Origin of the sequence: Streptomyces sp. NPDC005374 (assembly GCF_042872225.1) — a bacterium.
Classification (GTDB): domain Bacteria; phylum Actinomycetota; class Actinomycetes; order Streptomycetales; family Streptomycetaceae; genus Streptomyces.
Genome location: NZ_JBIAKA010000004.1, coordinates 431,523 through 487,974, shown reverse-complemented (window position 1 = coordinate 487,974; position 56,452 = coordinate 431,523). Strand labels below are relative to the sequence as shown.

Annotated in this window: 52 protein-coding genes and 1 riboswitch (1 of these 53 running past the window's edge); of the genes, 9 read left to right on the top strand and 43 right to left on the bottom strand. The window is 71.0% G+C overall.

Annotated elements, in window-relative coordinates; translation table 11 throughout:
* Positions 1-206: the final stretch of a uridine kinase gene (locus ACFYRX_RS13480; protein WP_389099107.1), read on the top strand. 415 nt of this gene lie to the left of the window's left edge; only the last 206 of its 621 coding nucleotides appear in the window; its start codon lies beyond the left edge, outside the window; it ends in the stop codon at positions 204-206.
* A gap of 432 nt (positions 207-638) precedes the next feature.
* Entirely contained in the window at positions 639-2,504 is a 1,866-nt protein-coding gene (locus tag ACFYRX_RS13475; protein WP_389098993.1) for an AAA family ATPase, read from the top strand.
* 151 nt (positions 2,505-2,655) lie between these two features.
* Here ACFYRX_RS13475 and ACFYRX_RS13470 read toward each other — a convergent pair whose 3' ends face one another.
* The 10 genes from ACFYRX_RS13470 to ACFYRX_RS13425 form a co-directional block, all read right to left on the bottom strand.
* Positions 2,656-3,732 (bottom strand): hemolysin family protein, encoded by a 1,077-nt coding sequence (locus ACFYRX_RS13470; RefSeq protein WP_389098991.1) that lies wholly within the window; start codon positions 3,730-3,732, stop codon positions 2,656-2,658.
* On the bottom strand, positions 3,729-5,063 hold the full coding sequence (locus ACFYRX_RS13465) for a hemolysin family protein (protein ID WP_389098989.1): 1,335 nt from the start codon (positions 5,061-5,063) through the stop codon (positions 3,729-3,731). The genes ACFYRX_RS13470 and ACFYRX_RS13465 overlap by 4 nt, the downstream gene beginning before the upstream one ends.
* Before the next feature lie 192 nt (positions 5,064-5,255).
* The gene (locus tag ACFYRX_RS13460) at positions 5,256-5,714 is read right to left on the bottom strand and encodes a PH domain-containing protein (RefSeq protein ID WP_389098987.1); all 459 of its coding nucleotides are present in this window, start codon (positions 5,712-5,714) and stop codon (positions 5,256-5,258) included.
* Between the two features lie 14 nt (positions 5,715-5,728).
* Complete coding sequence (gene hisG, locus ACFYRX_RS13455; protein ID WP_389098985.1) at positions 5,729-6,583, bottom strand: ATP phosphoribosyltransferase; 855 nt, start codon at positions 6,581-6,583, stop codon at positions 5,729-5,731.
* 44 nt (positions 6,584-6,627) lie between these two features.
* Positions 6,628-6,900, bottom strand: coding sequence for a phosphoribosyl-ATP diphosphatase (locus tag ACFYRX_RS13450; protein WP_020117406.1), 273 nt, complete (start codon positions 6,898-6,900; stop codon positions 6,628-6,630).
* Positions 6,901-6,934: 34 nt separating this feature from the next.
* Positions 6,935-7,420 (bottom strand): 6,7-dimethyl-8-ribityllumazine synthase, encoded by a 486-nt coding sequence (gene ribH / locus ACFYRX_RS13445; RefSeq protein ID WP_057614122.1) that lies wholly within the window; start codon positions 7,418-7,420, stop codon positions 6,935-6,937.
* A 28-nt stretch (positions 7,421-7,448) separates the two neighbouring features.
* The gene (locus tag ACFYRX_RS13440) at positions 7,449-8,738 is read right to left on the bottom strand and encodes a bifunctional 3,4-dihydroxy-2-butanone-4-phosphate synthase/GTP cyclohydrolase II (protein WP_389098982.1); all 1,290 of its coding nucleotides are present in this window, start codon (positions 8,736-8,738) and stop codon (positions 7,449-7,451) included.
* On the bottom strand, positions 8,735-9,376 hold the full coding sequence (locus tag ACFYRX_RS13435; RefSeq protein WP_389098981.1) for a nicotinamide riboside transporter PnuC: 642 nt from the start codon (positions 9,374-9,376) through the stop codon (positions 8,735-8,737). Before ACFYRX_RS13435 ends, ACFYRX_RS13440 begins: the two co-directional genes overlap by 4 nt.
* On the bottom strand, positions 9,373-9,978 hold the full coding sequence (locus ACFYRX_RS13430; protein WP_389098979.1) for a riboflavin synthase: 606 nt from the start codon (positions 9,976-9,978) through the stop codon (positions 9,373-9,375). Before ACFYRX_RS13430 ends, ACFYRX_RS13435 begins: the two co-directional genes overlap by 4 nt.
* A gap of 147 nt (positions 9,979-10,125) precedes the next feature.
* A riboswitch (FMN riboswitch) is annotated at positions 10,126-10,256 on the bottom strand.
* Positions 10,257-10,536: 280 nt separating this feature from the next.
* Positions 10,537-11,742: an ROK family transcriptional regulator gene (locus tag ACFYRX_RS13425; protein WP_389098977.1), complete on the bottom strand. Its 1,206-nt coding sequence runs from the start codon at positions 11,740-11,742 to the stop codon at positions 10,537-10,539.
* 113 nt (positions 11,743-11,855) lie between these two features.
* Here ACFYRX_RS13425 and ACFYRX_RS13420 point away from each other — a divergent pair, with 113 nt between their 5' ends.
* Positions 11,856-13,055 carry an MFS transporter gene (locus tag ACFYRX_RS13420; protein ID WP_389098975.1) on the top strand — a complete coding sequence of 400 codons (1,200 nt, stop codon included), beginning with the start codon at positions 11,856-11,858 and terminating at the stop codon, positions 13,053-13,055.
* Positions 13,056-13,093: 38 nt separating this feature from the next.
* On the opposite strand, the gene ACFYRX_RS13415 is transcribed toward ACFYRX_RS13420, so the two are convergent.
* Positions 13,094-14,230, bottom strand: a complete 1,137-nt coding sequence (locus ACFYRX_RS13415) for a glycoside hydrolase family 6 protein (protein WP_389099105.1) — start codon at positions 14,228-14,230, stop codon at positions 13,094-13,096.
* Positions 14,231-14,402: 172 nt separating this feature from the next.
* Between ACFYRX_RS13415 and ACFYRX_RS13410 the strand changes: the two genes are divergently transcribed.
* Together ACFYRX_RS13410 and ACFYRX_RS13405 are read left to right on the top strand one after the other, a co-directional pair.
* On the top strand, positions 14,403-15,089 hold the full coding sequence (locus ACFYRX_RS13410) for a DUF5995 family protein (RefSeq protein WP_389098973.1): 687 nt from the start codon (positions 14,403-14,405) through the stop codon (positions 15,087-15,089).
* 73 nt (positions 15,090-15,162) lie between these two features.
* Positions 15,163-16,092 (top strand): LLM class F420-dependent oxidoreductase, encoded by a 930-nt coding sequence (locus ACFYRX_RS13405; RefSeq protein WP_389098971.1) that lies wholly within the window; start codon positions 15,163-15,165, stop codon positions 16,090-16,092.
* On the opposite strand, the gene ACFYRX_RS13400 is transcribed toward ACFYRX_RS13405, so the two are convergent.
* The 8 genes from ACFYRX_RS13400 to ACFYRX_RS13365 all read right to left on the bottom strand — a co-directional run bounded on the left by ACFYRX_RS13400 (position 16,089) and on the right by ACFYRX_RS13365 (position 25,619).
* Entirely contained in the window at positions 16,089-17,789 is a 1,701-nt protein-coding gene (locus tag ACFYRX_RS13400; protein WP_389098969.1) for a flavin monoamine oxidase family protein, read from the bottom strand. The genes ACFYRX_RS13405 and ACFYRX_RS13400 overlap by 4 nt on opposite strands.
* Before the next feature lie 60 nt (positions 17,790-17,849).
* Entirely contained in the window at positions 17,850-18,638 is a 789-nt protein-coding gene (locus tag ACFYRX_RS13395; protein ID WP_389098967.1) for a carbon-nitrogen hydrolase family protein, read from the bottom strand.
* A gap of 339 nt (positions 18,639-18,977) precedes the next feature.
* Complete coding sequence (locus ACFYRX_RS13390) at positions 18,978-20,165, bottom strand: MFS transporter (protein WP_389098965.1); 1,188 nt, start codon at positions 20,163-20,165, stop codon at positions 18,978-18,980.
* A gap of 104 nt (positions 20,166-20,269) precedes the next feature.
* The gene (locus ACFYRX_RS13385; protein WP_389098963.1) at positions 20,270-21,679 is read right to left on the bottom strand and encodes an HAD-IA family hydrolase; all 1,410 of its coding nucleotides are present in this window, start codon (positions 21,677-21,679) and stop codon (positions 20,270-20,272) included.
* 48 nt (positions 21,680-21,727) lie between these two features.
* Positions 21,728-22,795: an ABC transporter ATP-binding protein gene (locus tag ACFYRX_RS13380; RefSeq protein WP_389098961.1), complete on the bottom strand. Its 1,068-nt coding sequence runs from the start codon at positions 22,793-22,795 to the stop codon at positions 21,728-21,730.
* 3 nt (positions 22,796-22,798) lie between these two features.
* Complete coding sequence (locus ACFYRX_RS13375; protein ID WP_389098959.1) at positions 22,799-23,611, bottom strand: ABC transporter permease; 813 nt, start codon at positions 23,609-23,611, stop codon at positions 22,799-22,801.
* Entirely contained in the window at positions 23,599-24,477 is an 879-nt protein-coding gene (locus ACFYRX_RS13370) for an ABC transporter permease (protein ID WP_389098957.1), read from the bottom strand. The genes ACFYRX_RS13375 and ACFYRX_RS13370 overlap by 13 nt, the downstream gene beginning before the upstream one ends.
* On the bottom strand, positions 24,474-25,619 hold the full coding sequence (locus tag ACFYRX_RS13365; protein ID WP_389098955.1) for an ABC transporter substrate-binding protein: 1,146 nt from the start codon (positions 25,617-25,619) through the stop codon (positions 24,474-24,476). The genes ACFYRX_RS13370 and ACFYRX_RS13365 overlap by 4 nt, the downstream gene beginning before the upstream one ends.
* A 228-nt stretch (positions 25,620-25,847) precedes the next feature.
* Here ACFYRX_RS13365 and ACFYRX_RS13360 point away from each other — a divergent pair, with 228 nt between their 5' ends.
* Entirely contained in the window at positions 25,848-26,588 is a 741-nt protein-coding gene (locus tag ACFYRX_RS13360; RefSeq protein ID WP_389098953.1) for a GntR family transcriptional regulator, read from the top strand.
* A 131-nt stretch (positions 26,589-26,719) separates the two neighbouring features.
* On the opposite strand, the gene ACFYRX_RS13355 is transcribed toward ACFYRX_RS13360, so the two are convergent.
* From ACFYRX_RS13355 to rpe, 8 genes are all read right to left on the bottom strand, one after another.
* Positions 26,720-27,172 carry an Lrp/AsnC family transcriptional regulator gene (locus ACFYRX_RS13355; RefSeq protein ID WP_362670721.1) on the bottom strand — a complete coding sequence of 151 codons (453 nt, stop codon included), beginning with the start codon at positions 27,170-27,172 and terminating at the stop codon, positions 26,720-26,722.
* Positions 27,173-27,353: 181 nt separating this feature from the next.
* Positions 27,354-27,851 carry a GNAT family N-acetyltransferase gene (locus tag ACFYRX_RS13350; RefSeq protein WP_389098951.1) on the bottom strand — a complete coding sequence of 166 codons (498 nt, stop codon included), beginning with the start codon at positions 27,849-27,851 and terminating at the stop codon, positions 27,354-27,356.
* A 68-nt stretch (positions 27,852-27,919) separates the two neighbouring features.
* A complete protein-coding gene (locus tag ACFYRX_RS13345) occupies positions 27,920-29,362 on the bottom strand; it encodes a GuaB1 family IMP dehydrogenase-related protein (RefSeq protein ID WP_389099103.1) in 1,443 nt (480 codons plus the stop codon).
* A 513-nt stretch (positions 29,363-29,875) separates the two neighbouring features.
* The gene (locus ACFYRX_RS13340) at positions 29,876-30,487 is read right to left on the bottom strand and encodes a hypothetical protein (RefSeq protein WP_389098949.1); all 612 of its coding nucleotides are present in this window, start codon (positions 30,485-30,487) and stop codon (positions 29,876-29,878) included.
* Between the two features lie 68 nt (positions 30,488-30,555).
* On the bottom strand, positions 30,556-30,867 hold the full coding sequence (locus ACFYRX_RS13335) for a barstar family protein (protein ID WP_389098947.1): 312 nt from the start codon (positions 30,865-30,867) through the stop codon (positions 30,556-30,558).
* Positions 30,864-31,235 carry a ribonuclease domain-containing protein gene (locus tag ACFYRX_RS13330; protein ID WP_389098946.1) on the bottom strand — a complete coding sequence of 124 codons (372 nt, stop codon included), beginning with the start codon at positions 31,233-31,235 and terminating at the stop codon, positions 30,864-30,866. The genes ACFYRX_RS13335 and ACFYRX_RS13330 overlap by 4 nt, the downstream gene beginning before the upstream one ends.
* Positions 31,236-31,275: 40 nt before the next feature.
* A complete protein-coding gene (locus ACFYRX_RS13325; protein ID WP_389098944.1) occupies positions 31,276-32,319 on the bottom strand; it encodes a sugar-binding transcriptional regulator in 1,044 nt (347 codons plus the stop codon).
* 78 nt (positions 32,320-32,397) lie between these two features.
* A complete protein-coding gene (gene rpe / locus ACFYRX_RS13320) occupies positions 32,398-33,084 on the bottom strand; it encodes a ribulose-phosphate 3-epimerase (protein WP_389098942.1) in 687 nt (228 codons plus the stop codon).
* A gap of 134 nt (positions 33,085-33,218) precedes the next feature.
* Between rpe and ACFYRX_RS13315 the strand changes: the two genes are divergently transcribed.
* A complete protein-coding gene (locus tag ACFYRX_RS13315; protein WP_389098940.1) occupies positions 33,219-35,381 on the top strand; it encodes an MMPL family transporter in 2,163 nt (720 codons plus the stop codon).
* Here ACFYRX_RS13315 and ACFYRX_RS13310 read toward each other — a convergent pair.
* Both ACFYRX_RS13310 and fmt read right to left on the bottom strand, forming a co-directional pair.
* Positions 35,378-36,796 carry an RsmB/NOP family class I SAM-dependent RNA methyltransferase gene (locus tag ACFYRX_RS13310; RefSeq protein WP_389098938.1) on the bottom strand — a complete coding sequence of 473 codons (1,419 nt, stop codon included), beginning with the start codon at positions 36,794-36,796 and terminating at the stop codon, positions 35,378-35,380. The two genes, ACFYRX_RS13315 and ACFYRX_RS13310, sit on opposite strands and share 4 nt — an antisense overlap.
* A gap of 286 nt (positions 36,797-37,082) precedes the next feature.
* Positions 37,083-38,015 (bottom strand): methionyl-tRNA formyltransferase, encoded by a 933-nt coding sequence (fmt, locus tag ACFYRX_RS13305; RefSeq protein WP_389098936.1) that lies wholly within the window; start codon positions 38,013-38,015, stop codon positions 37,083-37,085.
* Positions 38,016-38,283: 268 nt separating this feature from the next.
* Here fmt and ACFYRX_RS13300 point away from each other — a divergent pair, with 268 nt between their 5' ends.
* The gene (locus tag ACFYRX_RS13300; RefSeq protein WP_389098935.1) at positions 38,284-38,835 is read left to right on the top strand and encodes a hypothetical protein; all 552 of its coding nucleotides are present in this window, start codon (positions 38,284-38,286) and stop codon (positions 38,833-38,835) included.
* A gap of 107 nt (positions 38,836-38,942) precedes the next feature.
* Here the strand turns inward: ACFYRX_RS13300 and ACFYRX_RS13295 are convergent, their stop codons facing one another.
* From ACFYRX_RS13295 to pyrR, 14 genes are all read right to left on the bottom strand, one after another.
* The gene (locus ACFYRX_RS13295; RefSeq protein WP_389098934.1) at positions 38,943-41,099 is read right to left on the bottom strand and encodes a primosomal protein N'; all 2,157 of its coding nucleotides are present in this window, start codon (positions 41,097-41,099) and stop codon (positions 38,943-38,945) included.
* Between the two features lie 121 nt (positions 41,100-41,220).
* A complete protein-coding gene (gene metK, locus ACFYRX_RS13290) occupies positions 41,221-42,429 on the bottom strand; it encodes a methionine adenosyltransferase (RefSeq protein WP_389098932.1) in 1,209 nt (402 codons plus the stop codon).
* Positions 42,430-42,677: 248 nt separating this feature from the next.
* Positions 42,678-43,880, bottom strand: a complete 1,203-nt coding sequence (coaBC, locus tag ACFYRX_RS13285) for a bifunctional phosphopantothenoylcysteine decarboxylase/phosphopantothenate--cysteine ligase CoaBC (RefSeq protein ID WP_389098930.1) — start codon at positions 43,878-43,880, stop codon at positions 42,678-42,680.
* Positions 43,881-43,980: 100 nt separating this feature from the next.
* Positions 43,981-44,253 (bottom strand): DNA-directed RNA polymerase subunit omega, encoded by a 273-nt coding sequence (gene rpoZ / locus ACFYRX_RS13280; RefSeq protein WP_067025681.1) that lies wholly within the window; start codon positions 44,251-44,253, stop codon positions 43,981-43,983.
* A gap of 51 nt (positions 44,254-44,304) precedes the next feature.
* Positions 44,305-44,898, bottom strand: a complete 594-nt coding sequence (gene gmk / locus ACFYRX_RS13275; RefSeq protein ID WP_389098928.1) for a guanylate kinase — start codon at positions 44,896-44,898, stop codon at positions 44,305-44,307.
* Positions 44,899-44,957: 59 nt separating this feature from the next.
* On the bottom strand, positions 44,958-45,281 hold the full coding sequence (locus tag ACFYRX_RS13270) for an integration host factor (protein WP_003977346.1): 324 nt from the start codon (positions 45,279-45,281) through the stop codon (positions 44,958-44,960).
* A 369-nt stretch (positions 45,282-45,650) separates the two neighbouring features.
* Positions 45,651-46,490, bottom strand: a complete 840-nt coding sequence (gene pyrF / locus ACFYRX_RS13265; protein ID WP_389098926.1) for an orotidine-5'-phosphate decarboxylase — start codon at positions 46,488-46,490, stop codon at positions 45,651-45,653.
* Positions 46,487-47,593, bottom strand: a complete 1,107-nt coding sequence (locus ACFYRX_RS13260) for a quinone-dependent dihydroorotate dehydrogenase (RefSeq protein WP_389098924.1) — start codon at positions 47,591-47,593, stop codon at positions 46,487-46,489. Before ACFYRX_RS13260 ends, pyrF begins: the two co-directional genes overlap by 4 nt.
* Positions 47,594-47,647: 54 nt before the next feature.
* On the bottom strand, positions 47,648-50,956 hold the full coding sequence (carB, locus tag ACFYRX_RS13255) for a carbamoyl-phosphate synthase large subunit (protein WP_389098922.1): 3,309 nt from the start codon (positions 50,954-50,956) through the stop codon (positions 47,648-47,650).
* Complete coding sequence (gene carA, locus ACFYRX_RS13250) at positions 50,949-52,121, bottom strand: glutamine-hydrolyzing carbamoyl-phosphate synthase small subunit (protein ID WP_389098921.1); 1,173 nt, start codon at positions 52,119-52,121, stop codon at positions 50,949-50,951. The genes carB and carA overlap by 8 nt, the downstream gene beginning before the upstream one ends.
* On the bottom strand, positions 52,118-52,696 hold the full coding sequence (locus ACFYRX_RS13245) for a hypothetical protein (protein ID WP_389098919.1): 579 nt from the start codon (positions 52,694-52,696) through the stop codon (positions 52,118-52,120). Before ACFYRX_RS13245 ends, carA begins: the two co-directional genes overlap by 4 nt.
* Positions 52,693-53,979, bottom strand: a complete 1,287-nt coding sequence (locus ACFYRX_RS13240; protein ID WP_389098918.1) for a dihydroorotase — start codon at positions 53,977-53,979, stop codon at positions 52,693-52,695. Before ACFYRX_RS13240 ends, ACFYRX_RS13245 begins: the two co-directional genes overlap by 4 nt.
* 5 nt (positions 53,980-53,984) lie before the next feature.
* Entirely contained in the window at positions 53,985-54,980 is a 996-nt protein-coding gene (locus ACFYRX_RS13235) for an aspartate carbamoyltransferase catalytic subunit (RefSeq protein ID WP_389098916.1), read from the bottom strand.
* Between the two features lie 78 nt (positions 54,981-55,058).
* Positions 55,059-55,628, bottom strand: coding sequence for a bifunctional pyr operon transcriptional regulator/uracil phosphoribosyltransferase PyrR (pyrR, locus tag ACFYRX_RS13230; RefSeq protein WP_389098914.1), 570 nt, complete (start codon positions 55,626-55,628; stop codon positions 55,059-55,061).
* Between the two features lie 252 nt (positions 55,629-55,880).
* Between pyrR and bldD the strand changes: the two genes are divergently transcribed.
* The gene (gene bldD / locus ACFYRX_RS13225) at positions 55,881-56,381 is read left to right on the top strand and encodes a transcriptional regulator BldD (RefSeq protein WP_003956405.1); all 501 of its coding nucleotides are present in this window, start codon (positions 55,881-55,883) and stop codon (positions 56,379-56,381) included.
* The last annotated feature ends 71 nt before the right edge of the window (positions 56,382-56,452 follow it).

Sequence of the window (56,452 nt, the reverse complement as noted above, 5' to 3'; positions counted from 1 at the left end):
CCCGGGACGGGGCGGAACAGCGGGAGTTCTGGGAGGGATGGGTCGTGGCGGAACAGCGGCATTTCGCCGAAGACCCCTCCCGGCCCTTCGCCGATCTTCTGGTACGGCAGTGCCAAGAGGGGTACGAGATCTCCAGTGGGCCTGCGGGGACTGCTGGACCGGACCAGAATGTCACGCACGGTGATGACCCGACGCCGATGTGTTGAACCCGTGAAGACCCATCGGCGGGAACTTACCGGACTCCCCCAACTCGGCTTGACCGAGGGGCCGTACAGGTCTTACGTTCTCAATGAGCGGCCGTTCGAAGCCGCCCGCAGTCGCGAAGCCCCCGGTTGTTCCCCCGTGATCGGGGGCTTCGTTCTGCCCTCACCCGGTTTCCCGGACGCTGTGAGCCGCGATTCGCTCACACTCGGTCACCATGCGCGATGCGCCCCCTCTGCTCCCACCTCGCCAAACGGCCTGTGCGGCACCCTACGGCGGGCGACACCACCGCAGGTACGATGCCCTCGGTGCGACCTACGGACGGCTGGTCTGCGCACCGTTGCAACTCCGGTCCGCGGCACAGCGGTTGGACGAAGGCGGCCACCGGGCGACGGCCCGGTGGTGAAACCACGGGGGCACGGTTTGTGGGGGACGTGATGGATTTCGGCACGCAGGGCCCCGAGGCCCCGGCCGACCTCGCCTGGCTGCGAGGCGTGGACGCCTACACGATGGGCGCTTATCCGCAGGCCGAGGAGGAGTTCCGGGTCGCGGTGCGGATCGATCCGGGGATGGCCGACGGCTGGCTCGGACTGCACGCGTTGCGCGTCGACACGACGACCGCGCTGCTGCGGATGTTCCGGCACCGCGAGCGCTTCGGCGAACAGCGCGCCCGGCACCGCCGGACACTCAACTCCTGGTACTGGCTGGGGTGGTGGGTGCAGCCGGTACTGGAGAGCCCGCGTGACCTGCTCCTCGCGCACGCCTCGCACTGGCTGGACGGCCGCCATGTCCCCGAGCTGGACCGGGCCCTCGCGGGCCTGCCGCCGGTGGACACCGACCACCAGGTCCGCTTCCTGCACGCCTGCCGCGCCTATCTGGTCAAGGACTGGGAGCAGTTGGTCCGGCACACCGACCCGCTGATCGACGACGCCATGCTGGGCATCGAGGCCGGTCTGTTCGGCGGCATGGCGCGGGTCCGGCTCGAGACGTTCGGCCAGGCCGAGCCGCTCCTGTCGGCGGCCCTGATGCGCTGTCGCAGCGAACAGCCCCAGCGCAAGGAACTGCGCTACTGGCTGGCCCGGGCCCATGAGGGAACCGGCCGGTCGGCGGCCGCGCTCCCCCTCTACCGGGCCGTGCACCGTGTGGACCCCGCATTCATGGACACCTCGGCCCGGCTCGCCGCGATCGCCGAGAGCGACGGGTACGACGACCCCGCCGACCTCGCGGCCATCACGCTCACCGGGTTCGGGCAGGACGTCCTCGAAGGGCCCGACGGGGTCGATCCCCTGTTCGGCATCGAGGGGCGGGAGCTGAAGCTCTCCGAGCCGGAGCCGCCGCCCACCGGGCCACTGCCCTCGATGACCGACCCGGCCGGACGCGAGAGGTCCGGCACGCCGGTGGGGCCGCTGCCCGCCGGGCCCACCGACCCCGCCTTACTGGAGGAGGCGCTCACCGAACTGGAGCGCATGGTGGGCCTGGATCCGGTGAAACGCCAAGTCAAAGCCCTCTCCGCCCAGTTGAACATGGCCCGGCTCCGGACCGGGCAGGGCCTTCCGGTGCAGCCGCCCAAGCGTCACTTCGTCTTCTCCGGGCCCTCCGGCACCGGCAAGACCACGGTGGCCCGCATCCTGGGGCGCGTCTTCTACGCCCTCGGGCTGCTCGGCGGCGACCATCTCGTGGAGGCGCAGCGGGCGGATCTGGTCGGGGAGTACCTCGGCCAGACGGCGGTGAAGGCCAACGAACTGATCGACTCGGCCCTCGGTGGCGTCCTCTTCGTCGACGAGGCGTACTCGCTCTCCAACTCCGGCTACGGCAAGGGCGACGCGTACGGCGACGAGGCCCTCCAGGTGCTGCTGAAGCGGGCCGAGGACAACCGGGACCACCTGGTCGTGATCCTGGCGGGATACCCGGAGGGCATGGACCGCCTGCTCGCCGCAAACCCGGGGCTCTCCTCCCGCTTCACGACCCGCGTCGACTTCCCCTCGTACCGTCCGCTCGAACTCACCTCCATCGGCGAGGTGTTGGCGAGCGAGAACGGCGACGTCTGGGACGAGGAGACACTGGACGAGCTGCGCTCCATCGCCGGGCACGTGGTGGATCAGGGGTGGATCGACGAACTGGGCAACGGACGGTTCCTGCGGACGCTGTACGAGAAGAGCTGCGCGTACCGGGATCTTCGGCTGTCGACGTATCCGGGGATGCTGACGCGGGACGACTTGTCGACGTTGCGGTTGCCGGACCTGATGCAGGCGTATGGAGAGGTGCTGTCGGGGCGGGGGCCGCAGGATCCGTCGGCGATGTAGTTCGCTGGCTGCGGGCCGGTGGGGGCTTGTCGCGCAGTTCCCCGCGCCCCTGAGTGGGTGCAGTCAAGGATGTCCAGCTGCACCCACTGCTTTTAAGGGGCGCGGGGAACTGCGCGAGAAGCCCCACCGGCCCGCAGCCGTACGACGACCCCTATGACGCCAGCGCTTCCTCGCTGCCCCGAGGCTCCGCCACCCGGACCTCCGGCAGTTCCCGGTGTGCCGGGTCACGTACCTCGCCCACCAGCAGCTCCAGTACGTCCTCCAGTGCGACCAGGCCGAGCACCTTGCCGGAGCCGTCGGCCACCTGTGCCAGGTGTGTCGCTGCCCGCCGCATCACCGTGAGGGCGTCATCCAGCGGCAGGTCGGAACGGAGTTTCGTCATCGGACGCCAGATCTGCTGGGGCACCGCCCGCTGCGAGTCCTCCAGATCGAGTACGTCCTTCACGTGCAGGTAGCCCATGAAGGCGCCGTTGTCCGCGGCGATCGGGAAACGGGAGTACCCGGTGCGGCCGGTGAGTTCGATGATCCGGCCCGGGGTCACCGAGGGGCTCACCGTCACCAGGGACTCGCTCCTGAGCAGGACGTCCGTCACCGGGCGGGAGCCCAGTTCCAGCGCGTCCTCGAGGCGTTCCTGTTCCTCGGGGTCCAGGAGACCGGCCTGGCCGGAGTCCTCGACCAGCCGGTTCAGCTGTTCGCTGGTGAAGACGGCCTCGACCTCGTCCTTGGGCTCGACACCGAAGAGCCGCAGGATGCCCCGGGCGCAGGCGCCGAGGGCCACGGTGATCGGCCGGCACAGCCTCGCGAAGGTCACCAGGCCCGGGCTGAGCCACAGCGCGACCTTCTCCGGGGCCGCCATCGCGAGGTTCTTCGGGACCATCTCGCCGATGACCAGGTGGAAGAAGACGACCGCGGCCAGGGCGATCACATAGCCCAGCGGGTGGATCACGCCGTGCGGCAGGTGAATCCACTCGAAGACCGGCTCCAGCAGCTTGGCGACCGTCGGTTCCGCGACGGCGCCGAGTGTCAGCGAGCACATGGTGATGCCGAACTGGGCGGCAGCCATCATCTGCGGGAGCCGCTCGAGGCCGTACAGCACCTGTCGGGCACGCGTGGTGCCGAGCGGTTCGATCTGGCTGCGGCGCACGGAGACCAGCGCGAACTCGGCGCCGACGAAGAAGCCGTTGGCGAGCACGAGCAGCGCGGCGAAGAGAAGTTGGAGCACGCTCATCGGGCGGCCTCCATGACGTTCACCGCGGGGACCAGGCGGACCAGACGGACCCGCTCCGCGCGGTAGTGCCCGACCTGGCGCACGGTGAGCCGCCAGCCGGGCAGCTCGGCCCGGTCTCCGACGGCGGGGATACGGCCGAGCAGGTCGGCGACCAGCCCGGCGACGGTCTCGTACGGCCCCTCGGGCACGTCGAGTCCTATGCGCTGGAGGATGTCGACCCGGCAGCTGCCGTCGGCGTCCCAGGTGAGACGGCCGTCCTCCGACGGGGCGGCGGCCAGTTCGGGGACGTCCTGGCCGTCGTGCTCGTCGCGGACCTCGCCGACGATCTCCTCGACGATGTCCTCCAGGGTGACCACGCCGGCCGTGCCGCCGTACTCGTCGACGACGACGGCGATGGGCTGCTCGTTGCGCAGCTGGGCGAGGAGGGGCTGGACGGGGAGTGTCTCGGGCACCAGCAGCGCCGGGCGGGCGATACGGCTCACGGGGGTGCGCAGCCGGTCCCGCGAGGGGACCGCCAGGGCGTCCTTGAGGTGGACCATGCCGACGATCTCGTCGATCTTCTCGCGGTAGACCGGGAAGCGGGACAGCCCGGTGGCGCGGGTGAGGTTGACGACGTCCTCGGCGGTCGCGGAGGCCTGGAGCGAGCTGACCTTCACACGCGGGGTCATGACGTGCTGCGCGGTGAGGTCACCGAGCGACAGCGTGCGCACGAAGAGGTCCGCGGTGTCCTGTTCCAGGGCGCCGGCCTGGGCCGAGTGCCGGGCCAGGGAGACCAGTTCGCCGGGGGTACGGGCGGAGGCCAGCTCCTCGGCGGGCTCGATGCCGAGCGCGCGGACCAGGCGGTTGGCGACCGCGTTCAGGGCGGCGATCACCGGCCGGAACAGCACAGCGAAGACGTGCTGCGGTCCCGCGACGAACCGCGCGACCTGCATCGGCTTGGACACCGCCCAGTTCTTGGGCACGAGCTCGCCGATCACCATCTGCACGGCGGAGGCCAGCAGCATGCCGACGACGACGGCCACGCCGGAGACCGCGCCCTCGGGGATGCCGACGGCCGTGAACGGGCCGTGCAGCAGTTCCGCGAGTGCCGGTTCGGCGAGCATGCCGACGACGAGGGAGGTGATGGTGATGCCGAGCTGGGTGCCGGAGAGCTGGAACGACAGCTCCTTGAGCGACTCGGCGACCCTGCGGGCCCGTCGGTCGCCTTCCGCCGCGGCCTTCTCGGCGTCCGTGGCCTCGACGGTGATCAGGCCGAACTCGGCCGCCACGAAGAAGCCGTTGGCGAGAATCAGCAGGAACGCCGCTCCTAGGAGCAACAGGGGGATGGTCATGCCGCCGCCTCGATATGCCGGGAGGGGGCGGCGCATGTACTACAGGACGATCCGTCCATCGCTGGAGGGAGTCACTCCTCGGGTAGCAGGAACAAGGTGCTGGAACAACGCAGGGCGGAGGCGCAAGGAAAACGCCTCCGCCAACAGATTAATCAAGACATGGGCACCTGCGGCAGGGTGAAAGCCCCTGAGTCAGCCCTGATCTTCGTCGGGGCGGGCCGTGGAGCGCGCCTCGGCGAGCGCACGCAGGGCCTTCGCGTCGGCGATGGCCTGCTGCTTCGCGATGCCCGGCTGGATGCCGAGGGCGGGCAGGCTGGTGCCGTCGCTGAGGTTGAGGAACACCCACGGATCGCCGGGGCGGAGGTTCACCTGGACGATCTCGGCCCACTCCAGACGCCGCCTGCCGGCGATGTTCTGGACGGTGACCCCGGACTCGTCGGCGACGACCTTCACCCTGGCCAGCAGGAACAGCACACCGGCGAGCAGGGCCGCCGTGAAGATGAAGCTCAGGCGCTCGCCGGGTCCCAGCTCCTCCAGCAGGAGCGCGATCACCGTGATCGTCACGAAGATGGCGACGCCCGCGGTGAGCAGCACCGCACGCGTGCGGCCCGGCCGGAACGTGACGGGAAGGGTGGGCAGTTCGGAGGACATCTGCGGTGCGCCCCTCAGAGACGGCAGGCGTGGATGGCCGTCGTGAGGATGGCCCGCGCGCCGATGTCGTACAGGTCGTCCATGATCCGCTGCGCCTCCTTGGCGGGGACCATCGCGCGGACGGCGACCCAGCCCTCGTTGTGCAGCGGGGAGACGGTCGGGGACTCGAGGCCGGGCGTGAGCGCGACGGCCTTCTCGAGCTGCTCGACGCGGCAGTCGTAGTCCATCATCACGTACGTCCGCGCCACGAGGACGCCCTGCAGGCGGCGCAGGAACTGCTGCACCTTGGGCTCGGCCTCGTCGGGCTCCGCGCCGGTGCGGCGGATCACGATCGCCTCGGACTTCATGATGGGCTCGCCGAACACCTCCAGGCCCGCGTTGCGCAGGCTGGTGCCGGTCTCGACGACGTCCGCGATGACCTGGGCGACACCGAGCTCGATGGCGGTCTCGACGGCGCCGTCGAGGTGGACGACGGAAGCGTCGATGCCGTTGTCGGCGAGGTGTCCCGCGACGATCCCCTCGTAGGAGGTGGCGACCGTCTTGCCCTTCAGGTCCTCGACGCCGTTCGCCTCACCGGGCTTGGACGCGAAGCGGAAGGTGGAGCGGGCGAAGCCGAGGGGCAGGATCTCCTCGGCGTCGGCTCCGGAGTCGATCAGCAGGTCGCGGCCGGTGATGCCGATGTCGAGCTGGCCGGAGGAGACGTAGATCGCGATGTCCCGGGGGCGGAGGTAGAAGAACTCCACGTCGTTGACCGGGTCGACGATCCGCAGTTCCTTGGACTCCCGGCGCTGCTGGTAGCCGGCCTCATGCAGCATGTCCGCCGCAGGGCCTGACAGGGAACCCTTGTTGGGGACGGCGATGCGCAGCATGAGGTCGGCTTCCTTTGCTCTCAGGGGTGGTTTCGGCGACTGGTTCACAGGTGGGCGTAGACGTCGTCGAGGGAGATGCCGCGGGCGACCATCATCACCTGGACGTGGTACAGCAGCTGCGAGATCTCCTCGGCGGCCGCCTCCTTGCCCTCGTACTCGGCGGCCATCCAGACCTCGGCGGCCTCTTCGACGACCTTCTTGCCGATGGCATGGACGCCCTTGCCGACCAGTTCTGCGGTGCGGGAAGTGGCGGGGTCGCCGTTGGCGGCCTTGTGCTGGAGCTCGGTGAAGAGCTCCTCGAACGTCTTATTGGACATGGTGGCACCCACTTTACGCGTAGGCCCGGGCCACCTAACGCCACGGTTCGGATACTGAGCGGAGGGTGGCCGCCGTGGCCACCGCCGCCGTCACCGCCTCGTGCCCCTTGTCCTCGTTGGAGCCCTCGATGCCCGCGCGGTCCAGGGCCTGTTCCTCGGTGTCGCAGGTCAGGACGCCCATGCCGACGGGGACGCCGGTGTCCACGGAGACCTGGGTGAGGCCCTGGGTGACGCCCTGGCACACGTACTCGAAGTGCGGGGTGCCGCCGCGGATCACGACACCGAGGGCGACGATCGCGTCGTAGCCGCGGCCCGCGAGGACCTTGGCGACGACGGGGAGTTCCCAGCTGCCGGGGACCCTGAGCAGGGTCGGCTCGTCGATCCCCAGGTCGTGCAGGGCGCGCAGGGCGCCGTCCACCAGTCCGTCCATCACCTTTTCGTGCCACTGCGCCGCGATGACGGCGACCCGCAGGTCACCCACATTGCGTACGGACAGCTCCGGTGCGCCCTTGCCGCTCACGTTCTTCAGTCTCCTCGGAGTGCTTGTGCTACTGGTTGCTGCAGGTGGACACGGGGGTGGTGTCCAGCCAGGGCAGGTCGTGTCCCATCCGGTCCCGCTTGGTGCGCAGGTAGCGGAGGTTGTGCTCGCCCGCCTGCACGGGCATCGGCTCCCGACCGGTGACCTTGAGGCCGTGGCGCAGGAGCGCGTCGGACTTGTCGGGGTTGTTGGTCATGAGGCGCAGGCTGTGGACGCCGAGGTCCTCCAGTATCTGCGCGCCGGCGCCGTAGTCCCGGGCGTCGGCGGGCAGGCCGAGTTCCAGGTTGGCGTCGAGGGTGTCGTGGCCCTGTTCCTGCAGTTCGTACGCCCGCAGCTTGGACAACAGGCCGATGCCGCGCCCCTCGTGGCCGCGCAGGTAGACCACCACTCCCCTGCCCTCGGCCTGGATGCGCTCCAGGGAGGCGTCCAGCTGGGGGCCGCAGTCGCAGCGCAGGGAGCCGAAGATGTCGCCGGTGAGGCATTCGGAGTGGACGCGGACCAGGACGTCCTCGCCGTCGCCGATCTCGCCGTGCACCAGGGCGACGTGCTCGACGCCGTCGACGGTGGAGCGGTAGCCGTAGGCCGTGAAGGCGCCGTGGGCGGTGGGGAGGCGGGTCTCGGCCTCGCGGCGGACCGTGGGTTCGGCGGCCTGGCGGTAGGCGATCAGGTCCTCGATGGAGATGATCGTCAGGCCGTGCTTGCGGGCGAAGGGAATCAGTTCCGGGAGGCGGAGCATACGGCCGTCCTCGCCGGCGATCTCCACGATCGCACCGGCCGGGCGCAGTCCCGCGAGCCGGGCGAGGTCGACGGCGGCCTCGGTGTGGCCGTTGCGGGTGAGGACGCCTCCGTCCTTGGCGCGCAGCGGGAAGATATGGCCCGGTCGGACGAAGTCGGTGGGCTCGGCGTCGCCGCTCGCGAGGAGCTGAAGCGTGGTCGCGCGGTCGGATGCCGAGATCCCGGTGGTCACACCGTGAGCGCCGGAGGCATCCACGGAGACTGTGAACGCGGTTTTCATCGACTCGGTGTTGTCGTCGACCATCTGCGGCAGCTTGAGCCGGTCCAGTTCGTCGCCCTCCATGGGGGCGCAGATCAGGCCGCGGCACTCGCTCATCATGAAGGCGACGATCTCGGGGGTGATCTTCTCGGCGGCGACGACGAGGTCGCCCTCGTTCTCTCGGTCCTCGTCGTCGACGACCACGATGGGGCGGCCGGCCGCGATGTCGGCGAGGGCCTGCTCGACCGGGTCCAGCGCGAAGTCCTCGAACCCGTCGGTGCTGTAGAGAATCGGTGCGGCGGTCATGCCGGCGCTCCTTCCAGGGCGGGCCGTGCGGACTCGCGGGAGCGCAGCCACCAGTCGCGCATGCCCCACAGGACGAGCGCGCCGTAGATGACGTAGACGAAGCCGGAGAAGGCGTAGCCGTTGGCGAAGTTGAGCGGGACGCCGACGAGGTCGACGAGGAGCCAGGCGAACCAGAACTCGACCATGCCGCGTGCCTGGGCGTACATGGCGACGATGGTGCCGACGAAGATGTAGGCGTCCGGCCAGGGGTCCCAGGACAGGGTCGGGTAGGCCTTGAAGAGGAGGGCGACCGCGACGGTGCCGGCGGCGGCCGCGCCGATCATCGAAGCGCGCTCGGTCCAGGTGGCGAACCGCGGGGCGATGTGACCGTCTCCGGACTGGCCCTTGTTGCGGTTCCACTGCCACCAGCCGTACAGGGCGACGACCATGACGACGGCCTGCTTGCCCGCGCTGCCGGTGAGGTGTCCGTAGAAGGCACCGAAGAGGATGAGGCCGGAGGCGAACTGCACCGGCCAGCTCCACAGGTTGCGCCGCCAGCCGAGCGCGAGGGCGATCAGGCCGAGGATGTTGCCGATCATGTCCGACCAGAGGATGTGCTGGCCGAACAGGGTGAAGGCCTCGGTGTTGAGGGAGTTCACTTCCCCGCCCCCTGACTGCTCGCGAGCAGGCGCTCGACGTACTTGGCGACGACGTCGACCTCGAGGTTGACCGGGGCGCCGGGCTGCTTGAGGCCGAGCGTGGTCAGGTCGAGGGTGGTGGGGATGAGGCTGACGGTGAAGTAGTCGGGCCCGGCGTCCACGACGGTGAGGCTGATGCCGTCGACCGTGATGGAGCCCTTCTCCACGACATAGCGCGAGAGGTCCGCGGGCAGCGAGATCTTGATGATCTCCCAGTTCTCGGAGGGCTTGCGCTCCAGGACCTCGCCGGTGCCGTCCACGTGTCCCTGCACGATGTGGCCGCCGAGGCGTGCGCCGACAGCGGTGGGACGCTCCAGGTTGACGCGCGAGCCGACGCCGAGGGCGCCCAGGCTGGAGCGGTCGAGGGTCTCGGCCATGACGTCGGCGGTGAACTCGTCGCCCTCGTGGTCGACGACGGTGAGGCAGACGCCGTTGACGGCGATGGAGTCACCGTGTTTCGCGCCCTCGGTGACGACGGGACCCCGCAGTCGGAAGCGACACGCGTCGCCGAGGTTCTCGACGGCGGTGATCTCGCCCAGCTCTTCGACGATTCCGGTGAACACGTCCCGGGTCCTCCCTGCCTCATTCGGGCACGGACTCCGGGGCTGTCGATGACGACAGAACGTACGGGCAGGGACACCGGGGGCGACGCCGGACGCACTCGTCCCTCGGGACGAACGGATACGACGGCGCGCACGAATGCCCGCCCGCCGCGCACTGCCTCCCATCCGGACTTTAACCGTCGGTCCAGGAATTTCACCTGGTCAACCGACCGCTGGAAGCGGTCGGGTCGCGGACTGTAACCGCCGGTTCGGACTTTCACCGACCCCGGAGTGCGCTGCTTCTGGTACAGAGTCAGTGTGCCACGCCCGATTGACGTCCATACGGGCGAACGGTGTGCCGTGGCTCACAACCCCTCCGACTCACTCTTGACCTAATGGTCTAGTCCTTTTTAGGCTCGCCGTGTGTGGACACCCGTAGAGACGGGCCCGGCGGCGGTGATGACGGCCCTTGCCCGCCGCCGGGTCTCCCGCGACCGCTGACGGGCGCGAGAACGGACAAGGGCGGGCCCGTGGGCATCTCACGCCCGAACACGCCGTGGCCAAGGGGACGTTCGAGAACTATCCGCGGGCCGATGGAGTCCGGTCGCGCCCCTGGCGGGGTGCGAACACGTCGTCCTGAGCCCTGTCTCTCGCCGTGAGCAGGGCTCCTCGCAGGACCGCCCCGCCTCCCAGCCTGCCGGCCCTCACCTCCGTGGACAGCGGCGACATACGGCGGACCCGGTGCTCCACCCGTGCCGCGAGGTCGGTCCCGCCCGCCTGCCCCACCTCGCCGGCCAGGACCAGGCAGCCCGGGTCGAGAACGGCGACGACCGACGCGACTCCTATGGCGAGGCGGTCGGCGAGGGCGTCGAGGAAGTCCGCCGAGGCGTTCGCCACGGCCTTGCGCACCACGCGCGCGGCCGGCGGCTCGTAGCCGTCGCCCTCGACCGCCAGTCCGTACTCCCCCGCGAGCGCCACGATCGCCGCCGAACCCGCCAGGGAGTGGAAACCTCCCTCGCAGTCCACCGCGGACGGCAGCCCACCCGTGCCCGGTACCGGCAGGAAGCCGATCTCGCCCGTGCCGCCCGAGGCACCCCGGCGCAGGGTTCCGTCCAGGACCACCGCCGCGCCCGTGCCGTGGCCGAGCCAGAGAAGGACGAAGGTGTCCCGGTCGCGGGCCGCCCCGTCCCGCTGCTCGGCCAGCGCCGCGAGGTTGGTCTCGTTCTCGACGTGCACGCGGGTCTCGGGGAACCGTTCCTGAAGCGCCAGCACCAGTCGCCGGTGCCATTCGGGCAGGCCGCCGGAATCGCGGAGTTCACCGGTGGCCGGGTCGATCAGGCCAGGGGCGCCGATGCCGACGGTGTGCAGCTGCGGCACCCCCGCCTCCTTCGCCGTCCGCTCGACCAGCGCGACCGCCTGTTCCACCGCGGGTCCCGTGCCGGTGTCCCCGCCGATGGGGACCGCCGCCTCGGCCAGCGCCCGCCCCAGCAGGTCGGAGACGACGACGGAGACGCCCTCCGTGCGGACGTCGAGGGCCGCGAGGTGAGCCTGGCCGGCGACGATGCCGTACAGCCTCGCGTTCGGGCCACGCCGCTGCTCCCCGGACTCCCCGACCACGTCGATCAGTCCGGCGGCGGCGAGGCGCTCGACGAGGTCGGCCACCGTCGGCCGGGACAGTCCGGTGAGCTGCTTCAACTGCCCTGCCGTCAGCGGGCCTTCCTGCTGGAGCAGACGCAGGGCGTGCCGGTCGTTGATGGCCCGGGCGGTGCTCGGGGATGCGGGCATGCCGGGCATCCTCTCAGATTCACGGTGCCGAATACACGCTATCTAACAGGCAGGGTTCCTGATAGTTTACGGCGGCGGTGTCGGAACGGCGAGGATCCGGGAGGGGCGGGAGCATGAGCGGTGTGGTGCAGGTATCGGCGGAGGTACGGCGGGCCCGGTATGCCGTGGCCGCCGTGTTCGCCGTGCACGGGGCCGTGACCGGTTCGTTCGCGACGCGGGTGCCGTGGATCCAGGACCACGCCTCTCTGAGCGCGGGGCAGCTCGGCTTCGCCCTGGCCTTCACGGCGTTCGGCGCGTCCTGTTCGATGCCGTTGGCCGCCCGGGTCAGCCACCGCTTCGGCAGCCGCACGGCGCTGCGCGCGCTGATCACCCTGTGGACCCTGTCCCTGGTCCTGCCGTCGATCGCGCCCAACCTCTACACGCTGTGCCTCGCGATGTTCGTGTACGGGGCGAGCGCCGGCATGGCCGACGTGGTCATGAACGCACTGGGCGTGGAGATCGAGAACCTGCTCGGCAAGTCGATCATGTCCAGCCTGCACGGCATGTGGAGCGCGGGCGCCCTGGTGGGCTCGGCGGGCGGCACGCTCGCCGCGCATCTCGGCGCGGACGCGCGCGTGCACTTCGCGCTGGCGGCGGCCTGTCTCAGTCTGCTCGGCCTGCTGGCCTGCCAGGGGGTCCTCGACGTACAGGCAGCCGAGGACGAGGAGCCGCCGCCGCGGTTCGCGCTGCCTCCGAAGTCGGCCCTGCTGATCGGAACGGTCGGTTTCTGTGCGGTGTTCGCGGAGGGCGCGAGCCTGGACTGGTCGGCGGTCTATCTGAAGGACCGGCTCGACTCCTCGGCAGGGCTCGCCGCAGCCTGCACGACCGGGTTCATGCTCACCATGGCGGTGGCCCGGCTCGTCGGCGACACCGTGGTCAACCGCTTCGGGTCGGTCCGCACGGTCCGCCTGGGCGGTGTCCTGGCCGCCGTCGGCGGACTGCTCATCGTCGTCGCGGGCCATCCGGGGGTGGCCATGGCCGGGTTCGCCCTGATGGGTCTCGGCATCGCCGTCGTCGTACCGCTGTGCTTCGCTGCGGCGGGGCGCAGCGGGCCCAATCCGAGCCAGGCGATCGCGGGCGTCGCGACCATCACCTACACCTCGGGGCTCATCGCGCCGAGCCTGCTGGGCGGCGTGGCCCAGGCCAGCAACCTGATGGTCTCGTTCGTCCTGGTGACCGTGCTGGCCGTCGGACTCGTGGCCTTCGCGGGCGTACTGCGCGCCGGTGACCGCGACCGGCCCAAGCTCAGTGCTCCGGCCGGCGCGCGGCCCTGAACTCCCGTTCCGCACGCCGCCTCCGGAGGGTCTCGGATCTACGGCGAGGCGAGCTCATAGGCGTACGACGGGCTGAACGTGCCCGGTGTGCCCTTGCAGCCGTCCGACTCCCCCGGCAGCTTCACCCAGAGGTAGCCGTCGATCCTCGCCTCGCCGGTGTCCAGGGTCGGGGCCCGGCCGATCTTCCGGCCCGCCGGGTCGCACCACTCGCCTTCCGCCGGGGCGCCGTTGCCGTTGCGGCTGGTGTCGATGACGGCACCCAGGCCCGACGGTCCGCCGAGGGCGGCGAGGACCTGACGGTCGTAGGCGATCTCGGCGGACGTGGTGTGGAAGTTGGAGACGTTGCTGAAGATCCCGTCGGATGAGGCGGCCGAGGCGGCGCCCGCCTGCTTCAGCAGGGAAGCCTGCGCGGCGACCGGGTTCCAGCCCGAGTGCCCGGCGTCGTAGTAGACGCGCGCGTTCGGGTCGGCGGCCTTCAGGACACGGCCCGCTCGGGCCAGCGAGGCGAAACGGTCCGCTCGCCGGTCGGCCGGCAGACAGTCCGACTGGGCGATCGAGTCGGGCTCCAGGACGACCACGACCTCGCCGGAGCCGAGCCCCGCGGCGAACCCGTCGATCCAGGCGTCGTACGCGCCGAGGTCCGGCGCCCCGCCCTCGGAGGCGCCGCCGCAGTCGCGGTCCGGGATGGCGTACGCCACGACCACCGGGACCCGGCCCTGCGCGGCACCGCCCGAAGTGACCGCGCGGACCCGGGAGGTGATGGTCGCCGGTGCGTAGTCGGCGAACCAGACCGCGGCCGGGCGGTCGGCGATACGGGACTCTATGACGTCGGTGCGCGAGTCGCGCGGGTTGTCCCGCACCCAGTCGAGCACCTGGGAGGAGGGGTGGCGGTAGAGGCGGGGGGAGGGGGTGGTGCGGGACTTCGCGGAACCGGGGCCCGTCTTCTCGGGAGACGGTGACGCACTCAGGTCCACCGAAGGCGAGGCGGAGGCAGAGGCAGAGGTGGAGGCAGGGACCGGCTCGGACGCCGACGGCACGACGGGCAGCGATCGCGGACCCGGGGAGCCGCTGACGGACCCCGGCCGCGCCTCGTCGGAGCCGTCGCGGTCCTCCAGCGCGGAGAGCATCCCGGTGGCCGTCCCCACGGCGACCACCAGGGAAGCCACCACGACCATCGCACCGCGGCCCACGGCACGCCTGCGTGCGGCGCGACGCGCGGACAGTCGCTGGGCACGTAAGCCTGACACCGTGCCGCTCCCCCCTCGCGCGGCGGGCGCGTTCCCCCGTTCTGGGGAAGCGTCGGGCCCGCCGGTACCCCGGCCAGCCTAGGACTGGGACCCTGCCGCTATGGCGCAATTGGAACAGTTCACCACTCCCCTCGACGCGGTCGTCTCCCGTATGCGCGCCCTGGACGCGGACCTGCCGGAACGGGACGGCGTAGCGGTGTTCAACCGTGTCTACCTCACCGTCACCGAGGCGGTCGACCGGTGCGTCGACAGGGGCCGGTTCGCGGACGCGCGAGCCGCGATCACGCTGGACGTACGGTTCGCCGAGCGTTATCTCGCGGCGGTGGAGACGGTCGCACGCGAACGCCGTCCACCCGCCTGCTGGCGGCCCCTGTTCCAGTTCCGCCGGCATCCCGGTGTACGTCCGATGCAGTTCGCGCTGGCGGGCATCAACGCGCACATCGGCCACGACCTGGCGCTCGCCGTGGTGGACACCTGCCGTAGCCTCGACTGCGAACCCGCCGACGTGGAGGACGAGTTCGACCGCGTGGGCGACCTCCTCGTCTCGCTGGAGGAGCGTATCCGCGAGGATCTGATGCCGGGTCCCGACCTCCTCCAGATCGCGGACCCGCTCACCCATCTGCTCGGCTCGTGGAGTCTGGACCGGGCCCGCGACGCCACCTGGACCGCGGCACGGGCACTGTGGGCGCTGCGCGGACTGCCCGACGTGGCCGGGGAGTTCACCGAACGCCTGGACACCGCCGTGGGGTTCGCGGGGCGGATGCTGCTCACACCGCTGCCGGACTGAAGCAACTCCCCCGCGTCCGGGTTACGTTGGCCGGTGAACCGCTCGATGCGAACCGACGCAAAGGAGCGTACGCATGGCCATCCGGCTGGGACTGAGCCTCCCCCAGGCACGGCAGTACGACCTCGGACGGGACGTGCCCGACGTGGCGCGCACCGCCGAGCGGATCGGTTACCAAAGTCTCTGGGTCTACGAACGCGCCCTGTTCCCGGACTCCCCGACGCAGGGCCTGGGCGGCATGGAGGGAGTGCCCTGGCCCGACCAGTACCGCGGTGTGCCGGAGCCCCTGGTCACCCTCACGCTGGCCGCCGCGGTGACCGAGCGGGCCGAGCTGGGCACCAGCGTTCTGGTGGCCCCGCTGCACGGCCCGTTCCAACTGGCCAGGTCCCTCGCCACGTTGGACGCGGCGAGCGGCGGCCGGGTCGTTGCGGGCCTCGGCACGGGCTGGTCGCACGACGAGTACGCGGCGGCGGGCGTGGCGCCCTTCGCGGAGCGCGGCCGGGTCCTGGACGAGATCATCGACGTCTGCCGGGCCGTGTGGGGGCCGGACCCGGTGCGGTACGAGGGCCGGTACACCACCATCGCCCCGGCCACCGTCGGCCCCAAGCCGGCCCGGCCGATCCCTGTCCTGCTGCCCGCCTACAGCAGGAGGGCGATGGTCCGGCTCGTCGACCGGGCCGACGGCTGGATGCCCATAGCCATGACGGGTGCGGAACAACTCGCCGCGGAGTGGCGTCAGTTGCGGGACCTCGCGGCCGAGCGCGGCCGCACCCGCCCGATCAGGGCGTCGGTCCGGGTGAACGCGCAGTACACCGCGAAGGCCTACGACGGCGCGGACCGGGCCCCCTTCCAGGGCAGCGTCGACCAGCTCGTGGAGGACCTGGTCGCGCATGCCGGGACCGGTCTCGAGGAGTTCTTCTTCGACCTCCAGGGTGGAATGCGGGACGCGCAGCTCAAGGACGTCGCCGCCGAACTGTTCGAGACGGCACGGGCCGCCGGGGTCTAGTCCTCGGGGAGTTCGACCGGCGCGATCTCCTCGTACACGTCCCCGGGCCCCGGGTTGGTCGCGTCGGTCCCGCCGCCGAAGTGGTGCATGACGCCCCAGACCGCGTTCAGCGCGGTCTGGACGGCGCCCTCGGCCCAGCCGGCCGTCCAGGAGACGTCGTCGCCCGCGAGGAAGATGCCCCGCTTGTCCTCGGGCAGCCCGTCCTGCATGAAGTGGGTGAACAGGCGCCGCTGGTAGCGGTAGTGGCCGGGCAGGTTGGCCTTGAACGCGCCCATGAAGTAGGGCTCGTTCTCCCAGGAGACGGTCACCGGGCTGCCGATGACGTGCTTCCTGATGTCGACCTTGGGATAGATCTCGCCGAGCGACTTCAGCATGACCTCCATCCGCTCGTTCGCGGACAGCGGCAGCCACTTCAGACTGTCGTCGCACCAGGTGTAGGAGAGGCAGATGACGGCGGGCCTGTCCGGGCCGTCATCGAGGAGGTAGGTCCCGCGCGTCATACGGTCGGTGAGCGTCATCGACATGACATCCCGGCCGGTGACCTCGTCCTTGTCCAGCCAGAACGGCCGGTCGACCGGGACGAAGAGCTTCGACGACTCCATGTAGTGCGTGCGCTCGATCGCCGTCCAGTGGTCGATCGGGAAGAGCGAGTCGTCGCAGGCGATCTTCGACAGCAGCATCCAGGACTGGGCGGTGAAGACGGCCGCCCGGTAGGTGCGGATGTCTCCGTCGGCGTCCGTCACGGTGATCCGGTTGCCGGCCGTGCGGTGCAGACGGGTGACCGCGGGGCGGGGTTCGCCGCCGACGTGCAGTGCCTTCAGCGAGGTCCCGTAGGGCCAGTGGACGATCTTCTCCGGCTCGCGTTCCCAGAGCCTGAGCGGCAGTTGCTGCGAGCCGCCCACGATGCCGCGGTGGTGGTCGTCGGCCTCGGTGTAGACGACGCGGAGGATCTCCAGGATGGAGTTGGGGAAGTCGGTGTCCCAGCCGCCGGTGCCGAAGCCGACCTGGCCGAAGATCTCGCGGTGCCGGAACGACCTGAAGGCCTCGGATTCGCAGAGGAAGCCGTAGAAGGTCTGGTTGTCGAGCTTCTCGACGAGCCGTGCCCAGATCTCCCGGATGCGCGGCACGTCCCGCTCCCGCAGGGCGCGGTTCATGTCGGTGAAGTCGGCCCCGTCCTCGAGGCACCTGTTCCAGGCCTCGGCGACATCGCGGTAGACCTGCGGGAGGTCGGCGATCGTCTCGGCGTAGTGGGACTCGCCCTTGAGGTCGACGACCGTCGAAGGGGTGGCCTCCGCAAGGGGGTTGGGGAAGGGGCGGGTCTCCAGGCCGACGAGGTCGATGTAGTGCTGGAGCGCCGTGGAGGAGGGCGGGAAGCGCATCGCGCCCATCTCGGCGGTCAGGGAGGGGTCGCACCCGTCGAAGCCCACCGTGCGCAGCCGTCCGCCGATCTGGTCGGCCTCGTACACGACCGGCTTGAGGCCCATCTTCATCAGTTCGTACGCGGCCACGATGCCGGAGAGACCGCCGCCGATCACCGCGACCTCGGTGCCGTGTTCGGTGGCCGGTATCTGGCCGAGTCCGGCCGGGTGCGCGAGGAAGTCGTCGTAGGCGTACGGGAAGTCCGGCCCGAACATGGTGATCGGCGGCAGTTCGGGCTCGTCTGCGTGCTCGACGGCGTTGGGCACGGTGGACGTCATGGGGTACGGGCTCCTTGCGATCCTTGCGAACCTTGCGAAAAGAAAAAGACGAGGTGGGTCTCAGACCAGGGACCCGTAGAGACCGGGACGGCGGTCCCGCAGATACGGGTTCGCCTCGCGGGAGGCGGCCAGGAGGACGGGGTCGGCGTCGGCGAACACCAGTTCCTCACCGCGTCCGGCGCGGGCGCGTGCCACCCCGTCGGGGCCTGCCAGCGTGGAGAGCCCTACGAAGTCGAACTCCCCTTCACGGCCGACCCGGTTGACGTAGGCGACGTACATCTGGCTCTCCCAGGCCCGCACGGGTACGAGGGACTCGGCGACGAACTGGAACGGGTGCATCTGGGCCGTCGGCACCACGAGGAGGTCGGTGCCGGCGAGGGCGTGGGCGCGGACGTTCTCCGGGAACTCGACGTCGTAGCAGATCATGAGACCGACCGTCAGTCCGCCCAACTCGGCCTGGACCACCGGTTGTTCGCCCGGCACGAAGTGCTCCTGCTCGAAGCAGCCGAAGAGGTGGGTCTTGCGGTAGCCGGCGAGACGGGCGCCCTCGGCGGAGATCAGCTGGACCGAGTTGTACACGCGCTCGCCGTCGCGCTCCGGGTATCCGTACGCGATCGCCAGCCCGTGCCGTTCGGCGATCTCCGCGACCGCGTCCGCCGAGTCGCCGTCGGCGGGTTCGGCGAGGCGGGCGGTGTCGTCGCCGATCGCGTACCCGGTCAGGAACATCTCCGGCGCTGCCAGCAGCGCGGCACCCGCGGCGGCGGCCCGGCCCGCGGCCTCGTCGAGGGCCTTGAGGTTCCCCTCGACGGAGCCGGGGCGGCCGGAGCTCTGGAGCAGGGCGGTGCGCATGCGTGATCCTCACCGGGGCGGAGGGTGGTTGTGGGGGCCACCTAGAAGGTACGGGCGGCTCACCGGGGCGGACAAGGAGGAGCCGTTGCGCGCCGGTGAGCGGTTCGTTGCGTGTCCGGGTCGACCGGCGGCGATTCGTTGCGTACGGTCCGGGGCCGCCCGGCGGCACTGCGCTGCACACGGCTGGAGGCAGCCTCATGGCGATACGCCGCAGGCGGCCGGAGGCGGCCCCTCCAGCGGCTCAGCAGGGGCCCCGCGTCGGCGAGGGCCGCAGTCACGGCTCCTGTTCCTGGGCCGGGGACGCCACCGATCACCCTCCCCGGTCCAGGGTCGAAGACGTCACCGATCACGGCCCCCGAGACCCAGCACCAGCGCCGTCACCAGATACGGCACCGACAGGATCACGAAGACCGTGCTCTGCGCCGCCTCCGTGCCGAGCAGGGCGTACAGGCCGAACACGGCGACCGTGACCAGTTCCGTGCCCAGGCTCGCCACCGAGGTCAGGGTGGCCCGGCGGGCGTCGCCGATGCGGTGCTGGAGGCGGACGTCGGCGAGTACCTCCGCGAGCTGGAACCCGGCGAAGGCGAGGCCGACCAGGACGATGCCGGCCGGGGTGCGGACCCCGGCGCCGACGGCCAGGGCGAGCGCGGCGCCCGCGATCAGCGCGGCCAGACCCCGGGTGCCGAGGCGTTCGGCCGGCCCGGCGAACAGGGCGCCGACGGTGACGGCTGCCCAGACCAGCAGGACCAGGTAGGGCACGGTCTCCTCGGCCACGCCGAGGTCGCGGATCAGCAGCGGGACGTACTCGTCGAGGGCGCCCCACACCGCGGCGACGGCCGGGACGAGCAGCAGGGCGCCCCGCACGGCCCGGTCGCCGCGGGCCTCGGCGAGCCCGGCCCGCAGGATTACCGTCCAGCGCGCGCCGCCCTTCCCGGCCGGCACCCGGTGTTCCGGCAGCCTGGTCGCCGTCATCGCGGCCAGCAGACAGGCCAGGACGCTCGCGGCGCCCACGGCCGGGTAGCCGCCGAGCGCGAGGACCGGCCCGGCGAGCCCCATCGCCACGACCGTGCCCAGCAGCCGGGCCGCCCGCGCCCGGCCCATCACCTGCGCGTACCGCTCGGCGGCCCCGAGCCGCTCCAGCTCGTCGTAGACGAGGGCTTCCAGCGCGCCGGAGCCGAGCGCGCCTCCGGCACCCCACAGGACGAAGCCCGCCGCGAAGGCCCCGTACGACGGGACGCTCACCCACAGCGTGAAGCCGACGGCCGTGAGCAGCGGGCCGATCCACAGCAGCCTGCGTCGCGAGACGGTGTCGGCCCAGGCGCCGGAGGGCACCTCGAGGACGACTGCCGTGACCGACCACAGGGCGAACAGCGAGGAGATCTGCCACAGGGGCAGGCCGGTGTCGGCGAACAGCAGCGCGTACACCGGGTAGAGCAGGACGAGGTCGTCGAGGAACGCGTAGCCGTACAGCGTGGTCGTCAGCCGGCGGGCACCGGTCGCGGGCACACGTGCGGGTGAGAGTGTCATGAGGCCTTCCCGGAGGGGCGGTTCGGACGTCGTGGGTACGGCGTCCGAGGCGGCCCCCGGGAGGCACGGCTGGTGGATCAATGTCGTCGGGTCATGACCCGATGCTAGAGAGTTCCGCGGCCGCTGCCCAGTGAGAATGTGGTGATCACGGCGGCATGGTCGGACGGCCAGTCGTTGTCCTCGATGTCCGGCCAGGTCCGCGGAGTGCCACAGACGTACGTCCGCGAGTCGAGGACCGCGAGCCCCCGGTGCAGGACGAAGTCGATGCGGTCCTGCGGCTCCGGGTGGGCGTGCACCGGCGACCAGGTGTGCCCCGGGTCCCGTACGGCATCGGGGCGGGCCTCCCGGAAGGAGTCACGGAAGCCGGCCTCCTCAACCGCTTCCGTGACCGGCCACGCGAGGTCCGGCGAGTCCAGGTGGGAGGGGCTGTTGAAGTCTCCGACGAGGACGACGGGCCGTACGCCACCGATCCTGCGCAGGGTGTCCCGTATCTGCCCGAGCCGTACCTCCTCGTGGGCGAGCGGCTCGGACTCGTAGGGCCCGTACCGCTCGGAGTCGAGGTGGGCCGTCCAGATCTCGACCTCCCCGTCCCCTACGGCGATCCGCGCGCCGGCGGCCCCGTAGAAGCCGACGTCCGGGTCACCGAGCACGGCCGTGATCGGGAACCGGCTGATGATGCCGAGGTTCTCCCCGGCCCGGTGGGCGTGCCAGCCGAGCGCCTCGGCGAGTTCCTCGGCGGCGCTGCCGTACGTCTCCTGGAGCCCGACCACGTCCACGTCGGTCTCGGCGATGACCTTGAGCTGCTTGGCCCGGTGGTCGTGGACCTTGGTGCCGCCGTACCAGAGGTTCCAGGTCATCACCCGGAGCCGGTGCGGCAGCAGGGCACGCAGTCGTGCCGGGGTGACGTCCTCCAGTCCCGCCAGGACGGTACGGCCCGGGGCCGCCTCGATGGGGGCCAGCGAGGGCACCGCGAGGACCGCGCAGCCGGCCGCCTCGGCGGAGGCGACGCCGGTCTCGGTGTCCTCGACGGCCACGCAGCTCGCCGGGTCCACGCCGAGGGCGCGGCAGGCGGCGAGGTAGGGGTCGGGGGCGGGCTTGGTGTGCTCGGTGTCGTCGGCGGTGACGGAGACGGCGAAGCGGCTCGCGCCGCCCAGGGCTTCGAGGACGGTGTCGGCGACGGACCGGGGGGACGCGGTCACCAGGGCGGTGGGGACGCCCTCGTGGGCCAGGGCGTCGAGCAGGTCGAGTGCGCCGGGGCGGGGCACGACACCGGTGCGGACGCGGTCCGCGAACTCCCGGTGCAGGGCGTCCGCGAGGTCCGCGGCCGGGGCGCCCGTGGCCGCGGCCAGCCAGGTCGCGGTGTACTCGACCGGACGGCCGAGCACCTCCGGCCGGTCCGCCTCGCCCAGGGCCCGCCCGGCGACCTTCTCCACCGCCTCCCACCACACTCGCTCGGTGTCGACGAGCGTGCCGTCCATGTCGAACAGCACGGCCTGGAGCGGGAGTCGGGTCACGGTCGTCTCTTTCGTGGGGGGATGTTCATGGGGGGATCTTCATGGGGGTCAGCCGGCGCGTTCCGCCACCAGTACCGGTCGCTCGGGCAGCGACACGCTCACCGAGGCACCCGCGGTGAACCCGGTGGCCTCGTGCGCGGGCAGGTCTGCCTTGACCTCGGTGCCGTCGGCGAGCCGGACGGTGACGCGGACGGCCGCGCCCAGGAAGGACGTGGCGGTCACGCGCGCCTCCCCCTCGCTCCCGGCGTGTACCCGCACGGCCTCCGGGCGCACCAGCACGTCGACCTCGGTCACGGACGGCACCGGGCCGTCGACCGGCAGCCGCTGCCCGAGCACCTCGACGGCGCCCTGGGCGAGCCGCCCCGGGATCCGGCTCATCGTGCCCACGAACTCGGCGACGAAGGCGGTGGCGGGGCGGCTGTACAACTCGCTGGGCGCCGCGCACTGTTCGAGCTTCCCGGCCTGCATCACGGCGACCCGGTCCGCCATGGACAGGGCCTCCTCCTGGTCGTGGGTGACGAACAGCGTGGTGATGCCGAGCTCCTGCTGGAGGCGGCGGATCTCCTCGCGGAGCGTGAGGCGCACCTTGGCGTCCAGGGCCGACAGCGGCTCGTCGAGCAGCAGTACGCGTGGCCGCAGGGCGAGCGCGCGGGCCAGCGCGACCCGCTGCTGCTGGCCGCCGGAGAGCTGGTGCGGATACTGGCCGCCCTTCTCGGCGAGTCCGACCAGTTCCAGCAACTCGGCGGCCCTGGACCGCCGTTCCGCCGTCCTGACCTTGCGCATCCGCAGTCCGAAGGCCACGTTGTCGAGCGCGTCGAGATGCGGGAAGAGGCTGTACGACTGGAAGACCATCCCGGCGTCACGGCGGTGCGCCGGGATCCGGGTGACGTCCTCGCCATCCACCAACACCGCACCGGAGTCCGGGTGTTCGAAGCCCGCGAGCATCCTGAGCGCGGTGGTCTTGCCGCAGCCGGAGGGGCCGAGCAGGGCGAGGAGCTCTCCTGGCCGCACGGTCAGGTCGAGTCCGTCGAGGGCGACGGTCGAGCCGAACTCCCTTCTGAGCCCCCGGAATTCGACAGTCGCCGCCGTCACCGCTGTTTTTTCGAGAACGGTCATGGTTCAACCCCGGGAGGTAGTTCGGGTACGCCCGCCGAAACCGGCCAGGACGAGGAGCAGCATCCACGTCACGAGCAGGCTGAGCACGGACACGGCGACGGACAACTGGGCCTGCGAGCCGCTGACGTTGACGATCCACACGGCGAACGGCTGGAAGCCCAGCAGCTGGGCCACGGTGAACTCGCCGAGCACCAGGGCCAGCGTGAGGAACGAGGCGTTGAGGAGGGCGCCGCGCAGGTTGGGCAGTACGGCCCGGACGAGGGCCTGCGGCCAGCCGGCACCGCAGCTGCGGGCGGCCTCGACGAGGGTGCGGGCGTCGACGGCACGCAGGCCGGCGTCCAGCGCCCGGTACACGAACGGCAGCGCCATCACGACGTACGCCAGGACGAGGACGACGGGGAAGTCCGGGTTCTGGATGGCCACGAACGTCTCGAACAGCGGGGTGCGCGAGAGGTGTTCGGGCCCCCACTTGAGCACGGTGATGATGCCGGCGACGAAGGCGATCGGCGGGACGACCAGCGGCAGCGAGCACACCACCTCCACCACCGGCCGCAGCCTGGGCGAACCGAGCCGCAGCGCCACCGTCGCGGGCACCATCAGCAGCAGGACGACGGCGATGGTGACGACGGCCAGCTCCAGGGAGAGCACCAGGCTGGAGACGAAGCCGCCGGTCGAGAAGATCTGGCTGTAGGCGTCGAAGGTGATGCCCTGCCCGGGAACGTCGACCGTGAAGACGACCGAGGCGGCGAGCGGCACCAGGAAGTACAGCCCGGCGAGGACGAACACCCCCCACCGCCACAGGTTCAGGCGAGCCATCGCGCGCTCCGTCGTTGCAGGGGCAGGTACACGGCCATGACGAGGCCCGCGATCAGGACCATGTCGAGGCTGAGCGCGAGCGCCACGTTCTCCTGGCCGACGAGCACGTTGCCGGAGAGGGCGTCGGCGATCTGCAGGGTGATCAGCGGGATGGAGCTGCCCACGATCGCGGCGGCGGTGGCGTACGCGGCGAAGGCGGTGCCGAAGAGCAGCACCAGGCCGCCGAGCAGCGAGGGCGCGAGGACCGGGAGGGCGACGTGACGCCAGTACTGCACGCCGGTCGCCCCGTTGTTCTGCGCGGCCTCACGCCACTGGACGCGCAGCCCCTCCAGGGCGGGCGTGATGGTGAGGACCATGAGCGGGATCAGGAAGTACAGGTAGACGATGACCAGTCCCCAGAAGCTGTAGAGGTCCCAGCCCTGGTCGGTGAGGCCGAAGCGCCGGGTCAGCACACCGGCGTTGCCGAGTGTGGCGACGAAGGCGAAGGCCAGCGGGACGCCGCCGAAGTTGGCGAGGACCCCGGAGGCGGTGAGGACCGCCTCGCGCAGCGCGCGGTGGGGGGAGGTCACCACGGCCTGGGCGAGCGGCAGTCCGAACAGCACGGAGAGTCCGGCCGCCACGGCGGACAGTTTGACGCTGCCGAGGAGCGCCGTGAGGTAGGCGCCGTTCAACGAGGCCGTCAGATTGCCGAGGGTGTACCCGCCGGGCCCCGTGAAGGCACCGTCCACGATGGCCCAGGCCGGGACCCCGAAGGCGACCGCGACGAACGCGAGCAGCGGGACGACGGCGACCCAGCCGAGGGACCGGCGCCGCCGCTTCACCTGAGCGGCGGGCGCCGTGTCCGCCCGTACGGCGGTGGCCGTCATCCGGAGACGGCCTTCGCCCAGCCCTCGCCGAGCACCGTCTTGGCCTTGTCCTGCTGGGCCTCAGTCGGGAAGGACGGGGTGCCGGAGACCTGGGGCAGCTTGGCGGCGGCCGTCTTGTCGAGGGTGCCGGCCTTCTCCATGGCGGTCATCAGGACCGGGCGGGCGTATCCCTTGAGCCACAGGTTCTGGCCCTCGGTGCTGTAGAGGTACTCCTGCCACAGGCGGGCGGTCGCGGGGTGCGGGGCGTCCTTGTTGATCGCCTGGGAGTAGTACTGCGAGAACTGGCCGTCGCTGGGCACCGCCACCTTCCAGTCGACTCCCTTGGAGTTGAACTCGTCTGCGTACCCGGCGTTCAGGTAGTCCCAGTCGATGCTGATCGGCGTCTCGCCCTTCTCGACGGTGGCCGGGGTCGACTCGACGGGCGTGTAGTTGCCGTTCTTCTTCAGCTTGGCGAAGAAGTCGAGGCCGGGCTGGATGTCGTCGAAGGAGCCGCCGCTCGCGAGCGCGGCCGCGTAGACGCCGCCGAAGGCCGAACCGGACTTGGTGGGGTTGCCGTTGAGGGCGACCTGCCCCTTGTACTGCGGTTTGAGCAGGTCCGCGAAGGTCGTCGGGCAGGTCTTGACCCGCTTGGCGTCGCAGCCGATGGAGATGTAGCCGCCGTAGTCGTTGTACCAGCGGGCCTGCGGGTCCTTCTGGCCGGTGGGTATGTCGTCGAACGACGCCACCTTGTACGGCGCGAGCAGCCCCTGCTGGGCGGCGCTGAGCGCGAAGGAGCTGCCGAGGTCCAGGACGTCGGGGGCGCGGGTCTGGCCCTTGCGGGAGGTGACGGCGTTGATCTCGTCCTGGCTGGTGCCGTCGGGGTTCTCGACGGCGACCTTGATGCCGTACTTCTTCTGGAAGCCGTCGATGAGCGCGCCGTAGTTGGCCCAGTCGCGGGGCAGCGCGATGGCGTTGAGCGTGCCCTCCTTCTTCGCGGCGGCGACCAGCTTGTCCAGGCCGCCGAGGTCGGCGGCGGAGGTCGCGGTGGCGATGTTCTTGCCGTCGGCGGTGGTCGACGAGGTCTCGGGGGCGGCGCCACAGGCGCTCAGGGTGAGGGCGGCGAGGACACCGAGGGCGGCGGTTCTCGGCAGGGACACGGTCACGGCTTCTCCAGGGGACGCGCGAGGGTGCAGGAGCCAAAGGGAGAGAACTTGTCTGAAGAACTTGTCTGAACAAGTTGGCCTCAGTAAGGCTGCCGCTGGTGTCGTGTTCGTAAACACTGGCGAAACACCAGACCCTGAATTCCCGCACAATCCGATGCTCCGCAGTGCTCCGTCACATGTCGACTACGCTGGTCACGCTGTGCACAGTGATCGACTCGGAGGGGGAGCATGGCGGCGCGACACGAGAAGATCGCCGATGAGCTGCGCCGGGCGATCGACCGCGAGGAGTACACCGTCGGCAGTCTGCTGCCCGCCGAGACGGAACTGGCGGCGCACTACGGCGTCTCACGCGGCACGGTCCGCCAGGCGGTCGCGACCCTGACGGCCGAAGGGCTGATCGGCTCGCGTCAGGGCGCCCGCCGCGTGGTCCTCGCCAGCCGCCGCAGCCAGAGCTTCTCCGAACTGCGCAGCTTCGCCGAGTGGGCGCGGGCGATGGGCCGCGAAGCGACCGGACAGGTCGTCGGCCAGGAGTACCGTCCGGCCGCGAAGGAGGACTCGATTCGCCTCCAACTGGCCGTCGGTACACCGGTGTTGCACGTCCTGCGGGTCCGCGGCCTGGACGGCGAACCGGTGTTGCTGGAGCGGACGGTGTACGCCGACTGGATCTCCCCCACCGTCGAGGCCATCGAGCCGCAGTGCCCTTCGGTCACCCAACGCCTGTACGACGACACGGGGTTGGTGTTCGCCTACGGTGAGCACGTCATCGACGCGGTGGCGGCCGGCGCGCAGGACGCGGAGCTGCTGGGGGTGCGTCGGACGAGTCCGCTGCTACGGGTCCGACGGGTGACCACGACCCGTGAAGGGCGCCCTGTGGAGTGGTCGGACGACCGTTACCGCTCGGACGCGGTGAGCTTCAGCGTGCACAACTCGATAGGGAACAACGCGTTGGCGAGGAAGACCGCGGAGTAGGGGGCGGAGGGGAACGGCTGTATGTCCCCGCGCCCCTGAAAGACGTCACCTGGTCCCACCCAAGGGGCGCGGGGAACTGCGCGACCAGCCACGAACCACCCGCACCCGGCGACGCACCGCACCCCCGGGCCCTACCCCGGCGCCCCGGACGAGAAGCGGCGCAGCAGGGGCGAGAGCACCAGGACCGACTTGGTGCGCTCGACGAACGGCTCGCCCGCGATCCGTTCCAGGACCCGTTCGAAGTGCCGCATGTCGGAGGCGAAGACCTGGACGACCGCGTCCGCCTCACCGGTGACCGTGGAGGCGGCCACGACCTCCTGGTAGCGCTCCAGGCCCCGCTGGATGGTCTCCGGGGAGGTGTTGCGCCGGCAGTAGATCTCGACGAACCCCTCGGTCTCCCAGCCGAGGGCCGCCGGGTCCACCCGCACCGTGAATCCGGTGATGGCTCCGGTGGCGCGCAGCCGGTCCACCCGCCGCTTCACGGCGGGCGCGGAGAGACCGACGATCTGCCCGATGTCCGCGTAGGAGCGGCGGGCGTCCTCGGCGAGGGCGTGCACGATGCGTTCGTCGAGATCGTTCAGCACGGTGGGTCGATCAGCCTTCGGGTGGTGCGGGTCGGGACCGGCGATGGCCGTAACCGAAGTAGAACACGAGCCCTGCCTCCCGGGGCGGCGGGGACCGACGGCACTCCGCGAGCAGGAACCCACCGAGCGGGGTCCCCGCCGCGCCATGTACAACGCTTGGCCCTCGTCGCGCAGGGTCCGATCAGAGCAGGTCCTTGACCAGGAAGGTGCACTCCTCGACCCAGTCGTGCAGCACACCGTCGGGGTCCTCGTACGACCAGCGGTCGTGGTAGTCGGTCAGGGGTGCGTACCCGAGTCGTGCGTAGAGCGTCGCCGCGCGGGGGTTGTCCTTCGCGACGCCGAGGCCGACGGCCGTGATCCCACGTTCCAGGGTCAGCTCCTCGGCGGTGTGGATGAGGGCCGTGCCGATTCCCCGCGAGCGGAGCTCCTCGGGCCACACGCCGAGTCCGTTGATCTCCGGGCATCCGGGTCGTGCGGCCCGGACCGCGGCGGCGTCACAGCCGACCCAACGCAACTCCGCGTGTCCTACGGGCCGTTCCGCCAGCCAGGCAATGAGATACGTGCTCTCACCGCGCTCCTGGCGCGCGAACCGACGGGCATGGAAGGAGAGGGCTCCCGGCGAACCGATGTACCGGTCGAGCAGCTCCACGTCGCCCGCTCCACAGACGGTGATCTCCATGGACCGACGGTAGCCGCCAGGACATACGTACGGCCCCCGAATTTCGACGGGGGCCGCACACGACGGACTCAGCTCCAACTGGCGTGCAGCGGCTTGCCCTCGGCGTAGCCGGCCGCGCTCTGGATGCCGACGACCGCCTTCTCGGCGAACTCCTCCAGGGAGCCCGCACCGGCGTAGGTGCACGAGGAGCGGACGCCCGCGATGATCGAGTCGATCAGGTCCTCCACACCCGGGCGGGCCGGGTCGAGGAACATCCGGGAGGTCGAGATGCCCTCCTCGAACAGCGCCTTGCGGGCCCGGTCGTACGACGACTCCTCCGACGTGCGGTTGCGCACCGCCCGCGCGGACGCCATGCCGAAGGACTCCTTGTAGAGCCGTCCGCTCGCGTCCTGCTGGAGGTCGCCGGGCGACTCGTAGGTGCCCGCGAACCACGACCCGATCATCACGTTGGACGCGCCGGCCGCCAGCGCCATGGCGACGTCGCGCGGGTGCCGGACCCCGCCGTCGGCCCAGACGTGCTTCCCGTACTTCTTCGCCTCGGCGGCGCACTCCAGCACCGCCGAGAACTGCGGCCGGCCGACGCCGGTCATCATGCGGGTGGTGCACATGGCGCCGGGACCGACCCCGACCTTGATGATGTCGGCGCCCGCCTCGACGAGGTCGCGTACGCCCTCGGCGGCCACGATGTTGCCGGCGACGATCGGGACCTGCGGGTCGAGGGCCCGGACCGTCCTGATCGCGGTGATCATCGACTCCTGGTGGCCGTGTGCCGTGTCGATGACGAGGGTGTCGACGCCCGCGTCGAGGAGCTGCTTGGCCTTCTCGGCGAAGTCGCCGTTGATGCCGACGGCGGCGGCGATGCGCAGCTTGCCCTGGGCGTCCACGGCCGGGGTGTACAGCGTGGCGCGCAGGGCGCCCTTGCGGGTGAGGATCCCGGCGAGGCGGCCGTCCCGGTCGACGGCGGGGGCGTAGCGCCGGTTGGCCGCGTCGAGGCGGTTGAAGGCCTCGCGGGGGTCGATGTCCGCGTCGAGGAGCAGCAGATCGCGCGACATGACCTCGGCGAGCTGAGTGAAACGGTCGACCCCGGTCAGGTCCCGGTCGGTGACCACACCGACCGGCCGCTGCTCCTCGTCGACCACCACACCGGCGTTGTGCGCGCGCTTCGGCAGCAGGGCCAGCGCGTCGGCGACGGTCTGGTGCGGGGCCAGCATGATCGGGGTGTCCAGGACGTGGTGGCGGCTCTTCACCCAGGAGACGACCTCGGTGACGACCTCGATCGGGATGTCCTGCGGGATGACCACGAGGCCACCGCGCCGGGCCATCGTCTCGGCCATGCGGCGACCCGCGATGGCGGTCATGTTGGCGACGACCAGCGGGATGGTGGTGCCCGTGCCGTCCGGGGCGCTGAGGTCCACTCCCTGCCGCGAACCGACGGCGCTGCGGCTCGGGACCATGAAGACGTCGTCGTACGTCAGGTCGTACGGGGGCTGGATGTCGTTGAGGAAACGCACGTGCTGCACATCCCAGTCGATCAGAGGTGGCCCCCGGACAGATCAGCCAGGGGGAAGAGCACGTACTTCATTGTCCCATGCCGGGCCCGATACCATCCCTCGGATCATCGTCCAGGCAGGTCGAGGGCCTGTCTGGAGGAACGTCCGACAGAGTCCCGTGGTTCGTGCGCGGGCAGCCTTCGGCACACCTCGCGCATCGAACACGCATGGCTTCCCACCGCACGTCCCTCGCCGCTCCGGTGCTCGTCCGCCGGTCGGTCGATGTGACCCGGGCGTCTCCGACGGCGGGGCGGACGGGCCCGTGCCCCCGAACCGGACGTTCGTCATCGGTGCTCGGGGCCTGTCGGGCATCGCGGTGCCCGGACCGAGGTGCGCGACCCACGGGCAGGTCTGCACCTGAGTCGCCGAGGCGCCTGCCCGGTGACTCGTCGCCGGCGCGGTAGCCGGAACCGCCCTTCCGGCACCGCGATCCTCGTCCCCCGGCGCCGGGGACGTTCCCACTGGAGCAGGGGGTCAGTAGAGGAATCGGTGCAGCGGAGCGGACTCGGTCAGCAGCATGGTGACCCGGTGGGCGAGACGCTGCCACGCCTCGTCCTGCGCATAGGTCAGTCTCACGTCCTCGCCGTCCGCCGCCTCCAGCACCGCGAAGAGCGTGGCCGTGTCGGCGTCGGGTGCGAGGTCGACCAGCGAGAGGATCCGCGCCAACGCGCCGACCAGGCCGACGCCGGTCTTCTCGGGCGTAAGGACGGTGGCGCGCACCGTGGCGACGACGCCCGCCGGGTCGGGAAGGTCCGGCGGTGCCACGAGCATCCCGGACAGCTCCCGCAACAGCGCGTACAGCAGGTCCGTCTGCTCGGTGGGCAGATCGACGATGCGCAGGCCCTCGTGCTCCCAGCGGCCGTTCGGCGTCCACACCCGCGGCCCCCGCGCCACCGCCTCGGCGAGGACCTCCCGGACACGCCGGAAGGCCGGGAGACCGTCCGTGAGAAGTGCGTGCCCACCCGCTCCGTCGACGGCCGCGGCCAGGGGCGCCAACAACTGCTCCTCGACCCGGTCGCACTGCGCACCGAGGTCGGGGTCGACGACAACGAGGCGAACCGACGTGCGCTGCTCCTGCTGCTCCATGGCGAACACTCTGCCAGCAGCCTCGGACATTCGAGCAGGAGGGCGATCCGCTCCCCCCGGCCGGCTCCCTAGTGGCCGGGCCCGCCGAGTGCCAGCACCACGGACAGCGTCGGAGTCCCGTCCACCGCCGCGTCGAAGACCTCGACGGCCGTCTCCCACTCGTCCGGCCGCCCCTTGGCGTACGGCCGCCAGTTCCGTACGACGACCTCCAGCCCCTCCTCGGTCGCGCCCTCGGGCCACACCGTGTGGTCGGCGAGGGAGTCGGCCAGCGCGTCCCAGTTGCGGCCGAACCAGTCCGGCAGCCCTAGGGCCTCGGCGATGCGGTCCATCAGGCCGGCCTTGTCCGTGACCCCGTCGAGGTCGACCACGATGAGGGTCATCTCAGTACCGTCCTGAACGAGTCGTAGTGATCATCGGTGTAGTAGATCTCCCCGCCCTGCCCGGTGACAATGCGCCGGGCCCCGCGGTCGCGCGAGCCCGGCGTGGTGACGGTGTACTCGTGGTAGTAACCGCGCGCATGCGCGGGCAGCAGCCGCTCGAAGTTCCCGAACACGGCGCCGTCCTTGGCGTACGGAAAGGGGCCGCCCCTGTCGATGAGGGCGAGGGTCTCCCGGGCCTGCTCCGGAAGCTGCGCCTCCTGGACCGTGGCCGGGCCGTCGGCCCGCGCGGGACCGTCGGTGCCCGTCGACGAACATCCCGTCAGGAAGAGCAGACACAGAAGCACTCGGGAGACGAACCGCAGCAGCATGGACTTGATGCTGCCACGGCCGCCCTCATCCGATCCTCCGTCAGGGCCCGTCCGGGTCCGTCCTGTTCAGCGCGGGCTTCGGCGGAGTCCCCGCCGTCATCAGGTAGTCCGCGGCGGAGGTGTCCGTCACCAGGCTGGTGACGAGCCCGGACCGCAGCACCGCGTCGATCGCCGCGGCCTTGCGCTGCCCGCCCGCGATCGCGACGACCTCGGGGACCCGGCGGAGCTGGTCGGCCTTGACGGTGATGCAGCGCTCGCCGAGGTCCCGTCCGACCCGGCGCCCCTCGGCGTCGAAGAGGTGCGCGGACATCTCGGCGGCGACCCCGAGCGAGGCGTAGTGGCCGCGCTCCTCGTCGCTGAGCATGTCGTGCACCGTGGAGATGCCCGGCTCCCAGGAACCGATGGAGACGCAGGCGACCGTGACCTTGTCGAAGTAGTCGAAGGCCCGGGCGATACCGGTCTGGTGGCGCAGCGCGACCGCGGTGGCCGCGTCCGGCAGCAGCATCGGCGCGTAGATGGGGTGGGCGTCCCCGCCGGACACCTGGGCGGCCCGTCGTACCGCCTCCACCGAACCGCGCTCGGCGGTCCCGGCGTCGTACACACCCGTCAACTGCACCACCGTGCACGGCGCGAGCCGGTCGAGGGCGGCCGCCATGTGGATGGTGGAACGGCCCCAGGCAAGGCCCAGCACGTCCCCTTCGTCGACCAGCTCGCCGAGCAGGTCGGCAGCCACTTCTCCCAGGTTCTCGGGGTCGGGCGAGTCCTGGGCTTCGGCCGGGGACTCGACCACGACGGCGTGCCTGAGGCCGTAGCGGGCGCGGAGCGCGTCGGAGCGCTCGGCGTCCAGTTCGGCCGGCACGCGGATCTCGATGCGTACGAGGTCCCGTTCGAGGGCGGTCTCCAGGACCCGGGCCACCTTGAAGCGGCTGACGCCGAACTCCTCGGCGATCTGGATCTTGGACTTCCCCTCGAGGTAGAAGCGGCGGGCCATGGCCGCCGCCTGCACCAGCTCAGCGGGTCCCATCCGCATGGCTGACCGGCCAGCCGACATACCCGACACGGCGATCTCCTCACTGCTGTTCACACTCTGGACTCGCCGTTCATCCTTGCAGATGCGGCGCACTTGATCAGCCCTGATGAGAGCCGTTCACGTTCCCTTGGTTCAGTGGCCGCATGCCCAGGAGGCCTTGACCGTCGCCCCCTCGGCTTGCTTGCGCAGTGCACGGACCGCCTCGGCCGGGTCGTTCGCGCCGTACACGGCGGAGCCCGCGACGAAGACGTCGGCGCCCGCGTCCGCACAGCGCTCGATGGTCTCGGCCGAGACCCCGCCGTCGATCTGGAGCCACAGGTCGAGGCCGTGCTTGGTGATCAACTCGCGGGTGCGGCGAATCTTGGGGAGCATGATGTCGAGGAACGGCTGTCCCCCGAATCCGGGCTCGACCGTCATGATCAGCAGCATGTCGAGCTCGGGGAGCAGATCCTCGTACGGCTCGATGGGCGTCGCGGGCCTCAGCGCCATGGACGCGCGGGCACCCTTGGCCCGGATCTCCCGGGCGAGCCTGACCGGAGCGGCGGCCGCCTCGACATGGAAGGTGACGGAAGAGGCCCCCGCCTCTACGTACTGGGGCGCCCAGCGATCGGGGGCCTCGATCATCAGATGGCAGTCCAGAGGAGTGTCCGTCGCACGGGCCAGCGACTCTACGACCGGCACACCGAGCGTGAGGTTCGGGACGAAATGGTTGTCCATGACGTCGACGTGGAGCCAGTCGGCTCCTTCCACCGCCTTCGCCTCGTCCGCGAGACGAGCGAAGTCGGCGGACAGGATGCTGGGGTTGATCTGCACGGCCATGCCCCAAGCCTCCCATGCCCGGGCACCAAGAGGCGCGCCGGTCCAGACCTAAGCCGTTCATCGGATGTTGTGAACGAGCCGCGCATGTCATGCTGGGCGGCCGATCGGCTCGACAGATGGCACCGGGGGTGGCCATGAGCGGCAATCGGGGTATCGCGCATCTCGTCTGCGGACGGCGTGCCAAGTGGCTGGTGCTGGCACTGTGGCTGGTGGTGCTGTTCCTGACGGCGCCTCTCGCCTCCAAGCTCACCGACGCCCAGGACAACGACGCGGCCTCCTGGCTGCCGGGCTCCGCCGAATCGACCCAAGTCCTGCAGCTGTCCGAGGACTTCAGGCCTGAGCAGATCCCAGCGGTCGTCGTCTACGCGCGCGAGAACGGCCTCACGCCGCAGGAACAGGCCACCATCGCCAAGGACGTCGCCGAGATCAGGCAACTGACGGCGCACGGAATCCGCGGCTCGGAGACCCGTGGCCCGGTCTACGACCGGCAGAGCGACCCGCGCGCGGCCCAGATCCTCGTCCCGATCACCATGGACGAGAAGGGCTGGGAGGAGATAGCGCCCGCGGTGGACTCGATCCGTGACGTCGTGGGCAAGGGCGGCGACGGCCTCGCCGTGCACATCACCGGGCCCGGCGGCACCTCCGCGGACTTCTCCGAGGCCTTCGAGGGCATCGACTCGACGCTGCTGCTGTCCGCGATGGCGGTCGTCGTGGTCATGCTGCTCATCACCTTCCGCAGCCCCACCCTGCTCCTGGTCCCGCTGCTGTCGGTGATCGCCGCGCTGTTCACCGCGCAGGCCTTCATCTACCTGCTCGCCCAGCACGCGGGCCTGACGGTGAACGGCCAGAGCGCGGGCATCCTCACGGTGCTCGTCTTCGGCGCGGGGACCGACTACGCCCTGCTGCTGGTGGCCCGCTACCGGGAGGAACTGCACCACCACGAGGACCGCCACGAGGCGATGGCCCTCGCCCTGCACCGCGCGGGCCCCGCGGTGCTCGCCTCCGGCGCGACCGTCGTCCTGAGCATGCTCGTGCTGCTGGCCGCCGAGATGAACTCGACCCGCGGTCTCGGCCCGGTCGCCGCGATCGGTGTCGCGGTCGCCCTGCTGGCGATGACGACCCTGTTCCCGGCCCTGCTGGTGATCTTCGGCCGCTGGATCTTCTGGCCGGCGATCCCGCACTTCGGCGCGCCCGACCGCATCGACAGCGGCATCTGGGCCCGCACCGGCCGCCGTATCGCGCTCCGCCCGCGCATGGTCTGGGCGGTCACGGCACTGGTCCTCGCCGTTTGCTCGCTCGGACTGATCCAGCTGCGCGCCGAGGGCATCGGCAACGCGGACGCGTTCACCGGGAAACCGGACTCGATCGTCGGCCAGGAGGTGTCCGCGAAGTACTTCCCGGCGGGCAGCGGCGACCCCCTGGTCATCGTCAGCGGCCAGGCGCAGGCCCGACAGGTGGGCGAGGCGGTGGCCGGCACCCGCGGGGTCGTTCCGGAGTCCCTCGGCCTGCCGCCGGGCACGAAACCGTCGTACGAGGGCAAGGTGCTGTTCGAGGCCACGATGACCGCCCCGGCCGACAGCGAGGCCGCGAAACAGACGGTGGAGCGGGTCCGTGACGCCGTCCACGCTGTGCCGGACGCCGACGCCAAGGTGGGCGGCGGCACGGCCTCGCTGCTCGACATGGACAAGGCGACGACCCACGACAACATCGTGATCATCCCGTTGGTGCTCGTGGTGGTCCTGCTGATCCTGTGCGCCCTGCTGCGCGCCCTGATCGCGCCGCTGCTCCTGATCGGAACGGTGATCCTGTCCTTCGCGGCGGCCCTGGGCATCAGCGCCCTGGCCTTCCGCCACCTGTTCGACTACGCGGGCGAGGCGACCGACTTCCCGCTGTTCGTCTTCGTCTTCCTGGTCGCCCTCGGCATCGACTACAACATCTTCCTGACCACCCGTATCCGCGAGGAGGCGGCCCGCCAGGGCACGCGGCCGGGCGTGGTCACCGGCCTGGCCGCGACCGGCGCGGTCATCACCTCCGCCGGCCTGGTCCTGGCCGGCACCTTCGCCGCCCTCGGCACCCTCCCGATGGTCGCCTTCGCGGAGATCGGCTTCGCGGTGGCGCTGGGAGTCCTGCTCGACACGTTCATCGTGCGGTCGGTGCTGGTCACGTCCCTGTTCCTGGACGTGGGTCCAAAGGTGTGGTGGCCCCACGGTCTTGCCAAGGAGGGCGATGAGTCGACCCACCCAGGGGCGCGGGGAACTGCGCGACCAGCCACGACGGCGCAGCAGACGCACGACTAGCCGGTCCTGCGAATCACCGCCAGATACATCGCATCGGTCCCGTGCACATGCGGCCACAACTGAACGTCGGGCCCGTCCCCGAGTTCCGGCACACCGGGCAACAGGGCCCGCGCATCCACAAGCTCCGCGGCCGGCCACTGCTTCAGCACATCCTGGACAACGGCCCGAGTCTCCGCCAGATGAGGGGAACAGGTCGCATACCCCACCACCCCGCCCACCCTGACGGAGTCCAGCGCGGTGCTCAACAAATCCCGCTGCAACGGCCCGAACCCCTCCAGGTCCTCCGGCCGGCGCCGCCACCGTGCCTCGGGCCGGCGCCGCAGCGCACCCAGCCCCGTACACGGCACATCCATCAGCACCCGGTCGAAACTCCCGGGCCGCCACGGCGGCCGGGTCCCGTCCGCGGCGATGACCTGGTACGGCCCGGGATTGCCGCGGAGCGCCTTGGCGACCAGCCCGGCCCGATGCGGCTGCTTCTCGGAGGCCAGCAGCACGGCGCCCCGCTCGGCGGCGAGGGCGGCGAGCAGCGCGGCCTTCCCGCCGGGCCCCGCGCACCCGTCGAGCCACTTCTCGTCCCGCCCGTCGAGGGGCGCGTTCGCGAGGGCCAGTGCGACGAGCTGACTGCCCTCGTCCTGCACCCCGGCCCGGCCTTCGCGTACGGCGTCTACGGCCCCGGGCTCACCGCCCTCCGCCAGCCGTACGGCGTACGGCGACCAGCTGCCCGGGACGGCGGCCTCCTCGCGCAGCAGTTCCCCGGTGGTGGACCGACCCGGCCGGGCGACGAGGGTGACTTCGGGCCGCTCGTTGTCGGCCGCCAGCAGTCGCTCGATACCGGCCCGGCCGCCGCCGAGGGAGTCCCACAGCGCGGAGACGATCCAGCGGGGGTGGGAGTGCACGACGGAGAGATGGTCCTCGGGATCGTCGTCGTAGGGAGGAGCGACCTTCGCGATCCACCCGTCGAGATCGTCCTGCGCGACCTTCCGCAGTACGGCGTTGACGAACTTGGCCCGCCCGTCGCCGAGCACGACCCGCGCGAGCTCCACGGAGGCGGACACGGCGGCGTGCGTCGGGATGCGCGTCCCGAGCAGCTGATGCACGCCGAGGCTCAGCACGTCGAGCACCGGCGGGTCGACCTCCCGCAGCGGCCGGTCGACACAGGCGGCGATGACGGCGTCGTACGTCCCCTGCCGCCGCAGGGTGCCGTACACGAGCTCGGTGGCGAGCGCCGCGTCCCGGCCGTCGAAGCCGCCCTTCTCCCGTGCCTTGCGCAGCAGGGGCGGCAGGACGAGGTTGGCGTACGCGTCCCGCTCGTCCACTGCGCGCAGGGCCTCGAAGGCGAGGAAGCGGACGGGGTCCTTCTGGGGCCGGCGGTAGGGCTTGCCGGGCTTGCGGGGCCGACTGGGCTGGTCGCTCACGAAAAAGGTGCTCCGGATGTAAGGACTGGATACGCCCCAAGCGTACGTCCGCCACGGGTCCCCTCACCCGCCGAGGGCCCGGCCGATCTGGCGCTCGGTGCGTGAGCCGGCGGAGGCGGGGACGTCGTGCGTCCCGGCGGCCCCGGGCGACGCGGCGGACATCGGTCCACCCGCACTCCCGCGCCCCACGCCACGCACTCCTACGGCGCCGGGGACCGCCCGGCGCTCCGGCAGCTCTCCTGGGGACCGGCGTCACCCGCCGGCGCGCGTACCGCCCCGCCCCGCGTCACCCGCCGACGGTCTCCCCGTCCGCGATCCTGACGCCCCGCGCCCAGTCCGCGGCCTTCATCGGCTTCTTCCCCTGCGCCTGCACCCACAGCATCTCGACGCCGTACGAGCCGGTACCGACGTGGACGCTGTTCTTGCCCACGGAAAGCGCGCCCGGAGCGAGATCGGTCCGGTCGGGCGCCGGCCGGACCTGGATGAGCTTGAGCCGTTCACCGCGGAACGTCGTCCAGGCGCCGGGCGCCGGGTGGCACCCGCGCACGACCCGGTCCACCCGCAGCGCCGGGGCGGCCCAGTCGACCCGCGCGTCCTCAACGGTGATCTTCGGGGCGACGGTGATGCCCTCGGACGGCTGCGGTACGGCCTTCAGCGTGCCGTCCGCGATCCCGTCCATGGTCGCGGCGAGCAGCCCGGACCCGGCGAAGGCGAGCCGGGTCAGCAGGTCGCCGCTGGTGTCGGTGTGCCGGATCTCCTCGGTGACGGTGCCGTACACGGGCCCGGAGTCGAGCCCCTCCTCGATCAGGAAGGTGGAGGCCCCGGTGATCGCGTCGCCCGACATGATGGAGTGCTGGACGGGAGCCGCCCCGCGCCAGGCCGGGAGCAGCGAGAAGTGCAGGTTGACCCAGCCGTGGGCGGGGATGTCGAGGGCGACGCGGGGCAGGAGGGCGCCGTAGGCGACGACGGGGCAGCAGTCGGGGGCGATCTCGCGAAGCCGCTCGAGGAACTCGGGGTCACGCGGCTTGACGGGCTTCAGCACCTCGATCCCCGCCTCCTCGGCCCGCTCCGCGACGGGGCTCGCGACCAGCCTGCGCCCCCGCCCCGCCGGCGCGTCGGGCCGCGTGACGACAGCGGCGACCTCGTGCCGCCCGGAGGCGATGAGAGCGTCCAGAGCGGGAAGTGCGACCTCGGGGGTACCGGCGAAGACGAGCTTCATGGGTGGGCGGGGCCTCTCGGAGAGGGATGACGACGGGCAACGCACAAGTCTATGGCGAGGCACGGCCACCGCCCGAAAGGAACCCCCACGGGCGATGCCCGCCCACCTGGTCAAGGCGCGCACCCCCCGCCCCCGGCGCACGCATATGCCGGTACGCCCCCACTGCGTGACCAGCGGCGCGTAAACGCGTTGGTCAAGAAAGAGTTGACCACAACGGGCCGCGATGGCGGCCCCATCCTTTTTCAACGCCGGTTCGAGAGGCTTGTTCATGGCCGACCACGCAACTCACGACGCCCAGGCTCGGGCCAGCCTGCACTTGCTGGTGCGGGACATCGAGCGGGTCCGCCGGCAGGTGGACGCGCTGCGCACCCTGACCGCCCAGTTGGGCAACGTCTACCGCCCGCGCCGCTCCGGCCCCTCCACGGGCTTCGTCGTCTACGGACGCGCTCCCGCCCCCACGGTCCGTCTCGCGCAGGAACTCCGGGACAGCGTCGAGACCCTGGTGACGGCCGCGGTCGACTTCGACCGCTCGCTCGGCTTCTCGTGGGACGCGGTGGGCTCCGCCCTCGGGGTCACCAAGCAGGCGGTCCACCGCCGCTACGGCGCCCGCCGCGCGGTGGCCCCGGCGCCGGCCGAAGCCGAACTGACCACGGAGGCAGCGGCCACCCGCACGGTCAGCGTCAACACCGGCATCCCCTCGGTGCCGGCGGTCCCCACGGTCCCGGCCGCCCGCTCCATGCCGACCCAGCCCACTGCGGGCAGCCCCGTCCTCCGCGACGAAGCAAGACCCACAGCGTTCCCCGGTCCCCGCAACGGCTGACCCGTACCGCCCCTCCTCTGCCCTCCCGAGCCGCCTCCGGGAGGGCAGACGCATTTCGCGCCCTGCCGACACGCGAACGGGACTCATCGCCCACCGCCCCACACCTCTCACCCGATGTCGGGCGGATCGATCCGCACCCACACCGCCCCGTCTCCCCCGCCCCCACCCCGCGCCATCCGCGCAGCCTGCGCGGTCTTCAACGAGGCGGCCAACGCCGCTCCCCTGCCCGGCGGAACCCGCACAAGGACCCGCTCCCACCGCTCCCCGACAGGCGGCGCCCCCGCCCGCCGAGGCCCTGCGGCCACCGTGACCGGCAACGGCACAGGCCCCAACAGCTCCGCCTCCTGGGGCAGTTCCACGGCTGCCAGAAACCCCGCGAGAGCCTCCGGCGTCCCGGACACGGAGGCCATCCGCGACACCGGCGGGAACCCCAACTCGGCCCGCTCCCCCAACTCCCGCACCGCATGCCCCACGGGGTCCCACCGCACCAACGCCTGCACAGGCCGCAACGTGGGCTCGGCGACCACCACCACCGTCCCCCCGGCCTCCTGCGCCCGCACCAGCGCCGACGCCCCGATCCAACGCCGCAGCGCGTCCTCCCCCGCCCGCAGGTCGGGCCGCCCGAGCATCGCCCATCCGTCCAGCAACAGCGCCGCCGCGTACCCGCCCTCGGCGACCGGCTCCGCCCCCGGGGTGCTCACCACCAGCGCCGGTGTCCCCGGCACCGTGTCCAGCACATGCTCACGCCCCGACGTCCGCACCGGAACAGCGGGAAACGCCCGCCCCAACTCCTCTGCCGTACGCCGGGCTCCCACGACCTGTGCCCGCAGCCGGAACGCCCCGCACTCCGGACAGTGCCAGGCCTCTTCCTCCCTGCCGCACCACCCGCACCGCAGCGCCCCGGCGTCCTGCCCTTCCAACGGCCCGGCGCAGTGCCGACACCGCGCGGGTTCACGGCAGTTGGCACACGCCATCCGCGGCACATAGCCCCGCCGTGGCACCTGCACGAGCACGGGCCCGTGCCGCAGCCCCTCCCTGACGGCCTGCCAGGCGAGTGTGGGCAGCCGGGCCGCGCGGGCGGCCTCGTCCCTCGCGAGATCCTGGTCCCCCACGGTCCGCACCAACGGGGCGACGGCCCGCACCTGCTCCCGGGAAGCGACGAGCGGCCGGGCCCACCCGGTCTCCACCAACTGCGCCGCCTCGACGGTGCAGCTCCAACTCCCCAGCAGGAATGCGCACTTGTCCTGCGCGGCCCGCAACAACAACACCTCGCGCGCGTGCGGCTGCGGAGCATGCTGCTCACTGTGGCTGTCGTCGCCGTCGTCCCACAGAGCGACGAGCCCCAGATCCCGCACCGGGGCGAACATGGCCGCCCGGGTCCCCACCACGGCCCGCACGGCTCCCCGCCGCACGGCCAGCCACTCCCGATACCGCTTCTCGGGCCCGGCGTCGGCGGTCAGCACCGCATGCCGCCCCTCCCCCAGCACCGAGGTCAGCGCGGCGTCGACCCGTGCGACGGCCCGCCCGTCCGGTACGACGACCAGCGCACCACGCCCTGACGCCAGGGTCGCCGCGACGGCCCGCGCCAGGTCCTCACTCCACTGCGGCCCGGGCAGGGCGTTCCACACCGCGCGCGGCGCGCCTCCCGAGGCCAGCGCCTCCAGAAACGCGCCCCCGTGCTCGTACCGCCTCCAGGGCCCCGTCTCAGGCACCGCCGGTGGCGGCAGGGGGGCGGGCGCGGGCCGCTGTTCGGCCCGGGCACTGCGCGGCGGCACAGCTAGTTGCAGCACATCGGCGAGACTCCCCGCGTACCGGTCGGCGACGGCGCGGGCGAGCCCCAGAAGCTCCTCGCTGAGCACCGGCTCGGGCGACACGACCTGAGCGAGCGCGGCCAAGGGCCCCGAGTAGTCCGACTCGGCGAGCCGCTCGACCAGGAACCCGTCGATCAGCCCCCCGCCCTCACGCCGCCCTTCCCGCACCCGCCCGCGGCCTGCCCCGAACCGCACCCGCACCCGCACCCCGGGCTGGGCATCCGCGTCCAGCTCCTCGGGCACCGCATAGTCGAAGTACCGGTCGAGATGCAGCACTCCCTTGTCGACCAGCACCCGCGCGACCGGCAGTTCCTTGGCCAGCGCGGCTCCCCGCCACGTCCGCGGCTTGGCCTTCGGCGCCCTGGCCTTGCGCACGGTCTCCCGAATGAACGCAAGCTGCTCCGGCGCCCCGGCCTCCGCGGAACGCTCCGCCCCCTCATCCTCGCTGCTCACAGCATCATTGGTACCAGACCGCACTGACACAGGACGGGGCCGCGCCACCCTGCGGGGGCGCCGGACAAGGCCGAGGCCCGGCCCCCGTCGGGGGCCGGGCCTCGTACGGAGCAGGGGCCGCTTACAGGCCGGCGGCCTTGCGCAGCGCGTCCACGCGGTCCGTCTTCTCCCACGTGAACTCCGGCAGCTCGCGGCCGAAGTGGCCGTACGCCGCCGTCAGGGAGTAGATCGGGCGCAGCAGGTCGAGGTCGCGGATGATCGCGGCCGGACGGAGGTCGAAGACCTCGTCGATCGCCTTCTCGATCAGGTCGGCGTCGACCTTGGCGGTGCCGAAGGTCTCCACGAACAGGCCGACGGGCTCGGCCTTGCCGATCGCGTACGCGACCTGGACCTCGCAACGGGAGGCGAGACCCGCGGCGACGACGTTCTTGGCGACCCAGCGCATCGCGTACGCGGCCGAACGGTCCACCTTGGACGGGTCCTTGCCGGAGAACGCGCCGCCACCGTGGCGGGCCATGCCGCCGTAGGTGTCGATGATGATCTTCCGGCCGGTCAGACCCGCGTCGCCCATCGGGCCGCCGATCTCGAAGCGGCCGGTCGGGTTCACCAGGAGACGGTAGTTGTCCGTGTCCAGCTTGATGCCCTCGTCCAGGAGCGCCTTGAGCTCCGCCTCCACGACGAACTCGCGGATGTCGGGGGCCAGCAGGGACTCCAGGTCGATGTCCGACGCGTGCTGCGAGGAGACCACGACCGTGTCGAGGCGGACGGCCTTGTCGCCGTCGTACTCGATGGTGACCTGCGTCTTGCCGTCCGGGCGCAGGTAGGGGATGGTGCCGTTCTTGCGGACCTCGGACAGGCGCTTCGCCAGGCGGTGCGCCAGGAAGATCGGCAGCGGCATCAGGGTGGGGGTCTCGTCGGTCGCGTAACCGAACATCAGGCCCTGGTCACCGGCGCCCTGCTTGTCCAGCTCGTCCTCATCGCCCTCGACCCGCTTCTCGTAGGCCGTGTCAACGCCCTGAGCGATGTCCGGGGACTGCGCGCCGATGGACACCGAGACGCCGCAGGAGGCGCCGTCGAAGCCCTTCTTGGAGGAGTCGTAGCCGATTTCGAGGATCTTGTCGCGCACCAGCTGGGCGATCGGCGCGTAGGTCTTGGTGGTGACCTCACCGGCCACATGCACCAGACCGGTGGTGATCAGGGTCTCGACGGCGACCCGTGAGGTCGGGTCCTCCTTGAGGAGCGCGTCGAGGATGGTGTCACTGATCTGGTCAGCGATCTTGTCGGGGTGGCCCTCGGTGACGGACTCCGAGGTGAACAGGCGACGGGACACAACGCTCCCTGGGGTTGCAGCGGCTGCTGGCTGATCATTGGCGGACGGGCTCGGGAGCTGCGCCCGGCACCGTCCGAGAACACTTTATCGGTCGCGCTCGGCCACTGGCCCCCTGTCTCGCCACTCGGGAGTGCCGTGACCTGCGGCACGGGCATTGTGCACAGCTCCGAAGGGGCTTGACCAGGGGCGCCACGCCTTATCGGCAGTGCTTCGCGTGTCCTGAGGGAACCCGGAAGCGGACGAGGTGTTCAGCCGAGGCGCCGCGCCACCAGGTCCCAGACGATGTCGGCCAGGGACTCCTTCGGGCCGTACGGCACCGGGGTCTCGCTGCCGTCGGCGCCCAGCACCACGGCCTCGTTCTCCTCGGAGCCGAAGGTCTTGCGCTCGCCCACCTCGTTGACGACGAGCAGGTCGCAGCCCTTGCGCTCCAGCTTCGCACGGCCGTTGGCCAGGACGTCGTCGGTCTCGGCGGCGAAGCCGACCACCACCTGCCCGGGGCGGGCGCGCTCGGCCGCGATCTCGGCGAGGACGTCCGGATTCCGTACCAGGACGACGGGTTCGGGGTCCTGGCCGTCCTTCTTCTTGATCTTTCCGGCCGCGTACGTCTGCGGACGGAAGTCGGCGACAGCCGCCGCCATGACGACGGCGTCGGCGTCGGCCGCCGCCTTCAGGACCGCCTCGCGCAGCTGTACGGCCGTCCCCACGGGCACGACGTCCACGCCGGCCGGATCGGGCAGAGCGGTGTTCGCCGCGACGAGCGTGACCCGGGCGCCGCGCGCGGCCGCGGTGCGGGCGAGGGCGTAGCCCTGCTTGCCGGAGGAGCGGTTGCCGAGGAAACGGACCGGGTCGAGGGGCTCGCGGGTACCGCCGGCGCTGACGACGACATGCCGGCCCTCGAGGTCGGGCTCGCTGACGCCCCGGGCCAGTACCCGGCGGCAGACCTCGAAGATCTCGGCGGGGTCCGGCAGTCGCCCCTTGCCGGTGTCGACGCCGGTCAGACGGCCGACGGCAGGTTCGATCACCAGGGCACCGCGGCGGCGCAGCGTCGCCACGTTCTCCTGGGTGGCCGGGTGCTCCCACATCTCCGTGTGCATGGCGGGTGCGAAGACGACCGGACAGCGAGCCGTGAGGAGGGTGTTGGTGAGCAGGTCGTCCGCCAGGCCGTGGGCCGCCTTGGCGAGCATGTCGGCGGTGGCCGGGGCCACGACGACGAGGTCGGCGTGCTGTCCGATGCGGACGTGCGGGACCTCGTGGACGTCGTCCCACACCTCGGTCGAGACCGGCTTGCCGGAGAGAGCGGACCAGGTGGCGGCGCCGACGAAGTGCAGTGCGGAGGCGGTGGGGACGACGCGTACGTCGTGGCCGGACTCCGTCAGCCTTCTGAGCAGCTCGCAGGCCTTGTACGCGGCGATGCCTCCGCTGACACCCAGCACGACCTTCGGCTTGTCCACCGTCTCTCCCCAGCTCGGCAACGTACGGGTCCATCACACACCACAGGCCCGACAGTCGCGCTGCCGGGCCTGTGGATAAGTCAGCAAAAAGCTGAAAGTACTACTGCGCCGGGCCCTCAATGGCCTCGGACGTCAGCAGACCCGCGTTGATCTCGCGGAGGGAGATCGAGAGCGGCTTCTCGTGGACATGGGTGTCCACGAGCGGACCGACGTACTCGAGGAGGCCCTCGCCGAGCTGCGAGTAGTACGCGTTGATCTGGCGGGCCCGCTTGGCCGCGTAGATCACGAGGCTGTACTTCGAGTCGGTTGCCTCGAGGAGCTCGTCGATCGGCGGGTTGATGATGCCCTCGGGCGCGGAGATGGAAGAGGACACGCTCTACCTTCCGATGGATGGGAAAGATTCAGTGTGAACGATCGAAAACGATCACACAACGTCCATCAAGGCTAGCAGCTCGCGCGCCACGTCCTCGACGGAGGTGTTGACCAAGGTCACATCGAACTCGGGTTCAGCCGCCAGTTCGACCTTCGCCGCCTCCAGGCGGCGTTCGATCACGTCCGGCGGTTCGGTGCCACGTCCGGTGAGTCTGCGCACGAGCTCCTCCCAGGAGGGCGGAGCCAGGAACACCAGCTGGGCGTCCGTCATGGACTCACGGACCTGCCGGGCACCCTGGAGGTCGATCTCCAGGAGGACGGGTTCACCCGCCTCCAGCCGCTCCAGCACGGCCGCACGCGGCGTGCCGTAACGGTTGCCGGCGAACTCCGCCCACTCCAGCAGCTCGCCGTTGGCGATCAGCTTGTCCATCTCCTCGTCGGTGACGAAGAAGTAGTGGACGCCGTGCTTCTCGCCGGGGCGGGGCCTGCGGGTCGTCGCCGACACCGAGAGCCAGACCTCGGGGTGCTCCTTGCGCATATGCGCGACGACCGTGCTCTTGCCGACCCCTGAAGGGCCGGAGAGCACGGTCAGCCGCGGACGTACGTCCGGGGGCTCGGGGGTCGTCCCCCGGAATGTTGCAGCCATGCGGCGATTATTCCAGCAATCCCGGAGTGCCCGGGACTCCCCTCGCGGAGAGCACCGGTTCAGGAACCGGTGCTGCCGAACTCACGCTCCAGAGAAGCGATCTGGTTGGAGCCGAGGCCGCGTACACGGCGGCTTTCGGAGATGCCGAGTCGCTCCATGATCTGCTTGGCGCGGACCTTGCCCACGCCCGGCAGGGACTCCAGCAGCGCGGAGACCTTCATCTTGCCGATGACGTCGTTCTCCTGGCCCTGCTTGATGACCTCATGCAGGGAGGCGCCGGAGTGCTTGAGTCGATTCTTGACCTCGGCCCGCTCCCGGCGAGCCGCGGCGGCCTTTTCGAGCGCGGCTGCGCGCTGTTCAGGGGTAAGGGGCGGAAGAGCCACGCCTACGTCACCTCGGATGTCGAACTGTCGGATACGGACCGGTGAGGAACCTAGTGCCCCACACCTGGGGAGGTATGGGCAACACGCTCGCCCGTTCTCCCCCACTACCTGAAGGGTGTGGGGGTGCCCCCACCCGTCGGAGACTAGCGGCCAAGTCCGCCAGAGTCAGCGAGAACAGCGGAAAAGTCCTGGTCAGCCTCCGTCAGGTCGGACATTCCCGACATAATGCCCCGGATTTGAGAATGTATTCAGACTCAAGCGGGCCTCTCACCACTCGTCGGAGGACTCGAACGCGGTCATCGAACATCCGCGACGACCATCACGGACGCCGTATCCGGACCCCTGGGCGAACATCGGGTGACCTATGTCTCATCCGGTCGGCAGCGCGGACCGGATCTCCTCCGCGAACCGGTCGGCGGACGCGCGCAGCGCCCCGGCGTCGGGACCGTGCCGCAGCACTCCCCTGCTGACACTCGGGACGACATTGCGGATCGCCGCCCCGAAGACCCCGGGAAGGTCGGCCGGGGTGGCCCCCTGGGCTCCGACACCGGGCGCGAGGAGCGGGCCGTTGATGTCCAGGTCGTAGGACGACAGGTCGCCGAGCGTGGCCCCGACGACGGCGCCGAACGACCCCAGGGGCTCTTCCCCGGTGTTCTCGGCCGCCAGGTGGGCCAGCATGGTCGCGCCGACGTTCCGGCCGTCCGCGCGGACGGCGTGCTGGACCTCGCCGCCCTCGGGGTTGGAGGTCAGCGCGAGCACGAACAGGCCCGCACCGCTCTCGCGCGCCAGCGCGATCGCCGGCGAGAGCGAGCCGTAGCCGAGATACGGCGACACCGTCAGAGCGTCCGAGAACAGCGGGGAGTCCTTTCGCAGGAAGGCCTCCGCGTAGGCGGCCATGGTCGAGCCGATGTCGCCGCGCTTGGCGTCCATGAGGACCAGCGCACCGGCCGCCCTGGCCTCCTGGACAGTCGTCTCCAGCACGGCGACACCGCGCGAGCCGAAGCGCTCGAAGAACGCACTCTGGGGCTTGAAGACGGCGACGCGGTCCGACAGCGCCTCGACGACCGTGCGGCTGAACCGCTCCAGACCGGCCACGTCGTCGGCCAGGCCCCACTCGGCGAGCAGTGAGGCGTGCGGGTCGATCCCCACGCACAGCGGGCCGCGCTCGTCCATGGCACGGCGCAGGCGCGCACCGAAGGGCTCGGTCATACCGTCTTCCTCACGTCGGCGCCGACCGCGTCGGCGAGGGTGGCGTACGGGCTCGTGCGCAGGCGCGCGGCGAGGCCCTTGTGAACGGCGCGGGCCCAGAAGGGACCCTCGTAGACGAACGCGCTGTAGCCCTGGACCAGGGTGGCGCCGGCCAGGATGCGCTGCCAGGCGTCCTCGGCGTTCTCCACGCCCCCGACGCCGACCAGGGTGATCCGGTCGCCCACGCGTGCGTACAGGCGCCTCAGGACCTCCAGGGAGCGCTCCTTGAGGGGCGCCCCGGAGAGGCCGCCCGTCTCCTTCACCAGCGAGGGTCCGGATTCCAGACCGAGTCCCTCGCGCGCGATGGTCGTGTTGGTGGCGATGATGCCGTCCAGACCGAGCTCGAGGGCCAGGTCGGCGACCGCGTCGACGTCCTCGTCGGCGAGGTCCGGCGCGATCTTCACCAGGAGCGGGACATGGCGGTGCGCGACGATGCGGTCGGCTGCCTCGCGGACCGCGGTCAGGAGCGGACGCAGATGGTCGACCGCCTGGAGGTTGCGCAGGCCGGGCGTGTTCGGCGACGACACGTTCACGACCAAGTAGTCGGCGTACGGCGCGAGCCGCTCCGCGGACTTCACGTAGTCGCCGGTCGCCTCGGCTTCGGGGACGACCTTGGTCTTGCCGATGTTGACGCCCACGACGGTCCTGAAGACCGGCTCGCGGGACGCCAGACGGGCCGCCACGGTCAGCGAGCCCTCGTTGTTGAAGCCCATGCGGTTGATGAGCGCGCGGTCCTGCACGAGCCGGAACAGCCGCTTCCTGGGGTTGCCCGGCTGGGCCTCCCCCGTCACCGTGCCGATCTCGATGTGGTCGAAGCCCAGCATCGCCATGCCGTCGATCGCGATCGCGTTCTTGTCGAAGCCCGCGGCGAGCCCGAAGGGGCCGTGCATGCGCAGCCCGAGGGCCTCGGTGCGCAGTTCCTTGTGGCGGGGCGCGAGGGCGGCCGCGACGAAGGTGCGCAGCACGGGAATCCGGACGGCGAGCCGGATCCAGCGGAAGGCGAGGTGGTGGGCCTGCTCAGGGTCCATCCGTTGGAAGACCAGACGGAAGAAAAGCTTGTACATGTCGGTGTCCTCACGAAGAGGGGGACACCGTTTCCGGTGTCCCCCTCAGGGCTGCTAGTCGCGGGCCGCGGTCAGGTGTTCCGCGTGTTCCTGGAGCGAACGGACGCCCACGTCACCGTGGTTGAGGGCGTCGATGCCCTGGACGGCGGCGGCGAGCGCCTGGACCGTCGTCAGACACGGGACCGAGCGCGCCACGGCCGCCGTACGGATCTCGTAGCCGTCGAGGCGGCCACCGGTGCCGTACGGGGTGTTGACGATGAGGTCGATCTCGCCGTCGTGGATGAGCTGGACGACGGTCTTCTCGCCGTTCGGGCCGGTGCCCTCCGACTGCTTGCGCACGATCGTGGCGTTGATGCCGTTGCGCTTGAGGACCTCGGCGGTGCCGGAGGTGGCGAGCAGCTCGAAGCCGTGGGCGACCAGCTCGCGCGCCGGGAAGATCATCGAGCGCTTGTCGCGGTTGGCGACCGAGATGAACGCGCGGCCCTTGGTCGGCAGCGGACCGTAGGCGCCCGCCTGCGACTTGGCGTACGCCGTGCCGAAGACGGAGTCGATGCCCATGACCTCGCCGGTGGAGCGCATCTCCGGGCCGAGGACGGTGTCGACGCCGCGGCCGTGGATGTCGCGGAAGCGCGACCACGGCATGACGGCCTCCTTGACGGAGATCGGCGCGTCGAACGGAAGTTCCCCACCGTCGCCCTTCGCCGGGAGCAGGCCTTCCGCCCGCAGCTCGGCGACGGTCGCGCCCAGCGAGATCCGGGCGGCGGCCTTGGCGAGCGGCACCGCGGTCGCCTTCGAGGTGAAGGGGACGGTACGGGACGCGCGGGGGTTGGCTTCGAGGACGTAGAGGATGTCCCCGGCCATCGCGAACTGGATGTTGATCAGGCCACGCACACCGACACCCTTGGCGATGGCCTCGGTCGAGGCCCGCAGCCGCTTGATGTCGTGGCCGCCCAGGGTGATCGGCGGCAGTGCGCACGCCGAGTCGCCGGAGTGGATGCCGGCCTCCTCGATGTGCTCCATCACGCCGCCGAGGTACAGCTCCTGGCCGTCGTAGAGGGCGTCGACGTCGATCTCGATCGCGTCGTCCAGGAAGCGGTCGACCAGGACCGGCCGCGAGGGGCTGATCTCGGTCGACTCGGCGATGTAGGACTCCAGGCGGGTCTCGTCGTAGACGATCTCCATGCCACGGCCGCCGAGCACGTAGGAGGGCCGTACGAGGACCGGGTAGCCGATCTCGTCGGCGATGGCCTTGGCGCCGGCGAAGGTGGTGGCGGTGCCGTGCTTGGGGGCGGGAAGGCCCGCCTCGGCGAGGACCTGGCCGAAGGCCCCCCGGTCCTCGGCGGCGTGGATCGCCTCGGGCGAGGTGCCCACGACCGGCACGCCGTTGTCCTTGAGCGCCTGTGCCAGGCCCAGCGGGGTCTGCCCGCCGAGCTGCACGATCACGCCCGCGACCGGCCCGGCCAGAGTCTCCGCGTGGACGATCTCCAGCACGTCCTCCAGCGTGAGCGGCTCGAAGTACAGCCGGTCGGAGGTGTCGTAGTCGGTGGAGACGGTCTCCGGGTTGCAGTTGACCATCACCGTCTCGTACCCGGCGTCGGACAGCGCGAAGGAGGCGTGCACGCAGGAGTAGTCGAACTCGATGCCCTGGCCGATGCGGTTGGGCCCGGAGCCCAGGATGATCACCGCGGGCCTGGTCCGCGGGGCGACCTCGTTCTCCTCGTCGTAGGAGGAGTAGAAGTACGGCGTCTTCGCGGCGAACTCGGCCGCGCAGGTGTCGACGGTCTTGTACACCGGGCGCACGCCGAGCGCGTGCCGCACCTCGCGCACCACGTCCTCGCGCAGGCCGCGGATCTCGCCGAGCTGCTGGTCGGAGAAGCCGTGCCGCTTGGCCTCGGCGAGCAGCTCACGCGTCAGCTCCGGGGCCCCGGCCAGCTCGTCCGCGATCTCCTTGATCAGGAAGAGCTGGTCGACGAACCAGGGGTCGATCTTCGTGTACTCGAAGACCTCCTCCGGCGTGGCGCCCGCGCGGATGGCCTGCATGACGGCGTTGATACGGCCGTCGGTCGGCCGTACGGACTCCTCCAGGAGGGCGGTCTTGTCGCCGGGCTCGCCGACGAAGGTGAACTGGCTGCCCTTCTTCTCCAGTGAGCGCAGCGCCTTCTGGAAGGCCTCGGTGAAGTTGCGGCCGATCGCCATGGCCTCGCCGACCGACTTCATGGTGGTCGTCAACGTCGAGTCCGCCGACGGGAACTTCTCGAAGGCGAACCGGGGGGCCTTGACCACCACGTAGTCGAGCGTCGGCTCGAAGGAGGCCGGGGTCTTCTCGGTGATGTCGTTGGGGATCTCGTCCAGGGTGTAGCCGACGGCCAGCTTCGCCGCGATCTTGGCGATCGGGAAACCGGTCGCCTTGGAGGCGAGCGCCGAGGAGCGCGACACGCGCGGGTTCATCTCGATGACGATGACGCGGCCGTCGACCGGGTCGATCGCGAACTGGATGTTGCAGCCGCCGGTGTCGACGCCGACCTCGCGGATGATCGCGATACCGACGTCACGCAGCCGCTGGTACTCGCGGTCGGTGAGCGTCATCGCGGGCGCGACGGTGATGGAGTCGCCGGTGTGCACGCCCATGGGGTCGAAGTTCTCGATGGAGCAGACGACCACGACGTTGTCGTGCTTGTCGCGCATCAGCTCCAGTTCGTACTCCTTCCAGCCGAGGATGGACTCCTCCAGGAGCACCTCGGTGGTCGGCGAGAGCGTGAGGCCCTGTCCTGCGATGCGGCGCAGCTCCTCCTCGTCGTGCGCGAAGCCGGAGCCGGCGCCGCCCATGGTGAAGGAGGGGCGGACCACGACCGGGTAGCCGCCGAGCGTCTCGACGCCCTGGATGACGTCGTCCATGGAGTGGCAGATGACCGAGCGGGCGGACTCGCCGTGCCCGATCTTCTTGCGGACCTCCTCCACGACGCCCTTGAAGAGGTCGCGGTCCTCGCCCTTGTTGATGGCCTCGACGTTGGCGCCGATCAGTTCGACGCCGTACTTGTCGAGGGTGCCGGCCTCGTGCAGCGAGATCGCCGTGTTGAGGGCCGTCTGGCCGCCCAGGGTGGGCAGCAGGGCGTCGGGGCGCTCCTTGGCGATGATCTTCTCGACGAACTCCGGGGTGATCGGCTCGACGTAGGTGGCGTCGGCGATCTCCGGGTCGGTCATGATCGTCGCCGGGTTGGAGTTGACGAGGATGACGCGCAGGCCTTCGGCCTTGAGGACGCGGCACGCCTGGGTACCGGAGTAGTCGAACTCGGCGGCCTGGCCGATGACGATCGGGCCGGAGCCGATGACCAGGACGGACTGGATATCGGTGCGCTTAGGCACGCTGGCCCTCCAACAGGACGGTGTTCATCAACGAGGTGAAGCGGTCGAACAGGTAGGCGGCGTCATGCGGGCCCGCTGCCGCTTCGGGGTGGTACTGGACGGAGAAGGCCGGCTGGTCGAGCAGCTGGAGTCCCTCCACGACGTTGTCGTTCAGGCAGACGTGCGAGACCTCGACGCGTCCGAACCTGGTCTCGCTGACCTTGTCGAGCGGGGCGTCCACGGCGAAGCCGTGGTTGTGCGCGGTGACCTCGACCTTGCCGGTGGTCCGGTCCTGCACGGGCTGGTTGATGCCCCGGTGGCCGTACTTCAGCTTGTAGGTGCCGAAGCCGAGTGCGCGGCCCAGGATCTGGTTGCCGAAGCAGATGCCGAACAGCGGCGTCCCGCGCTCCAGCACCGCGGTCATGAGCGCGACCGGGCCGTCGGCGGCGGCCGGGTCGCCGGGACCGTTGGAGAAGAAGACACCGTCGGGGGCGACGGCGTAGACGTCCTCCGCGGTGGCCGTGGCCGGCAGCACATGCACCTCGATGCCGCGCTCGGCCATGCGGTGCGGGGTCATGCCCTTGATGCCGAGGTCGATCGCGGCGACGGTGAACTTCTTCTCACCGATCGCGGGGACGACGTACGTCTCCTTGGTGGCGACCTCCTCGTACAGCGAGGCGCCCTTCATGTGCGGCTGGGCCTGCACGCGCGCGACGAGCTCGGAGTCGGGGGCGATCGCCTCGCCGGAGAAGACTCCGGCGCGCATGGAGCCGCGCTCGCGCAGATGGCGGGTGAGCGCGCGGGTGTCGATGCCGCTGATGCCGACGATGCCCTGTGCGACCAGCTCGTCGTCCAGGGAGCGCTTGGCGCGCCAGTTGGACGGCACGCGCGCGGGGTCGCGCACGACGTAGCCGGAGACCCAGATACGGCGGGACTCGTCGTCCTCGTCGTTCCAGCCGGTGTTGCCGATCTGCGGGGCGGTCGCGACGACGATCTGGCGGGCGTACGACGGGTCGGTGAGGGTCTCCTGGTAGCCGGTCATGCCGGTGGAGAACACGGCCTCGCCGAAGGTCTCCCCCACAGCCCCGTAGGCACGGCCGCGGAAGATCCGGCCGTCCTCCAGGACGAGTACCGCGGGAGACACCTCTTTCCTCTGCGAGGCGTTCCCCTTCGTGGAGGTCGTCATCGTGCGCCTTCCGTTTCGGTCTTGTTGATCATGGAGTTAATGGCGTCGACCCACTCGGTGTGCTCGGCCGCGTGGTCCGAGCGGAACCCGGAGTCGATCAGCCGCTCGCCGTGGGCCCAGGTCACCAGGAGGAGCCCGCCCTCGGTGAGGACCTTCCCGGCGATGCCCTTGCCGAGGACGGCCTCGCGCAGGGCGTCGGCCGGGATGAAGAAGTCCGTCGCTCCGGGGCGTACGACGTCCAGTCCCGCGTCCGTCAGCGTGAGCTCGACCCGGCTGCGGGTGCCGAGGCCGTGGGCCACGATGCGGTCGAGCCACTGTCCCGCGGTGGTGGAACCGTGGTACCGGCCGCTCATGCCCAGTTTCGCCGGGCCCGGGTCGTCCGGCGCGGTGGGGAGCGGGGGCAGGTCGCCCTGGAGCGTGCCGCGCCACTTCCAGCCCTCGCGCATCAGCCAGTAGACGAGCGCGACGAAGAGGGCGAGGCCGACGAGCCAGCCGACGCGGGCGGCCCAGTCGGTGACCTCGGCCGACTTCCTGTCGGCGGCGAGACCGTTGGCCAGCAGGGTGAGTGATGTCACGTGAGCTTCCCGTCGACGAGCGTGGCCTTGCCCCGGAGCCACGTGTGCGTGACGCGGCCCGGCAGCTCACGCCCCTCGTACGGAGTGTTGCGGCTGCGCGAGGCGAAGCCCGCGGGGTCCACCGACCCACGGTATTCCGTGTCGACCAGCGTGAGGTTGGCGGGCTCACCAGCCGAGACGGGACGGCCGTGGCCCCCCGCCTGCCCGATCTTCGCGGGCTGGACGGACATGCGCTCGGCGACCCCGGCCCAGTCGAGGAGCCCGGTGTTCACCATGGTCTCCTGCACCACTGACAACGCGGTCTCCAGGCCGACCATGCCCATGGCGGCCGCGGCCCACTCGCAGTCCTTGTCCTCGTGCGGGTGCGGGGCGTGGTCGGTGGCGACGATGTCGATCGTGCCGTCGGCGAGCGCCTCGCGCAGGGCGAGCACGTCCCGCTCGGTGCGCAGCGGCGGGTTCACCTTGTAGACGGGGTTGTACGACCGCACCAGCTCGTCGGTGAGGAGCAGGTGGTGCGGGGTGACCTCGGCGGTGACGTCGATGCCGCGGGACTTGGCCCAGCGGACGATCTCGACGGACCCGGCGGTCGACAGGTGGCAGATGTGGACGCGGGACCCGACGTGCTCGGCGAGCAGGACGTCCCGGGCGATGATCGACTCCTCGGCCACCGCGGGCCAGCCACCGAGCCCCAGCTCGGCCGAGACGACGCCCTCGTTCATCTGGGCGCCCTCGGTCAGCCGCGGCTCCTGCGCGTGCTGGGCGACGACCCCGCCGAAGGCCTTCACGTACTCCAGCGCGCGGCGCATGATCACGGCGTCGTCGACGCACTTGCCGTCGTCGGAGAAGACGGTCACACCCGCCGCCGACTCGTGCATGGCACCCAGTTCGGCGAGCTTCTTGCCGTCCAGGCCGACGGTGACGGCCCCGATGGGCTGTACGTCGCAGTAGCCGTGCTCCTGGCCGAGCCGGTACACCTGCTCGACCACGCCGGCGGTGTCGGCGACCGGGAAGGTGTTGGCCATGGCGAACACGGCGGTGTAGCCGCCGGAGGCCGCCGCGCGGGTGCCCGTCAGCACGGTCTCGGAGTCCTCGCGACCGGGCTCACGCAGGTGGGTGTGCAGGTCGACGAGGCCCGGGAGGAGCACCTTGCCGGCCGCCTCGACGACCTCGGCGCCCTCTGCGGCGAGCCCGGTGCCGACCGCCTCGATGACGGGGCCGTCGATCAGGACGTCCTGCGGCTCGCCGCCGAGGACCTTCGCACCACGGATCAGGATCTTGCTCATGGGTCCTACTTCTCCTCGATACGGGTGTGGGAGACGGCGGGCACGTTTTTTGAATCGAACACAGCGCCACCGAGCAGCAGGTACAGAACGGCCATCCGGATGGAGACTCCGTTCGCGACCTGCTCCACGACGGTGCAGCGGTCCGAGTCGGCGACCTCGGCGGTGATCTCCATGCCGCGCACCATGGGGCCGGGGTGCATCACGATGGCGTGCTCCGGCATCCGCGCCATGCGGTCGCCGTCGAGGCCGTAGCGCCGGGAGTACTCGCGCTCGGTCGGGAAGAACGCGGCGTTCATGCGCTCGCGCTGCACCCGCAGCATCATCACGGCGTCGGACTTGGCGAGCGTGCTGTCCAGGGCGTACGACACCTCGCACGGCCAGGTCTCGACGCCGACCGGGACCAGGGTGGGCGGGGCGACGAGGGTGACCTCGGCGCCGAGGGTGTGCAGCAGGTCCACGTTGGAGCGGGCGACCCGGCTGTGCAGGACGTCGCCGACGATCGTGATGCGTTTGCCGGCGAGGTCCTGGCCGAGCCCGGCGTCCCTTCCGACGAGCCGGCGGCGCATGGTGAACGCGTCCAGCAGGGCCTGGGTCGGGTGCTGGTGGGTGCCGTCGCCGGCGTTGATGACGGCCGCGTCGATCCAGCCGGAGGTGGCGAGCCGGTAGGGGGCCCCGGAGGCGCCGTGCCGGATGACCACGGCGTCGACGCCCATGGCCTCCAGGGTCTGGGCGGTGTCCTTGAGGGACTCGCCCTTGGAGACCGAGGATCCCTTGGCGGTGAAGTTGATGACGTCCGCGGAGAGGCGCTTCTCGGCGGCTTCGAAGGAGATACGCGTACGCGTGGAGTCCTCGAAGAAGAGGTTGACGATCGTGCGGCCGCGCAGGGTCGGCAGCTTCTTGATCGGCCGGTCGGCGACCCGGGCCATCTCCTCGGCGGTGTCGAGGATCAGGACGGCGTCGTCGCGGGTGAGGTCGGCGGCCGAGATGAGATGACGCTGCATCTGTCAGGCTCCGTAAGGAAGTTCGGGAGATTACGGGCAGGCGGGGGCACGCCGGGGCGAGGCGTGCCCGTCGGCCTGCTACTGGGTCTGCTTCACGCCGAGCAGCACGGTGTCGCGACCGTCCTCCTCGGCGAGCTGGACCTTGACCGTCTCCCGCAACGACGTGGGGAGGTTCTTGCCGACGTAGTCGGCGCGGATCGGCAGTTCGCGGTGGCCTCTGTCGACGAGGACCGCGAGCTGCACCGCGCGCGGACGCCCGATGTCGTTCAGGGCGTCCAGGGCGGCGCGGATGGTGCGGCCGGAGAAGAGCACGTCGTCGACCAGGACGACCAGCCGGCCGTCGATGCCGTCACCGGGGATCTCGGTGCGGGCCAGCGCGCGCGGCGGATGCATGCGCAGGTCGTCGCGGTACATGGTGATGTCGAGCGAACCGACCGGGATCCTGCGGTCGGTGATCTCCTCGAGCTTCGCGGCGAGCCGCTGGGCGAGGAAGACGCCTCGGGTGGGGATGCCGAGGAGCACCACGTCGTCGGCGCCCTTGGCGCGTTCGACGATCTCGTGGGCGATCCGGGTCAGCACACGGGCGATGTCGGGGCCCTCGAGAACGGGCCGGGGATCGGCGGCTTGCGGGTCCTGCTGGTTGTCCATAAGAAACGGACCTCCTTCTCCGCCTCACGGGACGGACCTTAAAGGACGTCGGATTTGCGCCATCCACGGTAGCAGGCCCGGATGACGTCCCTGATCACCCCCTTGGCCCAATCGGCCACGCCTTCCACGGAAGAGTCGGTGTGGACCATTCGGCTTGACGCAGAAGAGTCACGCTGCGTAACCTCACAGTGAGTTACCAGACGCGTGGCTCGGGACCACTCAGCCGCGCCGATCCAGTGTCCGGGGAGCTATATGTCCAGCGAATACGCCAAACAGCTCGGGGCCAAGCTCCGGGCCATCCGCACCCAGCAGGGCCTTTCCCTCCACGGAGTCGAGGAGAAGTCCCAGGGACGCTGGAAGGCGGTCGTGGTCGGTTCGTACGAGCGTGGCGACCGCGCGGTGACCGTGCAGCGCCTCGCCGAGTTGGCGGATTTCTACGGGGTCCCCGTGCAGGAGCTGCTGCCCGGCACCACTCCGGGCGGGGCTGCCGAGCCGCCGCCGAAGCTGGTCCTCGACCTGGAGCGGCTGGCCCACGTGCCGGCCGAGAAGGCGGGCCCCCTCCAGCGTTACGCGGCGACGATCCAGTCCCAGCGCGGCGACTACAACGGCAAGGTGCTCTCGATCCGCCAGGACGACCTGCGTACACTCGCCGTCATCTACGACCAGTCCCCGTCGGTCCTCACCGAGCAGCTCATCAGCTGGGGTGTGCTGGACGCGGACGCGCGGCGCGCGGTGTCCCACGAGGAGAGCTGAGCCGCTCCCAGCCTCAGCAGAAACGTGCCGCCGGGGGGGGGCGGGGCAAGACCGTGGGGCCCCCCCCCGCC

Bases quoted from the DNA above. Each gene is read 5' to 3' on its own strand.
- ACFYRX_RS13465 (WP_389098989.1), bottom strand. From the start codon at position 5,063: ATGACCATCCCCCTGTTGCTCCTAGGAGCGGCGTTCCTGCTGATTCTC.
- ACFYRX_RS13415 (WP_389099105.1), bottom strand. From the start codon at position 14,230: ATGGTCGTGGTGGCTTCCCTGGTGGTCGCCGTGGGGACGGCCACCGGG.
- ACFYRX_RS13425 (WP_389098977.1), bottom strand. From the start codon at position 11,742: ATGCCCGCATCCCCGAGCACCGCCCGGGCCATCAACGACCGGCACGCC.
- ACFYRX_RS13330 (WP_389098946.1), bottom strand. From the start codon at position 31,235: ATGCTGCTGCGGTTCGTCTCCCGAGTGCTTCTGTGTCTGCTCTTCCTG.
- ACFYRX_RS13375 (WP_389098959.1), bottom strand. From the start codon at position 23,611: ATGGCTCGCCTGAACCTGTGGCGGTGGGGGGTGTTCGTCCTCGCCGGG.
- gmk (WP_389098928.1), bottom strand. From the start codon at position 44,898: ATGGCTGCAACATTCCGGGGGACGACCCCCGAGCCCCCGGACGTACGT.
- ACFYRX_RS13370 (WP_389098957.1), bottom strand. From the start codon at position 24,477: ATGACGGCCACCGCCGTACGGGCGGACACGGCGCCCGCCGCTCAGGTG.
- ACFYRX_RS13300 (WP_389098935.1), top strand. From the start codon at position 38,284: ATGGCCGACCACGCAACTCACGACGCCCAGGCTCGGGCCAGCCTGCAC.
- ACFYRX_RS13315 (WP_389098940.1), top strand. From the start codon at position 33,219: ATGAGCGGCAATCGGGGTATCGCGCATCTCGTCTGCGGACGGCGTGCC.
- ACFYRX_RS13405 (WP_389098971.1), top strand. From the start codon at position 15,163: ATGGCCATCCGGCTGGGACTGAGCCTCCCCCAGGCACGGCAGTACGAC.
- pyrF (WP_389098926.1), bottom strand. From the start codon at position 46,490: ATGACCGAGCCCTTCGGTGCGCGCCTGCGCCGTGCCATGGACGAGCGC.
- ACFYRX_RS13440 (WP_389098982.1), bottom strand. From the start codon at position 8,738: ATGACCGCCGCACCGATTCTCTACAGCACCGACGGGTTCGAGGACTTC.
- ACFYRX_RS13235 (WP_389098916.1), bottom strand. From the start codon at position 54,980: ATGCAGCGTCATCTCATCTCGGCCGCCGACCTCACCCGCGACGACGCC.
- ACFYRX_RS13390 (WP_389098965.1), bottom strand. From the start codon at position 20,165: ATGACACTCTCACCCGCACGTGTGCCCGCGACCGGTGCCCGCCGGCTG.
- ACFYRX_RS13470 (WP_389098991.1), bottom strand. From the start codon at position 3,732: ATGAGCGTGCTCCAACTTCTCTTCGCCGCGCTGCTCGTGCTCGCCAAC.
- ACFYRX_RS13260 (WP_389098924.1), bottom strand. From the start codon at position 47,593: ATGTACAAGCTTTTCTTCCGTCTGGTCTTCCAACGGATGGACCCTGAG.
- ACFYRX_RS13360 (WP_389098953.1), top strand. From the start codon at position 25,848: ATGGCGGCGCGACACGAGAAGATCGCCGATGAGCTGCGCCGGGCGATC.
- ACFYRX_RS13340 (WP_389098949.1), bottom strand. From the start codon at position 30,487: ATGGAGCAGCAGGAGCAGCGCACGTCGGTTCGCCTCGTTGTCGTCGAC.
- ACFYRX_RS13395 (WP_389098967.1), bottom strand. From the start codon at position 18,638: ATGCGCACCGCCCTGCTCCAGAGCTCCGGCCGCCCCGGCTCCGTCGAG.
- ACFYRX_RS13420 (WP_389098975.1), top strand. From the start codon at position 11,856: ATGAGCGGTGTGGTGCAGGTATCGGCGGAGGTACGGCGGGCCCGGTAT.
- hisG (WP_389098985.1), bottom strand. From the start codon at position 6,583: ATGCTGCGCATCGCCGTCCCCAACAAGGGTTCCCTGTCAGGCCCTGCG.
- bldD (WP_003956405.1), top strand. From the start codon at position 55,881: ATGTCCAGCGAATACGCCAAACAGCTCGGGGCCAAGCTCCGGGCCATC.
- carA (WP_389098921.1), bottom strand. From the start codon at position 52,121: ATGACGACCTCCACGAAGGGGAACGCCTCGCAGAGGAAAGAGGTGTCT.
- ACFYRX_RS13475 (WP_389098993.1), top strand. From the start codon at position 639: ATGGATTTCGGCACGCAGGGCCCCGAGGCCCCGGCCGACCTCGCCTGG.
- ACFYRX_RS13450 (WP_020117406.1), bottom strand. From the start codon at position 6,900: ATGTCCAATAAGACGTTCGAGGAGCTCTTCACCGAGCTCCAGCACAAG.
- ACFYRX_RS13410 (WP_389098973.1), top strand. From the start codon at position 14,403: ATGGCGCAATTGGAACAGTTCACCACTCCCCTCGACGCGGTCGTCTCC.
- ACFYRX_RS13380 (WP_389098961.1), bottom strand. From the start codon at position 22,795: ATGACCGTTCTCGAAAAAACAGCGGTGACGGCGGCGACTGTCGAATTC.
- ACFYRX_RS13460 (WP_389098987.1), bottom strand. From the start codon at position 5,714: ATGTCCTCCGAACTGCCCACCCTTCCCGTCACGTTCCGGCCGGGCCGC.
- ACFYRX_RS13350 (WP_389098951.1), bottom strand. From the start codon at position 27,851: ATGGAGATCACCGTCTGTGGAGCGGGCGACGTGGAGCTGCTCGACCGG.
- fmt (WP_389098936.1), bottom strand. From the start codon at position 38,015: ATGAAGCTCGTCTTCGCCGGTACCCCCGAGGTCGCACTTCCCGCTCTG.
- ACFYRX_RS13335 (WP_389098947.1), bottom strand. From the start codon at position 30,867: ATGACCCTCATCGTGGTCGACCTCGACGGGGTCACGGACAAGGCCGGC.
- rpe (WP_389098942.1), bottom strand. From the start codon at position 33,084: ATGGCCGTGCAGATCAACCCCAGCATCCTGTCCGCCGACTTCGCTCGT.
- ACFYRX_RS13400 (WP_389098969.1), bottom strand. From the start codon at position 17,789: ATGACGTCCACCGTGCCCAACGCCGTCGAGCACGCAGACGAGCCCGAA.
- ACFYRX_RS13240 (WP_389098918.1), bottom strand. From the start codon at position 53,979: ATGAGCAAGATCCTGATCCGTGGTGCGAAGGTCCTCGGCGGCGAGCCG.
- pyrR (WP_389098914.1), bottom strand. From the start codon at position 55,628: ATGGACAACCAGCAGGACCCGCAAGCCGCCGATCCCCGGCCCGTTCTC.